We start from the raw sequence: 44,632 nt of genomic DNA on the forward strand, positions 1-44,632 counted from the left end.
ATCGGTACGACCTCCGCCGCTTTCGATCCCGACCGGCTGAACGTGGCGATCAACGATGTGTGGGTCTGCCGCAACGGTTCCGTCGGCGACGACCGCGACCTCGTCGACATGACACCGCGCGAGGTGCGTATCACCGCCGACCTGGCCGAAGGCGGCGAGTCCGCCGTCATCTGGGCCAACGACCTCACCGCCGACTACGTCCACGAGAACAGCGCCTACTCCTCATGAACCCCATACTTCCCTCGCGGCGCAACGCCGCGCCCAAAGCCCGTACCGTCATCGAGGCGCTGCCGTGGCTGCGCCGCTTCCACGGCAGGACCGTCGTCGTCAAGTTCGGCGGGAACGCCATGGTGGACGAGGAGTTGAAGGCCGCGTTCGCCGAGGACATGGTGTCCCTTCGGTACGCCGGCGTACGGCCGGTCGTCGTGCACGGCGGCGGGCCGCAGATCAGCGCCCTGCTCGACCGGCTGGGCATCGCCTCGGAGTTCAAGGCGGGGCTGCGGGTCACCACGCCCGAGGCGATGGACGTCGTACGGATGGTCCTCGCCGGCCAGGTCCAGCGCGAGCTCGTCGGGCTCATCAACCGGCACGGCCCGTTCGCCGTCGGGCTCACCGGCGAGGACGCGCACACCATGACCGCCGTCCGGCGGCAGGCGGAGGTCGACGGCGAGCCGGTGGACATCGGGCTCGTCGGCGACGTGGTGGCCGTCGACCCGACCACGGTGGAGGCGCTGCTCGACCGGGGCCGGATCCCCGTCGTCTCGCCGGTCGCCCGGGGCGCCGACGGCGAGGTCTACAACGTCAACGCCGACCTGGCCGCCGCCGCGCTCGCCGGGGCGCTGGGCGCCGAGAAGCTGGTCGTCCTCACCGACGTCGAGGGGCTGTACGCGGACTGGCCGCACAGCGACGACGTCATCAGCCGCCTCACCGCGAGCGACCTGGAGGCGCTGCTCCCCGCCCTGTCGAGCGGCATGGTGCCCAAGATGGAGGGCTGTCTGCGGGCGGTCAGGGGCGGCGTGGGCGCGGCCCACGTGCTGGACGGCCGGGTGCCGCACTCGCTGCTGCTGGAGGTCTTCACGGACGAGGCGGTGGGGACGACCGTGGTGCCCGACCCCCTGCCGGACGCGCCGGGAGCGCTCGCGGAGGTGACCGCGTGACCGGGGACGCCACCCGTACGCCGGGGGAGCGGCTGGCCGAGCGCTGGCGGGCCGCGCTGATGGACACCTACGGCACGCCCCCGCTGGCGCTGGTGAGCGGGGAGGGCGCGACGGTCCGGGACGCCGACGGCAGGACGTACGTCGACTTCGTCGGCGGCATCGCGGTCAACGCCCTCGGCCACGCCCATCCGGCCGTCGTCCGGGCGGTCTCCGAGCAGATCGCCACCCTGGGGCACGTCTCCAACCTGTATGTGGCCGAGCCGCCCGTGGCCCTGGCCGAGCGGCTGCTGGAGCTGGCCGGCCGCGACGGCAGGGTGTTCTTCTGCAACTCCGGGGCGGAGGCCGTCGAGGCCGCGTTCAAGATCGGGCGGCGGACGGGCCGTCCGCATATGGTCGCCGCCCAGGGTGGTTTCCACGGCCGCACCATGGGCGCGCTCGCCCTCACCGGCCAGCCTGCCAAGCAGGAACCCTTCCTCCCGCTCCCCGGGGACGTCACCCATGTCCCCTACGGCGACCCCGATGCCCTCCGCGCCGCCGTGACGGAACGGACCGCCGCGGTGGTCCTGGAGCCGGTGCAGGGCGAGAACGGCGTCGTCGTTCCGCCGCCCGGCTACCTCGCGGCGGCCCGCGAGATCACCCGGGCCACGGGCACCCTGCTCGTCCTGGACGAGATCCAGACGGGCATCGGACGCACCGGGCACTGGTTCGCCCACCAAGCGGACGGTGTGCTTCCCGACGTGGTGACGCTCGCCAAGGGGCTCGGCGGCGGACTGCCGATCGGGGCCGCCGTGGCCTTCGGCGACGCGGCCGGGCTGCTGTCGGCGGGGCAGCACGGTTCGACGTTCGGGGGCAACCCGGTGTCCTGCGCCGCCGCCCTGGCGGTGCTCGACACCCTGGAGAAAGAGGACATCCTCGCCCATGTCCGGCGCATGGGGGAGCGGTTGGCCGCCGGGGCCCGGGCGTCGGGTCACCCGCTGCTGCGGACGGTGCGCGGGGCCGGGCTGCTGCTCGGGCTCGTCCTGGACCGCCCGGTGGCCGCGCGGGTGCAGCGGGCGGCGCTGGAGGCGGGGTTCCTGGTGAACGCGGCGGCCCCGGACGTCGTCCGGCTGGCACCGCCGCTGGTGATCGACGAGGGGCAAGTGGACGCCTTCGTCCGGGCGTTGCCCCGGATGCTGGACGTCTGAGCTCCCGGCGGAAGCGGGCCGGGCGGGCGTGGGGACACGTGCCGCCCGGCCCGTTCGTCATGCCTGGGGGCAGTGGGCGGACCACTGTGAGAGGTGTGGCGTGAAGGGCGTCAAGGGGCGCCCGAGGCGGCCGATCTGACGCCTGGACTTGACACCTGACCTGCTGAGAAAGTTAGGTTAGGCATACCTAATCAATAGTTGCGCGGGTTGCCCTTCCCGACTATGCCCGGCCGACGCGGCCGGCAAAAGTCGGAACGGGGGCGGTACGACGAGAGGATGAGCATGTCGGCACGGCGCGGGGACAGCGCGAACACGGCGGGTGCCCCCATCGAGGATCTGGTCGGCATAGGCTTCGGTCCCGCCAACCTGGCCCTCGCCATCGCGATCGACGACCACAACCGCCGGGCCCCGGACAGCGTGATCCGCGCGGGCTTCGTGGAGCGCCAGGAGCGCTTCGGCTGGCACCGGGGCATGCTCCTCGAAGGGGCCACCATGCAGGTGTCCTTCCTCAAGGACCTGGTCACCATGCGGGACCCGAGCAGCCGCTTCTCCTTCCTGTGCTACCTGCGGGACCGCGGCCGGCTGGCCGACTTCATCAACCAGAAGACGTTCTTCCCCACCCGCATCGAGTTCCACGACTACCTGGAGTGGTGCGCCGCCGAGTTCGGCTCCGCCGTCGACTACGGCCGGGTCGCCACCGCCGTGCACGCGGTGGAGGACGGCGGGACCGTGGAGGCCGTGGACGTCGTCTCGCGCTCCGTCGGGGACCCGGCCGACGAGACCGTACGGCGCACCCGCAACCTCTCCGTGGGCACCGGCCTCACCCCCCGCCTCCCCGCCGGCATCAGCCTCGGGCCGCACGTCTGGCACAACCGCGACCTGCTGTTCCGCGCCGCCGAGCCGGCCGCCCGCCGGCACCGCCGGTTCGTGGTCGTGGGCGCCGGCCAGTCCGCCGCCGAGAGCGCAGAGTACCTGCACCGCACCTTCCCCGACGCCGAGGTCTGCGCGGTCTTCTCCCGGTACGGCTACAGCCCGGCCGACGACAGCCCCTTCGCCAACCGCATCTTCGACCCGGCCGCCGTGGACCACTTCTACGACGCCCCCGAGGACGTCAAGCAGGCCCTTCTGGGCTACCACCGCAACACCAACTACTCCGTGGTCGACGGCGAGCTCATCGAGCAGCTCTACCGCACCGCCTACCAGGAGAAGGTCCAGGGCCGCGAGCGGCTGCGCATCCTCAACACCACCCGGCTCACCGCCGTCGAGGACCTGCCGGACGGCGCCCGGGCGGTCGTCCGCTCCCTGACCTCCGGGGAAACGTTCACGCTCGACTGCGACGCCGTGGTGTTCGCCACCGGCTACCACGCGGCCGACCCCCGCGAGCTCCTCGGCGACCTGGCCGCCGAATGCCTCACCGACGAGCAGGGCCGGCTCCGGGTGGACCGCGACCACCGCGTCCTGACCACGGACCGGGTCCGCGTCGGCGTCTACCTTCAGGGCGGCACCGAGCACACCCACGGCATCACCTCCTCCCTGCTCTCCACCCTGGCCGTCCGCTCCGGCGAGATCTGCGACTCGCTGCTGCTGCGCCGTACCGAGCGGGACGTGCTCGCGGGCCGGGCCGGAGGACAGGCCGGTACCGTCGCCGCGCCCGTCGGCTGAATCGCCCGCCCCGCCACCGCCCCCCGCCCGCGAAGAATCCCCGAAGGACACCGCATGCCCGCGACCCCCGTCCCCCTCGACACCCTCCGGCACGACGTGGCCGACGTCCTCGGCGAGGACCCCGCCGACCTGCCGGACGACGAGGACCTGCGCGACCTGGGCCTCGACTCCATCCGGCTGATGAGCCTGGTGGAACGCTGGCGGGCCCGCGGCCTGGCCGCCGACTTCACCGAACTCGCCGAGGCCGAGCCCACGCTGCGCGGCTGGCACGCCCTGCTGACCGCTGGCGTCTGAACCCCGCCCCCTCGCTCTTCGCGCCACCCACCGCGGCGGGACCCCGTCCCATCCGGGCCACGCCCGCCGGGTTCCGTACCGCACCGCCCGCACCCGCCCAAGGAGAACCATGAACACCCGTCCCTTCCGTAGCGGCCGCAAGGCCGGCCGTACCCGCGTCGCGGCCGTCCTCGCCGCGGCCGCCCTGCTCACGGTGAGCGCCTGCGGCAGCGACGACTCGTCCGACGACGCCAAGTCCTCGGGAGGCGACGGCGGGAAGCGGGTGATCGAGACCAGCGACGGCAAGGTGACGGTGCCCGCGAAGCCCCAGCGCATCGTCAGCATCTCCTACGCCACCGGAGCCCTGCTCGACCTCGGCGTCGAGCCCGTCGGCACCAGCGCCATCGACGAGAACAACCCGATGGAACTGCTGCCCTCGCAGAAGGAGCAGGGCAAGAAGATCACCTCGATCGGCTCCGGCATCGAGACCAACATCGAGAAGGTCGCGTCCCTCAAGCCCGACCTGATCATCGTCGAGGGCGCGTCCGCGTTCGACTGGAAGATCAACCGGCTCAAGGGCATCGCCCCCACCCTGTACTTCGGCATCAAGACCCCGGGCGACCTCTACAACGCCCAGGAGAAGATCGCCCAGGCCGTCGGCAAGGAAGACGCCCTCGACAAGCTGAAGGCGACGTACAAGGAGAAGGCCGACAAGATCAAGTCGACCCACGCCGCCAAGCTCAAGTCCGTGAAGTGGGCCCTCGCCTCCTCCTACGGCAACGGCGAGTTCCTCGTGGACACCCGCACCTCGTGGGTCGGCCGCATCCTCGCCGACGTCGGCGCCGGCTTCGCCAAGGCCTCCGACGACGGCAAGGAGCACGAGGTCACCTACTCCCAGGAGAAGATCGACGTCCTCGCGGACGCCGACGTCATCCTCGTCCCGCGCATGGCCGCCACCAACGAGGTCCCCAAGGAGACCAAGGAGCTCACGGACAAGCCGTCCTGGAAGCTGCTGAAGGCCGCCAAGGACAACCACGTGCTGCCCGTCACCTACGCCACCAGCGACCGCTACGGCACCTCGATCGACGTCCTCGACCAGATCGACAAGATCCTCAAGGGCCTGTAGGACGCCGGGGGTCCGCCCCCGGCCGCACGCACCGGGGCCCGCCGGCGGTCGGGCCGGCGGCCCCGGAACGCGTATCACTCCTCTCCGCCCCTCACCCCCCTCCCCACCACGAACGACCCGGAAGGCGCCATGCCAGAGGTGACCAGCGACGCAGCACGGACCCTGGAGCTCACGCGAGCCCAGGAGGGCGTGCTCTCGGCGCAGCGGATCGACCCGGAGAACCCCGGCTACAACGTCGGCCAGTACGTGGAACTCCGTGGTCCGCTGGACGTCGACGCCCTGGAGGAGGCCCTCCGCCGCACCCTCGCCGAGGCCGACGGCCTGCACATCCGGCTCGCCGAGCGTGACGGCCGCGCCCTCCAGGTCCCCGTGCCCTTCGACGCCGCCGCCTGGCACCTGCCCCGGCTCGACACCACCGGCGCCGCCTCGCCCGTCGACGCCGCCGTGGAACTCGTCCGGGCCCAGCTCTCCTGCCCGCCCCGCCTCGACGCCGCCGACGGCGAGCCCCCGGCGCTCACCGGCTCGCTGCTGGTGACCGTCGCCCCCGACCACCACCTGTGGTTCCAGTACTTCCACCACCTGGTCGTCGACGGCTACAGCGTCGCCCTGTTCACCCGCCGCGTCGCCGCCGTCTACACCGCCCTGGTCCACGGCGAGCCCGTCCCGGCGTCGCCGTTCGAGTCCGTGGCCCGGCTCGTCGAGGCCGACCGCGCCTACCTCGCCTCCGACCGGCCCGCCGCCGACCGCGCCTACTGGACCGGCCGCCACACCGGCCGCCCGGCCGCCACCGGCCTCACCGAGCAGACCGCCCAGGCCTCCCACACCTTCCTGCGGCACCGCGTCGGCCTCGGCGCCGAGCGCTCCGCCGCCGTCCTGGCCCTCGCCGAGAGCGTCCGCGCCACCTGGGCGGAGGCCGCCACCGCGGCCGTCGCCGCGTACCTGCACCGGATGACCGGCACCTCCGAGGCCGTCCTCGGCATGCACTTCATGGCCCGCAGCGCCCCCGGCACGCTCCGCGTCCCCGGCATGGCCGTCAACGTGCTGCCCGTCCGCCTCGCCGTCGAGCCCGGCGACACGCTCCCCGACCTCGTCCGCCGCGCCGTCGGCGAGCTCAAGGACGCCCGCCGCCACCAGCACTACCGCGGCGAGGACATCCGCCGCGACCTCGGGCTCGTCGGCAGCGAGCAGCGGCTGTACGGGCCGATGCTCAACATCAAGCCCTTCGACCTCGACCTCGACTTCGCGGGCGTCCCCGGACACACCGTCAACCTCGCCTCCGGCCCGGTCGAGGACCTGTCCGTCTCCGTCACCAAGAGCCCCGACGGCGCCCTGCACCTGGAGTTCGACGCCAACCCGGCCCTGTACGACGCCGCGGCCCTCGCCGGTCACGCCGAGCGCTGCGCCGACCTGCTGGCCCGGCTCGCCGCCGACCCCGCCCTCACCCTCGACCGCGCCGAACTCCTCGCCGACGGCGAGCGGGAGGCGGTCCTGCGCACCTGGAACGCCACCGACCGGCCGCTCGCCGCCACCACCCTCGTCGAGCGCATCGCCGAACGGACCGCCGCCACCCCCGACGCCACCGCCGTCGTCTTCGAGGACACCCTCCTCAGCTACCGCGAACTCGACGCCCGCGCCGAGGCCCTGGCCCGCCGGCTGGCCGCCGCCGGAGCCGGCCCGGACACGATCGTCGCCGTCGCCGTGCCGCGCTCCGCCGAGCTGATGACCGCCCTCCTCGGCGTCCTGAAGTCCGGCGCCGCCTACCTGCCGCTCGACACCGACTACCCGGCCGACCGGCTCGCCGCCATGGCCGAGGACGCCCGGCCGGTGCGCGTCGTCACCGTCCGCGCGGTGCTGGACCGGCTCCCGGCCGCCGTCCGGGGGAACGCCCTCCTGCTGGACGAGCCGTTCGAGGACGCCGAGAGCGCCGCCGTCACGCGCCCCGGACCCGACGACGCCGCGTACGTCATCTACACCTCCGGCTCCACCGGCCGCCCCAAGGGCGTCGTCGTCACCCACCGCGCCATCGTCAACCGCCTCGCCTGGATGCAGCACGCCTACCGGCTGCGCGCCGACGACCGGGTGCTCCAGAAGACCCCGGCCAGCTTCGACGTCTCCGTCTGGGAGTTCTTCTGGGCCCTCTGCGAGGGCGCCACCGTCGTCCTCGCCCGCCCCGAGGGCCACAAGGACCCCGCCTACCTGGCCCGGCTCATCGCCGAACGGCACGTCACCACCCTGCACTTCGTCCCCTCCATGCTCCGCGCCTTCCTGGAGGAGCCCTCCGCCGCCCGCTCCTGTGCCGGGCTGCGCCGCGCCTTCTGCTCCGGCGAGGCCCTCCCCGGCGACGTCGTCGAGCGGTGGTACGAGGCGCTCCCCGAGGTGCCGCTGCACAACCTGTACGGGCCCACCGAGGCCGCCGTCGACGTCACGTACCACCGCACCCGCCCCGGCGCCGGCGTGGTCCCGATCGGCCGGCCGGTGTGGAACACCCGCCTGTACGTACTGGACGCCGAGCTGCGCCCGGTCCCCGTCGGCGTCCCCGGCGAGCTGTACCTCGCGGGCGTCCAGCTCGCCCGCGGCTACCTCGACCGCCCCGCCCTGACCGCGTCCCGCTTCGTCGCCGACCCGTACGGGCCGGAAGGCAGCCGCATGTACCGCACCGGCGACCTCGTCCGGTGGGCCGTCGACGAGCACGGCGACGGCGTCGTCGAGTACCTCGGCCGCACCGACGACCAGGTCAAGGTGCGCGGCTTCCGCATCGAACTCGGCGAGATCGAGGCCGCGTTGGAGGCGCTGCCCGGCGTCGCCGGCGCCGCCGTCACCGCCCGCGTGGCCACCCCCGGCGGCACCCGCCGCCTCGTCGGCTACGCCGTGCCCGCCGCCGGGCGGACCCTCGACCCGGAGGAGCTGCGGGCCGGGCTGGCCGCCACGCTGCCCGAGCACATGGTCCCGCCGGTCGTGGTCCTCGACGCCCTGCCGCTCAGCCTCAACGGCAAGCTCGACCGCAAGGCCCTCCCGGACCCGGCGCCCGCCGCCGCGCCCGCCTCCCGCGCCCCCCGCACCGAGGCCGAGCGGGTGCTCGCCGAGGTCGCCGCCGACGTCCTCGGCCTGGACTCCGTCGGCGTCGACGACAACTTCTTCTCCCTCGGCGGCGACAGCATCTCCGCCATCCAGCTCGGCAGCCGCGCCCGCCAGGCGGGCTGGGGCGTCACACCCCGGACCGTCTTCGAGCGCAAGACCATCGCCGCCGTCGCGAGCGCCGCCGAGCGCCTGACCGGCGCGGCCGACGCCCGCGCCGAGGACCGCCGCGAGGACGCGACGGGCCCCCTGCCGGCCACCCCCATCACCGAGTGGCTGCGCGAACGCGGCGGGCCGGTACGGCGGTTCGCCCAGACGACGGTCGTCACCGTCCCGGCCGGGCTGGACCCGGAGCGGCTCACGGCCGCCCTGGACGAGCTGACGCGCCACCACGACGCGCTGCGGATCCGGCTGGTGCCGGGCGGCGCTGTCCGCACCTCGTCGGGTGGTTACGGCGCGGTCGCGGACCGGCAGGACGGCCGCAGCCTGCCGACGGCCGGCACGGGCACGCGGGACGCCGAGGCGGGCCCCGGCCCGGACGGCTCGGGCGCGAGCACGGGCACCGCGCCGCAGGCGGGTGGTCCCGGCCGGGACGGCGGCGCGTCGGCGGCCGGCGCTGCCGGCCGTCCGGGCGCGGGCCCGGTCGGTGCGGGCTCTGGCGTGGCCACTGAGGCCGAGGCGGCCGTGGGCTCGTCGGCGGCCGGGGTCGCCGGTCGTCCGGCCGTGGACCTGGTCGGTGCGGGCTCTGGTGTGGCCACTGGGGACGAGGCGGAGGCCGGTACTTCTGGGCCGGGCGGGGACGTGTCGGTGGCCGGTGTCGCCGGTCGTCCGGGCGCGGGCCCGGTCGGTGCGCGCTCGGGTACGGCCACGGGGGCCGAGGTGGCCGTGGGCTCGTCGGTGGCCGGTCTTGCCGGTCGTCCGGTCGGCGGCGGCGCGTCCGACGGCGGCCCCGCCTGGACCACCGAGATCCTCTCCGCCTCCGCCGCCCCCGGTGTCGTCCTCCACCGCGTGGACCTGGCCGAAGACGGCGACCCCGACGCCGCCGTCGAGCGCGAGCGCGACGCCGCCGTCGACCGGCTCGACCCCGCCGCCGGGGCCGTCCTCGCCGCCACCTGGTGCGACCTCGGCCCCGAGACGCCCGGCCGGCTCGTGCTGGCCGTGCACCACCTCGCCGTCGACGGCGTCTCGTGGCGCGTCCTGCTGCCCGACCTGCGTGCCGCGTACGAGGGCGAGGCCCTCGCGCCCGCGAGCACCCCGCTGCGCCGCTGGGCGCGCGGGCTGCACACCGCCGCCACGTCCGACGCCGTCCGCGCCCAACTGCCGCTCTGGCGCGAGGTCCTGGCGCCCGGCGCCGGGCCGCTGCTCGGGGAGCGGGCCGTGGACCCGGCCCGCGACACCGCCGCGACCAGCCGCACCCTGCGGCTGACCCTGCCCGCCGACCGCACCGCGCCCCTGCTCGCCGAGGTGCCCGCCGCCCGCCGGGCCGGCGTCGACCACGTCCTGCTCACCGGCCTCGCCCTGGCCGTGCTCGGCCGGCGGCGCGAGCGGCAGGGCGCTTCGGCCCCCGCCGACCTGCTGCTGCGCCTGGAGGGCCACGGCCGCCAGGACCACCTCGTCCCCGGCGCCGACACCTCCCGTACCGTCGGCTGGCTCACCAGCGAGTACCCCGCCCGCCTGGACCTGGAAGGCGTCGACCCGGCCGACGCCGGGCGCGCCCTGAGCCTCGTCAAGGAGCAGCTCCGCGCGCTGCCCGACGACGGCACCGGGTACGGCCTGCTGCGGTACCTCGACCCCGAGGCGCGTACCGAACTCGCCGCCGCGCCCGCGCCGCAGCTCCTCTTCAACTACCTCGGCCGGTTCGCCGCCGGCGACGCCCCCTGGACGCCGGCCGGCGACGCGTTCGCCGCGGCCTGCGACCCGGAGCTGCCCGCCGCGCACGCCCTGGAGATCGGCGCGTTCGTCCACGACCGCGCCGAAGGCCCCGAGCTGACCGCCGTGCTCACCTGGCCGGAGGGCGTCCTCACCGAGGAAGCCGTCCGCGACCTCGGCGACCGCTGGTTCCGCGCCCTGGACGGCCTCGCCCAGTGGGCCGCCCGCGCCGGCGAGCCCCGGCCGACCCCCTCCGACGTCCCCCTCGCCGGACTCGGCCAGGCCGCCCTGGACCGCGTCCTCGACGCCCGGCCCGGCACCGAGGACGTCTGGCCGCTCTCCCCGCTCCAGGACGGCCTCCTCTTCCACGCCCTCTACGAGACCGGCGCCGACGGCCTCTACACCTCCCTCACCGGCCTGGAGCTGACCGGCCCGCTCGACGAGGCCGCGCTGCGCCGCGCCGTCGACGCGGTGACCAACCGCCACCCCGCCCTGCGCGCCGCCTTCGACCACACCGCCGCCGACCGGCCGGTGCAGACCGTCGCCGCCCGGGTCACCGTCCCGTGGACCGTCCACGACCTCACCGGCACTCCGGCCGACGCCGTCGACGCCGCCGTGGAGGCCGTCGAGACCGCCGAGGCCACCACCCCGTTCGACCCCACCCGGCCGCCGCTGCTCCGCTGCGCCCTGCTGCGCCTCGGCACCGAGCGGCACCGGCTGGTGCTGACCCGCCACCACCTCGTCATGGACGGCTGGTCCACCCCCGTCCTGCTCCGCGAGATCATCGCCGCCTACGCGGCCGGCGGCGACGCCTCCGCCCTCCCGCCCGCCGCCTCCTACGCCGACCACCTCGCCTGGCTCGACCGGCAGGACACCGCCGCGCACACCGCCGCCTGGCGGACCGCGCTCGACGGCCTGACGGCACCGACGCTGCTCGCCGACACCCTGGCCGACGGCGACCCGGCCGCCGGCGCCACGGCCGGCGAGGTCGACCTGCCGCTGCCCGCCGAGACCGTCACCGCCCTCACCGCGCTCGCCCGCGACCACGGGCTGACCCTCAACACCCTCGTGCAGGGCGCCTGGGCGGTCCTGCTGGGCCGGCTCACCGGCCGTACGGACGTCGTCTTCGGCGCCACCGTCTCCGGCCGGCCCGCCGACATCCCCGGCGTCGAGTCCATCGTCGGCCTCTTCAGCAACACCATCCCCGTCCGCTTCACGGTGGACGAGGACGAGACCGTCGCCGCCGCCCTGGCCCGCCTCCAGGGACAGCAGTCGCGGCTGCTCGACCACCAGTACACGGGACTCGCCGACATCCAGGCGCAGGCCGGGCTCGGCACCCTCTTCGACACCCTGCTGGTCTTCGAGAACTACCCCGTCGACGCCGACGAGCTGACCGCCCCCGACCCCGCCGGCCGCCCCGGGCGCCTCCGCGTCACCGGCATCGGCAACCGCGGCGCCACCCACTACCCGCTGTCCGTCCTCGTCCTGCCGGGTGACGCCCCGCGCATCACCGTCGAGTACCGGCCCGACACCTTCACCGCCGCGCGCGCCGCCGACCTCGGCGAGCGCCTGCTGCGGCTGCTCGACGCCATGGCCGCCCGCCCGGACGCGCCCGTCGGCTCCCTCGACGTCCTCGCCCCGGCCGAGCGCGACACCCTGCTGCGCACCTGGAACGCCACCGAGCGGGCAGTCCCCGCCGGCACGGTCGTCGACGCCTTCGAGGCCCAGGTCGCGGCGACGCCCGACGCCACCGCCGTCGTCTGCGGGGCCGACAGCCTCACCTACGCCGACCTGAGCGCCCGCGCCGACGCCGTCGCCCGTCGCCTCACCGCCCTCGGCGCCGGCCCCGACACCGTCGTGGCCCTCGCCCTGCCCCGCTCCGCCGACCTCGTCGCCGCCGTGTTCGGCACCCTCAAGGCGGGCGCCGCCTACCTGCCGGTGGACCTCGACCACCCGGCCGACCGGGTGGCGCTGATGCTGGACGACGCGGAGCCGGTAGCCGTTCTGACGGTTCGTCAGGTCGCCGACCGGCTGCCTCTCGACGGCCGTACCGCCGTCCTCCTGGAGGAGCTGCCGGACGACACCGACCCGGACGCCCTCCCGCGCCGACCCGCGCTCGACGACCTCGCGTACGTCATCCACACCTCCGGCTCCACCGGCCGACCCAAGGGCGTCCAGGTGCCGCACCGCGGTCTGGTCAACATGCTCGACCACCACCGCTCCACCGTCTTCGCCCGCGCCGTGGAGGCCGCCGGCGGGCGCCGGCTGCGCGCCGCGCACACCGCCTCGTTCTCCTTCGACTCCTCCTGGGAACAGCTCCTCTGGCTGGTCTGCGGCCACGAACTGCACGTCTACACCGAGGAGTCGCGCCGCGACCCGCAGGCCCTCGCGGCCCGGCTGCGCGCCGACCGGATCGACACCCTCGACGTCACCCCGTCGTTCGGCCGCCAGCTCGTCGAGTGGGGCCTGCTGGACGGCGAGGGGCACCGCCCGGTGCTGTTCCTGCTCGGCGGCGAGGCCGTCGACGAGGCCCTGTGGACCCGGATCCGGGAGACCGAGGGCGTCATCGGCCACAACTTCTACGGCCCCACCGAGTACACCGTCGACACCCTCGGCGCCGCCCTCGACGACAGCCCCGCGCCGTCCGTCGGCCGCCCCATCGCCAACACCCGCGTCTACGTGCTCGACGCCCGGCTGCGCCCGGTCCCGGCCGGCGTCCCCGGCGAGCTCTACATCGCCGGCCCCGGCCTCGCCCGCGGTTACGGCAACCGGCCCGGCCTCACCGCGTCCCGCTTCGTCGCCGACCCGTACGGCCCGGACGGCACCCGCATGTACCGCACCGGCGACGTCGTCCGGTGGCGCGCCGACGGCACCCTCGACTACCTCGGCCGCGACGACGACCAGGTGAAGATCCGCGGCTTCCGCGTCGAGACCGGCGAGGTCGAGGCCGCGCTGGCCGCCCTGCCGGCCGTCGCCCAGGCCGCCGTCCTCGCCCGGGGCGCGGCCGGCGGCGTCAAGCGCCTGGTCGGCTACGCCGTCCCCGCGCCCGGCGCCACCGCCGACCCGCGCGAGCTGCGCGCCGCCCTCGCCGAGCGGCTGCCCGAGTACATGGTCCCGTCCGCGATCGTCCTCCTGGACGCGCTGCCGCTGAACGTCAACGGCAAGCTCGACCGGCAGGCGCTGCCCGAGCCCGGCGCCGACGCCTTCGCCGGCACGGCCGGCGGCGGCCGGGCGCCGCGCGACGAGCGCGAGGCCTTGGTGTGCGGCGCGTTCGCCGACGTCCTGGGCCTGCCCGAGGTCGGCCCCGACGACGACTTCTTCGCGCTCGGCGGCCACTCCCTGCTCGCCACCCGCCTCGTCGGCCGGGTCCGCGCCGCGCTGGGCACCCCCGTCACCATCCGCGACCTGTTCGACGCCCGCACCCCCGCCGCCCTCGCGCGCCGGCTCGACGGCGCGGGCGCGGACCGCCCCGGCCCCACCGCCGTCCCGCGCCCGGCCGAGGTACCGCTGTCGCCCGCACAGGCCCGCCTCTGGTTCCTCCAGCAGCTCCAGGGCCCCAGCACCGCCTACACCATCCCCTGCTCGCTGCGGATCGACGGACCGCTCGACCACGACGCCCTGCGCGCCGCGTTCGCCGACGTCGTCGCCCGCCACGAGGCGCTGCGCACCGCCTTCCCGGACGCCGACGGGCACCCGTACCAGCGGGTGCTGACGCCGGAGGAGGCCCGGATCCCGTTCGAGGTGCGGCACGTCGCCCCCGAGCGGCTGGACGAGGCCGTCGCCGAGGCCGGCGCCCGCGCCTTCGACCTGGCCGCCGCGCCCCCGGTGCACGCCACCCTGCTCGCGGCGGGCCCGGACACCCACGTGCTGTGCGTGGCCCTGCACCACATCGTCGGCGACGAGTGGTCCGAGGGCGTGATCCTGCGCGACCTCGACGCCGCCTACGCCGCCCGCCTCCGGGGCGCCGCGCCCGCCTGGCGGCCCCTTCCGCTCCAGTTCGCCGACCACGCCCTGTGGCAGCGCGACCTGCCCTCCGACGACCGCCTGACCGCCTACTGGACCGAGCGGCTCGCCGGCCTCCCCGACGAACTGACCCTGCCCACCGACCGGCCCCGCCCCGCCGAGCCGACCGGCCGCGGCGGCGCCGTCCGGCTGCGGCTGCCCGACGCCCTGCACCGGGCGCTGCGGACGTACGCGCACCGCGCCGGCGTCACCCCGTTCATGGTCACCCAGGCGGCCGGCGCCTTCCTGCTGGGCACCCTCGCCGGGAGCCGTGACGTCGCCCTGGGCTCCCCGGTCGCGGGCCGTGCCGACGAGGCCGTCGAGAACGTCGTCGGATTCTTCGTCAACACCCTCGTCCTGCGGCACGACCTGACCGCCCCCGAGGGCGCCGCGCTCACCTTCGACCGGCTCGTCGAACGGTCCCGGGAGACCGTGCTGGGCGCGCTCGCCCACCAGGACCTGCCCTTCGACCGGCTGGTGGAGATCGTCAGCCCCGAGCGGTCGCTCGGCCGGCACCCGCTGTTCCAGGTGATGGTCCAGCACCGCAAGGAGGCCACCGGCCTGGACGCCCTGTTCGGCGCCCGCACGGCGCTGCTCCCGGACCCGCTGCACGCGGCCCGCTTCGACCTGGCGTTCACCTTCGTGGAGTCCGCCGACGGCGCGCACACCGACCTCACCGTCATCCACGCGTCCGACCTGTACGACCACGGCACCGCCGAACTCCTCGCCGAGCGGCTGCTGCACGTCCTGGAGCAGGCGCTCGCCGCCCCCGGCCGGCCCCTGGACCGCGTCGAGGTGACGAGCCCGCGCGAGCGCCGGGCGCTGGCGGGGGAGTGGAACGCCACCGAGCACCCCGTGGCCCCGGGCACCCTCGTCACCCGGTTCGCCGAGTGGTCGGCCGCGACGCCCGACGCGACGGCCGTCGTGTACGAGGGGCGCGAGCTGACGTACCGTCAACTCGACGAGCAGACAAGTGCGTTGGCCGGGCGGCTGGCCGCCCTCGGTGCCGGGCCCGACCGGATCGTGGCGGTCGCCGTCCCGCGCTCGGCCGAGCTGATGGCCGCCCTGCTGGGCGTCCTGAAGGCCGGGGCCGCCTACCTCCCCCTGGACCTCGACCACCCGGCCGAGCGTCTCACGGGCATGGTGGCCGACGCCGCCCCCGTGGCCGTGGTGACCGTCGGCACCGCCCGCGAGCGGCTGCCGCGCCTCGACGGTACGCCCGTCGTCCTCGTCGACGAGCCCGCCCGGGAGGTCGCGGTGCCGGCCCCCGCCGCGCCGCACCACGCCGCGTACGTCATCTACACCTCCGGCTCCACCGGCCGCCCCAAGGGCGTCGTGGTGACGCACGAGGCGATCGTCAACCGCCTGGACTGGATGCGGGAGGCGTACGGCGTCCGGCCCGCCGACCGGATCCTCCAGAAGACCCCGGCGAGCTTCGACGTCTCCGTCTGGGAGTTCTTCCTGCCCCTGGTCAGCGGCGCCGCCGTGGTCCTCGCCCGGCCCGGCGGCCACCGCGAACCGGACTACCTCGCCGGCCTCGCCGCCGAAACCTCCGTCACCACCGCCCACTTCGTCCCCTCCATGCTCACGGCCTTCACCACGGCCGCCGAGCAGGACGAGGCCGTCCGCTCCGGCTTCGCCGGCGTCCGGCGCGTCTTCTGCTCCGGCGAGGCGCTGCCCGCCGCCGCCGTGGACCGCTTCGCCGCGCTCTGGCCGCACATCGAGCTGCACAACCTGTACGGGCCCACCGAGGCCGCCGTCGACGTCACCTACCACCGGGCCGAACCCGGGGCCGGCGTCGTCCCGATCGGCCGCCCGGTGTGGAACACCCGGCTGCACGTCCTCGACGCGGCGCTGCGCCCGACGCCGGTCGGCGTCCCCGGCGAGCTGTACCTCGCGGGCGTCCAGCTCGCCCGCGGCTACCTGAACCGGCCCGGACTCACCGCGTCCCGCTTCGTCGCCGACCCCTACGGGCCCGCCGGCAGCCGCGTGTACCGCACCGGCGACCTCGTGCGCCGCCGCGCCGACGGCTCCGTCGAGTACCTCGGCCGCACCGACGACCAGGTGAAGATCCGCGGGTTCCGCATCGAACTCGGCGAGATCGAGGCCGCGTTGGCGGAACTGCCGGCCGTCGCCCAGGCCGCCGTCGTCGCCCGCCCCCTGGCCCCCGGCGGCTCCCGGCAGCTCGTCGGCTACGCCGTCCCGGCCGCCGGCCACCCCTGCGACCCCGAGGACCTGCGCGCCGCCCTCGCCACGCGCCTCCCCGAGCACATGGTCCCCGCCGTCATCGGCCTCCTGGACGCGCTGCCGCTGAGCGTCAACGGCAAGCTCGACCGCAAGGCCCTGCCCGAGGTCGGCGAGGACGAGAACTTCTTCGCCCTGGGCGGCGACAGCATCGTCTCCATCCAGCTCGTCAGCGCCGCCCGCAAGGCCGGCTTCACCGTCGCCGCCAAGGACGTCTTCCAGCACCCCACCCCGGCCGCCCTCGCCGCCGCCGGCGGCACGGCCCCCGCCGCGGAACCCGCCCCGGCCGCCGTGGCCGAGGACGGCGAACTGCCCCCGCTGCCCGTCGTCCACTGGCTGCGCGAACGCGGCGGCCCCATCGACCGGTTCAACCAGTCGGTACTGCTCACCGTCCCCGCCGGGCTCCGCCCGGACGCCCTGCGCGCGGCCCTCGCCGACCTCGCCCGCAACCACCCGGCCCTGCGCCTGCGCCTGGACCGGACGGACGGGCTGTGGACGCAGGAAATCCTGCCCGCCGACACGGCCCCCGCCGTGACCGACCCGGCCACCCTGCGTCAGGCGGACCTCACCGGCCTGGACGCCGGCGCCCTGCGGGACCTGCTCGTCAAGGAGGCCGACGCCTCCGCCGCCGCGCTCGACCCCGCCACCGGCACCGTCCTGCGCGCCGTCCACGGCGACGCCGGACCGGACGCCGACGGCCGGCTCCTGCTGACCGTCCACCACCTGGCCGTGGACGGCGTCTCCTGGCGGATCCTGCTCCCCGAGCTCACCGAGGCGTACACCGCCCGGGCCGAAGGCCGCACCCCCGCCCTCGAACCCGAGACCACCGGACTGCGCGCCTGGACCGCCCAGTTGCTCGACCACGCCCACACCCGGGCCCGCACCGCCGAGACCGCCCACTGGCGCACCGCGCTCGCCGGGCCGCAGGCACCCCTGTCCCGTACACCCGCCGACCCGCGCCGCGACACCACCGCCACCCTGCGGACCCTGCGCCGCACCCTGCCCGCCGACCGCACCGCACCCCTGCTGACCACCGTGCCGCAGGCTTTCTCCGCCGGCGTGGACGACGTCCTGCTGGCCGGCCTCGCCCTCGCCGCCGCCGACTGGCGCCGCACCGCGAACCCCGCCCTGCCCGCCGCCTACACCGGGGCCCTCCAGATCGACCTCGAAGGCCACGGCCGCGGCGGCAGCGACACCGCCGGGCTCACCCCCGACCTGTCGCGCACCGTCGGCTGGTTCACCACCGTCCACCCCGTCCGCCTGGACGTCTCCACCCTCGACGTGGCCGACGCCCTGGCCGGCGGCCCGGCGGCCGGCGACGCCCTCAAGCGGGTCAAGGAGCAGCTGCGGGCGGCCCCCGACCGCGGCCTCGGCCACGGCCTGCTGCGCCACCTCAACGCCCAGACCGCCCCCCTGCTCGCCGCGCTCCCCGCCTCCCAGCTCCTCTTCAACTACCGGGGGCGTACCGACCACCAGGGTGGACCGCGCGACGGCCGCTGGCCCTTCGCCCCCGACGCGGAGCGGGCCGCCGTCGCCGAGGGCGCCGCGCCGGACCCGGCCATGCCGGCCGGGTACCCGCTGGAGCTCGACGCCGTCGTCACCACCGGCCCCGACGGCCGGCCGGAACTGGCCGTCGAGTGGAGCTGGCCCCGGGCCCTGTTCACCGACGACCAGGTGGCCGAGCTCGCCGACCGCCACTTCGCCGCGCTCGACGCCCTCGCCCGGCACACCGCCGACCCGCACGCCGGCGGCATCACCCCGTCCGACGTCCGTCTGGTCAGCCTCGACCAGAAGCGCATCGACCGCCTCGAAGCCCGCCTGCGCAGGCGCCGATGAACCCCGACCAGCAGCCCACCGCCCCCTCTCCCTCCTGGACCGAGAACCCCACCATGAACGACGCCACCGCACCGACCCAGGCCGACTCCGCAGCGGGGTCCGCGCTGGAGGACGTCTACCCGCTGTCCTCCCTCCAGGAGGGCCTCCTCTTCCACGCCGTCTACGACGAGGACGCCCGCGACGTCTACGTCGTCCAGTCCCACCTCGACCTCGAAGGGCCGCTGGAAACGGCCGACTTGACGGCCGCCGCCGACGCCCTGCTGCGCCGCCACGCCAACCTGCGCGCCGGCTTCTGGTACGACGACGGCGAGGAGCCCGTCCAGTTCGTCCCCCGGCACGTCGACACCCCCGTGCGGGAACGCGACCTCACCGCCCTCGCCGGCGACCCGGCCGCCCGGGAGGACGCGGTCCGCGCGGCCATGGACGAGGACTGGAACCACCGCTTCGACCTCGCCGAACCGCCCCTGCTGCGGCTCACCCTGCTCCGCCTGGACGACGGGCGCGCCCGCCTCGTCATCACCTGCCACCACCTGCTCCTCGACGGCTGGTCCATGCCGATCCTGGTGCGGGAGCTGCTCACCCTCGTCGGCTCGCGCGGCGACCTCGCCGCCCTGCCGCCCGTCCGCCCCTACCGCGACCACCTCGAACTGCTCGCCACCCGCGACACCGAAGCCGCGCGCCGGGCCTGGGCCGCCGCCCTCGACGGGTTCACCGAGCCGCACCCGGTGGCCCCCGGCGCCGCCCTCGGCGCGGCCGTCGAACCCGGCACCGTCGAGACGGAGGCCGGCCCCGAACTCACCGCCGCCGTCACCGCCGTGGCCCGCGCCCGCGGCCTCACCCTCGGCAACGTCGCCCACACCCTCTGGGGCGTCCTCGTCGGCTCCCTCACCGGCGCCCGGGACGTGGTCAGCGGCACCACCGTCTCCGGCCGCCCCGCCGACCTGCCCGGCGCCGAGACCATGGTCGGCCTGTTCATCAACACCCTGCCGGTCCGCGTCCGGTTCACCCCCGACGCCACCCTCGCCGGCACCGCCGCGGCCGTCCAGGCCGACCAGGCCGCCCTCCTCGACCACCAGCACCTGGGCCTCGGCGGCATCCAGCGCCTCACCGCCGTCGACGGCCCCCTCTTCGACACCCTGCTCGTCGTCGAGAACTACACCGGCAGCGACGACGTCTCCGACACCCTCGGCGCGGCCGCCGCCGCGAGCGGCCTGCGCGTCACCGGCCTGGGCGCCCGCGACGCCACCCACTACCCGCTGACGATGTCCGTGCTGCCCGGCACCACCCTGCGCCTCGAACTCGGCTACCGCACCGACCTGTTCGACGACGCCGCGGCCCGCCGCGTCACCGACCGCTTCCTGCGCCTGCTCACCCTCTTCGCCGAGCAGCCCGACACCCCGCTGGCCCGGCTCGACACGCTGCTGCCCGGCGAGGGCGAGGAGCTCACGGCCGCCGCCGACGGCGGCGAACACCCCGTCCCGGCCGGCACGGTCACCGACCTGTTCACCGCGCAGGCCGCCCGCACCCCCGACGCCACCGCCCTCACCGGCCCGGCCCTCGACGGCGGCACCGAACACCTCACCTTCGCCGCCCTCGACGCCCGCTCCGACCGGCTCGCCCGGCTGCTCCGCGACCGGGGCCTCGCCGCCGAACGTGTCGCCGCCCTCGCCCTGCCCCGCTCCACCGCGTCCGTCACCGCGATCCTCGCCGTCCTCAAGGCCGGCGGCGCCTACCTGCCGATGGACCTCGACCACCCCGACGAGCGCCTCGCCCTGCTCCTCGACGACGCCCGGCCCACCCTGCTGCTCACCACCCGCGAGGTCGCCGGCCGGCTGCCCGCCGCCCCCGGCACCACCACCGTCCTCCTCGACGACCCGGACGTCCGCGCGGCCCTCGACGCCCTGCCCGCCGGCCCGCTCACCGACGCCGAGCGCGGCGGCCCGGCCGACCCCGCCCACCCGGCGTACGTCATCCACACCTCCGGTTCCACCGGCCGCCCCAAGGGCGTCGTCATCGAGCACCGCGGCCTCACCGCGCTCGCCCACGACCACCTCGACACCGTCTTCGCCGACGCCGTCCGCGCCACCGGCCGCGACCGGCTGCGCGCCCTGCACACCGCCTCGTTCTCCTTCGACTCCTCCTGGGAACAGCTCATCTGGCTGATCGGCGGCCACGAGCTGCACGTCCTCGGCGAGGACGAGCGCCGCGACGCCGAGGCCGTCGTCGCTCACGTCCGCGCCCACCGCGTCGACACCCTCGACGTCACCCCGACCTACGCCCAGCAGCTCCTCGACAGCGGCCTCCTCGACCCCGCCGCCCCGCACCGCCCGGCGGTGCTGCTGCTCGGCGGCGAGGCCGTGCCCGAGGCCCTCTGGGCGCGGCTGCACCGCGCGCCCGGCCTCACCTGCGTCAACTACTACGGGCCCACCGAGTTCACCGTCGACGCCCTCGTCGCCGACCTCGCCGACAGCCCCACCCCCACCGTCGGCCGCCCGCTGCGCAACACCCGCGCGCACGTCCTCGACGGCATGCTCCGCCCGGTCCCGGCGGGCGTCCCCGGCGAGCTCTACCTCGCCGGCACCCAGCTCGCCCGCGGCTACCTCGACCGCCCCGGACTCACCGCGTCCCGCTTCGTCGCCGACCCCTACGGGCCGGCCGGCAGCCGCATGTACCGCACCGGCGACCTCGTCCGCCGCCGCCCCGACGGCGGCCTGGACTTCCTCGGCCGCACCGACGACCAGGTGAAGATCCGCGGCTACCGCATCGAACTCGGCGAGATCGAGGCCGTCCTCGCCGACCAGCCCGCCGTCGGCCACGCCGCCGTCCTCGTCCGCACCACCGCGAGCGGCATCAAGCGCGTCGTCGCCTACGTCGTCCCCGCCCCCGGCGCCACCCCCGACACCGGGGACCTGCGGGCCGCCTGCGCGGCCCGGCTGCCCGAGTACATGGTCCCCTCGGCCTTCGCCGTCCTCGACGCGCTCCCGCTCAACGTCAACGGCAAGATCGACCGCACCGCGCTGCCGTCCGACGACGCCCTCGACTACGCCGGAAGCGCCGACGACCGCGAACCGGCCGACGCCACCGAGGCGCTGCTCTGCCGGATCCTCGCCGAGGTACTCGAACTCCCGCGAGCCGGCGTCCACGACGACTTCTTCCGCCTCGGCGGCGACAGCATCACCTCCATCCGCCTCGTCGGCGCCGCCCGCGCCGAGGGCCTCACCCTCAGCCCCCGCGACGTCTTCGAGGCCCGCACCCCCGCCGGACTCGCCGAGCGTGCCCGCCGCGAAACCCCCGCCGCCGCGCCGGCCACCGCCACCGAACTGCCCCGGCCCGGCGACCGGGACCTCGCCGCCGTCCGCGCCGCCGTGCCCGGCGACCCGGAACTCTGGCCGCTCTCCCCGCTCCAGCGCGGCCTCCTCTTCGAAGCCCTCTACGACCAGGACGCGCTCGACGTCTACACCTCCCGCGACGTCGTCACCCTCCGCCGGCCCGTCCCGGCCGACGCGCTGCGCACCGCCGTCACCGCCGTCCTCGACCGCCACCCCAACCTGCGCGCCGGCTTCCTGCACGACGGCCTCGACGAGCCCGTCCAGTTCGTCCCGGCCGCCGTGGACGTGCCCGTCACCGAGGCCGACCTGCGCCACCTCGCGCCGGAGGCCGCCGCGGCCGAACTCGCCCGCCTCCAGGACGCCGAGGCCCGCACCCGCTTCGACCTGACGAACCCGCCGCTGCTGCGCCTGGTCTCCGTCCTCACCCCCGACGGCCGCCAGCACCTCCTCGTCACCAACCACACCCTGCTCTGGGACGGCTGGTCGTCCGGGCTGTTCCTCCAGGAACTCCTGGCCCACTGCCACGCCCTCGTCACCACCGGCGCCCTCGCGGCCCCCGAGGGCGAAGAACCGCTCCCGTACCGGGACTTCCTCGCCTGGCTGCACGCCCAGGACACCGCCGCCGGCGAAGAGGCGTGGCGCGCGGCGCTGGCCGGCGTCGAGGAGCCGACCCTCGTCGCCCCGCACGCCCGCGAGCGCGCCTCGCTCCTGCCCGAGGAGCACACCACCGCGCTCACCGCCGAGCTGAGCGCCCGTGTCACCGGCTGGGCCCAGGCCCACGGCCTGACCCTCAACACCGTGCTCTCCGGCGTCTGGGGCCTGCTGGTCGCCGGCATCACCGGCCGCCAGGACGTGGTCTTCGGGACGACCGTCTCCGGCCGCCCCGCCGAGCTCCCCGGCATCGAGCGGACCGTGGGCATGTTCCTCAACACCGTCCCCGTCCGCGTCCGCCTGGACCGCGACGAGACGGCCGCCGCCCTCCTCACCCGGCTCCAGCGGGAACAGGCGGCCCTCCTGCCCCACCACCAGCTCAGCCTCGGCGCCATCCAGCGCACCACCGGCCTCGGCCGCCTCTTCGACACCCTCCAGGTGCTCCGCAACACCCCCGTCGACCAGGACGAGCGCGATCGGGTCGGCGAGGCCCTCGGCGTCGACGAGGTCACCGACGTCGACGCCACGCACTTCCCGCTCATCTTCACCGCCAACCCCGGCGAGCGGCTCACCTTCGACTGGAAGTTCCGCCCGGACGCCTTCGACCGCGCCACCGTCGAAGAGCACGCGAGCCGGCTCGTCACCCTGCTCGACCGGATCACCGCGGGCCCCGACGTCCCCGTCCGCTCCCTCGACCTGCTCACCGAGCGGGAGCGCGGCCTGATCCTGGGGGAGTGGGCCGCCACGGACCGCGAGCTGCCGGACGCCTCGGTGGCCGACCTGCTGGCCGAGCGCGCCGCCGCCGTACCGGACGCCGTGGCGCTCGTCGCCGGCGACCGCGTCTGGACCTACGCCGAACTCGACGCGCGGGTGAACCGCCTGGCGCGGCTGTTCCTGTCGTGGGGCGCCGGCCCCGAGCGGGTGGTGGCCCTCGGGCTGCCCCGGTCGCCCGAGATGGTGGCCGCGCTGTTCGCCGTCCTGCGCGCCGGCGCCGCCTATCTGCCGCTGGAACTCGATTACCCGGCCGACCGGCTCGCCTACATGGTCGCCGAGACCCGTCCCGTCGTCCTCGTGACCGATTCCTCGGTCCGCGACCGGATGCCCGAGGTGGACGGCGTCCCGGTCGTCGAGCTGGACGATCCGGCGGTGACCGCCGAACTCGCCGCGCTGCCGGGCGACTCCGTGGACGCGGACGTCGATCTCGATGCCGCCGCCTACGTCATTTTCACGTCGGGGTCGACGGGTCGGCCGAAGGGTGTGGTGACGCCCTATCGGGGTCTGACGAATATGCAGTTGAACCATCGGGAGGCGATTTTCGAGCCGGTGGTGGCTGCGGCGGGTGGGCGGCGGTTGCGGATCGCGCACACGGTGTCGTTCTCCTTCGACATGTCGTGGGAGGAGTTGCTGTGGCTGGTGGAGGGGCATGAGGTGCATGTCCTGGACGAGTCGCTGCGGCGGGACGCCGAGGGGCTGGCGGCGTACTGCGCCGAGCACGAGGTCGACGTCATCAATGTGACGCCCTCGTACGCCCAGGCCCTCGTCGAGTGCGGACTGCTCGACGACGGCCGGCACCGGCCCGTCCTCGTCCTCCTCGGCGGCGAGGCCGTACCCGAGTCCCTCTGGACCCGCCTCAAGGACACCCCCGGCCTCATCGGTTACAACCTGTACGGTCCGACCGAGTACACGATCAACACGCTCGGCGGCGGCACGCTGGACAGCGACACCGCGACCGTCGGCCGTCCGATCTGGAACACCCGCGCCCATGTCCTCGACGCCTGGCTGCGGCCCGTGCCGGTCGGCGTCCCGGGCGAGCTGTACGTGTCGGGCGTCGGCCTGGCGCGCGGCTACCTGGACCGCCCGGGCCTGACGGCGGGCCGTTTCGTGGCGGATCCGTTCGGGGAGCCGGGTGCGCGGATGTACCGCACGGGTGATGTGGTGCGGTGGCGGCAGGACGGGCTGCTGGACTTCCTCGGCCGCGTCGACGACCAGGTCAAGATCCGCGGCTACCGCGTCGAACCCGGCGAGATCGAGGACGCCCTGGCCGCGCACCCCTCCGTCGCCCAGGCCGCCGTCGTCGTCCGCGAGGACACCCCCGGCGTCAAGCGCCTGGCCGCCTACCTGGTCCCGGCCGGGCCGCGGGGCGTCGACACCGCCGACGTCCGCCGGACGCTCGCCGCGGCGCTGCCGGAGTACATGGTCCCGTCGGCGTTCGTCGTCCTCGACACGCTGCCGCTGACCGTCAACGGCAAGCTCGACCGCAAGGCCCTCCCCGCCCCGGACCTCGGCGGCAGCGGCACCGGCCGCGCCCCCCGGAACGAGCGCGAGGAACGGCTCTGCGCCCTCTTCGGCGAGGTCCTGGGCGTCCAGGGCGTGGGCCCCGACGACCACTTCCTCGACCTCGGCGGCCACTCCCTGCTGGCCACCCGCCTGGTCAGCAGGATCCGGAGCGAGCTCGGCACCGACCTCGCCGTCCGCGACCTCTTCGAGGCCCCCACCCCGGCCGCGCTCGCCGAGCGCACGTCCGGTTCCGCCGGCGACCGCCCCGCCCTGACGCGCCGCGACCGCCCGGCCGAGCTGCCGCTCTCGCACGCGCAGCGGCGCATGTGGTACCTCCAGAACCTCGACGACGCGGGTGCCACCTACAACGTTCCGCTCGTCGTCCGCGTGACCGGCCCCCTGGACGAGGACGCGCTGCGGCACGCCGTGGCCGACGTGACCGGGCGCCACGAGAGCCTCCGGACGGTCGTCGGCGAGCACGACGGCCGGCCCGTGCAGCGGATCCTGGACACGCCCGACCCCGCCCGCGTCCTGCACACCGCCACGACGACGGAGGAGACGCTGGCGGCGGACGTCGAGGCGGCCGTCCGCCACCCCTTCGACCTCGCGCGTGAACTGCCGTTGCGCGTCACGGCGCTGGAGATCGGACCCGAGGACCACGTCCTCGTCCTCCTCTTCCACCACATCGCCGGCGACGAGTGGTCGATGCTGCCGTTCATCGAGGACCTCACCGCCGCCTACACCGCCCGCGCGGCGGGCATGGCACCGGCCTGGGAGCCGCTGCCCGTGCAGTACGCCGACTACACGCTCTGGCAGCGCGAACTGCTCGGCGACCCGGCCGACGAGCGCAGCGCCCACCACCGCCAGACGGCCTACTGGCGGCAGGCCCTGGACGGCCTGCCCGAGGAGCTGGCCCTGCCCCGCGACCGGGCGCGCGGCCGGGACACCGGCCACCGCGGCGACACCGTGCGCGCCCAGGTGCCGCCCGCCGTCTACCGGGGCCTCCGCGACGCGGCGACGGCCACCGGCACCACTACGTTCATGGTGCTCCAGGCCGCCGTCGCCACGCTCCTGCACCGGCTGGGCGCCGGGGACGACATCCCCCTCGGCGCGCCCGTCGCGGGCCGCTCGGACGCGGCGCTCGACGGACTCGTGGGCTTCTTCGTCAACACCCTCGTCCTGCGCAACGACCTGTCCGGCGACCCGACGTTCACCGAACTGCTCGGCCGCGTCCGCGAGAACGACCTGGCCGCCTTCGCCCACCAGGACCTGCCGTTCGACAGCCTCGTCGAGGCGCTCAACCCGCCGCGCGCGGCCGGCCGGCACCCGCTGTTCCAGGTGATGCTCGGCTACCAGAACAACGACGGCCGCGCCGGCCGGCTCCTGGGGCTGGAGAGCCGGATCCTGCCCTTCGAGCTCGGCGCCGCCAAGTTCGAGCTCGACTTCAACTTCGAGGAGACGCCCTCCGACGAAGAGATCGACATCGCCTTCGAGTACGCGGTCGACCTCTACGACCGCGCCACCGCCGAGTCCCTCGTCGAGCGCCTCCTCTCGCTCCTCGCCCAGATCGCCGAGGACCCGCACCGCCGCGTCGGCACCCTGGACGTGCTGACCGGGCGGGAGCGCGGCCTGGTCCTGGGGGAGTGGGCGGCGACGGACCGGGAGCTGCCGGAGAAGTCGGTGGCGGAGCTGCTGGCCGAGCGCGCCGCGACCGTGCCGGACGAGGTGGCGCTCGTCGCCGGCGAGCGGGTGTGGACGTTCGCCGAGCTGGACGCCGAAGTCGACCGCCTGGCACGGCTGCTGCTGGCCCGGGGCGCCGGCCCCGAGCGGGTGGTCGCCCTCGGGCTGCCCCGGTCGCTGGAGATGGTCGCGGCGCTGTTCGCGGTCCTGCGCGCCGGCGCCGCCTATCTGCCGCTGGAGCTCGACTACCCGGTGGACCGGCTCGCCTACATGGTCGCCGAGACCCGCCCGGTCGTCCTCCTGACCGACTCGACCGCCCGCGACCGGATGCCGGACGTGCACGGCGTCCCGGTCGTCGAACTGGACGATCCGTCCGTCGCCGAGGAACTGGCCGGCTTCCCGGTCGGCCCGGTGGACGCGGACGTCGATCTCGACGCGGCGGCGTACGTCATTTTCACGTCGGGGTCGACGGGTCGGCCGAAGGGTGTGGTGACGCCGTACCGGGGTCTGACGAATATGCAGCTCAATCACCGGGAGGCGATTTTCGAGCCGGTGGTGGCTGCGGCGGGTGGGCGGCGGTTGCGGATCGCGCACACGGTGTCGTTCTCCTTCGACATGTCGTGGGAGGAGTTGCTGTGGCTGGTGGAGGGGCATGAGGTGCATGTCCTGGACGAGTCGCTGCGGCGGGACGCGGAGGGGCTGGCGGCGTACTGTGCCGAGCACGCGGTGGACGTCATCAATGTGACGCCCTCGTACGCCCAGGCCCTCGTCGAGTGCGGACTGCTGGACGAGGACCGGCACCGGCCGGCGCTGGTCCTGCTGGGCGGCGAGGCCGTGGCCGAATCCCTGTGGACGCGGCTGCGCGAGACGCCCGGCGTGATGGGCTACAACCTGTACGGACCGACCGAGTACACGATCAACACGCTCGGCGGCGGCACGCTGGACAGCGACACGGCGACCGTCGGCCGTCCGATCTGGAACACCCGCGCGCACGTCCTCGACGCCCACCTGCGGCCCGTCCCGGTCGGCGTCCCCGGCGAGCTCTACGTCTCCGGCGTCGGTCTCGCCCGGGGCTACCTCGACCGCCCCGGCCTCACCGCCGGCCGTTTCGTGGCGGATCCGTTCGGGGAGCCGGGTGCGCGGATGTACCGCACGGGTGATGTGGTGCGGTGGCGGCAGGACGGGCTGCTGGACTTCCTCGGCCGCGTCGACGACCAGGTCAAGATCCGCGGCTACCGCGTCGAACCCGGCGAGATCGAGGACGCGCTGACCGCCGACGACGCGGTGGCGCAGGCCGCCGTCGTGGTCCGCGAGGACGTCCCCGGCGTCAAGCGCCTGGCCGCCTACCTCGTCCCCGCCGCCTCCGGCGCCGTGGACGTCGCGGACCTCCGCCGGGCGCTGGCCGCCCGGCTGCCGGAGTACATGGTCCCGTCGGCGTTCGTCGTCCTCGACGCCCTGCCGCTGACCGTCAACGGCAAACTCGACCGCAAGGCCCTGCCCGCGCCCACCGCCGCCGACACGGCCGTGGGCGGCACCGGGCGGGCCCCGCGCGACGCCGTGGAGAAGACGCTGTGTAACGTCTTCGCCGAGGTGCTCGGACTGCCCGACGTCGGCGTCGACGACGGCTTCTTCGACCTCGGCGGCCACTCGCTGCTGCTGATGTCCCTGCTGCACGGCGTCCGCGACGCGTTCGGCACCCGGCTGACCGTCGCCGACCTGCTGGCCCGGCCCACCGTCGCCGAGCTCGCGGCCCTCCTCGCCGCCCGGTCCGGCGAAGAGGCTCCCGAGAACCCCGAGGACCCCGAGAACCCGGAGAACGCGGCAGCCTCTTCCTGAGCCACCCCAGACCACCGACAATTCTTGAACGTCCCCCTCCACTTCACCTAGGAGCACCACAGATGAGCGCCACCAACCCCTTCGAGGACAACGACGCCCGCTACTACGTCCTCGTCAACGCCGAGAACCAGCACTCGCTGTGGCCGGTGTTCGCCGAGGTCCCCGCCGGCTGGACCGTCGTCCACGGCGAGGACAGCCTCCAGGGCTGCACCGAGTACGTGGACGCGAACTGGACGGACATGCGCCCCGCCAGTCTCGCCGCGCGGTCCTGACCCGGACCCCCGCCCCCGCCCCGCGCGGTCCGGACCGGTCGTCCCGGCCGGACCGCGCGGTCGAACCACCCCTCGGATCGGATACCTGACGTCGTGAGCACCCACCCCGCCAAGCCGGAGCACCACCCCGGCCACGCCGACCGGCCACCGGGCGACCGGCCGGCCGCCGAGCCCGCGAAGGACCGGGCTCCCACCGACGAACGGGCGCTTGCCACCGGCCCGTCGGGCACCGTCCCGGCCGCCGGGGACCAACCGGCCGAGGCCGCCGAACCGGCCGGTGCGGCCGAACCCGCCGGCACCGACGGGCTTGAGGACGACGACCCGAAGAGCCTCCCCGCCGAGCGGCGCCGCCGCGCCCGCCGGCTGCTGCGCGACTCGCTGCGCCCGCACCGGGCCACGCTGTTCGCCGGGATGATCTCCGCGTGCGTCCGCCAGGTCGCGCTGCTCGCCGTCCCGTGGTGCGTCCAGCGGGCGCTGGACGACGGCATCCAAAAGGACGACGACCGGGCCCTGCTGCTCTGGTCCGGCGCCACCGCGCTCGCCGCCTGCGTACAGTTCGCCGGGCTCTACGGCTGGCAGTACTGGGCGAGCACCACCGACGCGCGGGTCGGCGCCGACCTGCGGTCGCGGCTGCTCGGCCGGCTGGCCGGCCTCGACCGGGCCGCCCTCGCCGAACGCGGCCACGGCGACCTGGCCATGCGCGCCACCCGGGACACGGACATGGTCCGCGAGTGGGTGCACGGCCTCGCCGTGTGGGTGGTGCTGGCCACCACGTTCGTCGTCGTGCTGCCCGGTCTGGCCGCGCTGGACCCCGTCCTGCTGCTGGTGACGGTGGGCATGCTGCCCTTCCTCACCTGGGTCAACCTGTACTTCCCGCGCCGCTTCGGCGCCGCCAGCGACGAGTTGTCCGGCGCGCACGGCGAACGGGCCGAGGCCGTCGCCGACCTGCTCCAGGTCGGCACCGGGCTACGCGGCACCGGCGGCCACCGGCCGCTGCTGGACCGGCACGACACCGCCAGCGCGGTCGTCACCGACAAGACCGTCAAGGCCGCGCGCATCGAGGCGAACTGGGCGGCCGTCGCGCCCTTCGTGCCCCGGCTGGCCGTCGCGGTCGGCGTGGGCGTCGGCGGCCTCGCCGTCCTCGACCACCGGCTGACCATCGGCGGGCTGGTCGCCTTCACCTCGTGGATGGCCACCGTCACCCTGGCCACCCGCGTCCTCGTCCAGCGGCTCCTCGAACGCGGCCAGGCCGACGTCGCCGCCGCCCGGATCGAGGAGGCGCTGTCCCTCACCGCCACCGTCACCGACCCGGCCGAGCCGGTCGCCCTCGCCTCCGGCGGGGATCTGGAGCTGAGCGGGGTCAGCGCCGTCCGCGACGGCGTCACCGTCCTCGCCCCGCTCGACCTGACCGTCCGGCGCGGCGAGTTCGTGGCCGTCCAGGGATCCACCGGCTCCGGCAAGAGCACCCTGCTGCGGCTGCCCGCCCGGCTGGACGACCCGGCCACCGGCACCGTCCGCTACGGCGGCGTGGACCTGCGCGACGCCGCCCTCGACGACGTACGCCGCCGGATCGGCTACGTGGCCCAGCGGCCGCTGCTGCTGTCCGGGACCGTCGCCGAGAACCTGCGGCTCGGCCGCGACCTGTCCGACGAGGCGCTGCGCGCCGCCTGCGAGACGGCCTGCGTGCACGACCAGATCGCCGCCATGCCCGACGGCTACGACACCCCCCTCGGCGAGAGCGGAACCGCTCTGTCCGGCGGCCAGATCCAGCGCCTGGCCCTGGCCCGCGGGCTGCTCGGCGACCCCGAGGTACTGGTGCTGGACGACTGCACCTCCGCCCTCGACACCACCACCGAGGCCCTGGTCCTGAAGCGGCTCCGGAGCTGGGCCGAGGGGCGCACGGTGCTCTTCGCGACCCACCGCACCGCCGTCCTGGAAGCCGCCGACCGGGTCGTCACCCTCGCCGACCGGGAGGCCGCTCCGGCAGCCGGAGTCAAGCCCCCCGCGACACCAGCGAAGTCCCCTGAAACCGGAGCGACATCCCCCGTGCCCGCCCTGTCCGCCGCGCACCAGGAGGCCGACCGTGGCTGAGCCGATCCTGCTCGACGACCGGCCCGACGAGCGCCACATCCTGCGCCGGGCCGCCCCCCACCTCCGCCCCCACCGGCGGGCCCTGATCACCGCCGTCGCGGTGGGCCTCGCCGACTCCGCCGCCCTGGTCGCCGTCGCCCCGCTGGTCGGCCGCGCCACCGACGCCCTGCACGACTATGACCGCACCGGACTGCTGGTCGCCGCCGGGGCGCTGGTCGCCCTCGCCGTCGTCCAGCTCGGCCTCGCCCGCTCCGGCGAGCTGCTGCTCGCCAAGGCCGGCGAGAACGTCGTCCGCAGCCTGCGCGAACGGTCCGTCGCCAACCTGGCGTCGGCGCCCCTGCGGTTCCTGGAGTCGCACCGCACCGGCGAGCTCCTGCGCCGCACCACCGGCGAGGTGGCCGCGCTGGCCGCGTTCGTCCGGATGCACCTGCGGAACCTGGTGTCCGCCACGGCCACCCTGGTCTTCACGCTGTGCCTGCTGTTCGTCTACTCGTGGCAGCTCGCCCTGGTGCAGCTCGTCGTGTTCGTCCCGCCGGCGCTCCTGGCGATGCGCTGGTTCCAGCGGGACGCGTCCGCCGCGTTCGGCGGGAAGGCGACCGCCGAGGCCACCGTCGCGGCCACGTTCAGCGAGACCCTCACCGTCCGGGAGGCGCTGCAGACCGCCGGCGGACTGCCGGGCTGGATGCGCCGCTTCGGGCGGGAGAACGAGGTGGCGGTCACCGCCGCCCGCCGGGCGATCCGGGTGGAGAACCGCATCGACCTGGTGAGCCTCATCGAGGGCGTCGCCCTCGTCGCCCTGCTCCTCTTCGGCGGCTGGCAGGCATCGCACCATGTCATCACCATCGGCACCGTCGTCACCTTCGTCCTCGCCAGCCGCAACCTGTTCGACTCCTTCTCCGACCTCTCCCAGCTCGTCGGCCATGTGCAGACCGCGCGCACCGGCCTGGCCCGGCTGCTCGACCTGCTCGCCGCCACCGAACGCGTCAAGCCCGCCGCCCCCGCCGCCGCGAGCGCGGCCGATCTGCCGCTGCGCGGCGAACTGCGCTGCGAAGGCGTGGAGTACGGGTACCAGGACGGCACCCGGGTGCTCAGCGACGTCTCCCTGACGTTCCCCGCCGGCGACCGCGTCGGCGTCGTCGGCGAGACGGGCTCCGGCAAGACCACCCTGTCCAAGCTGCTCTGCGGGCTCTACACCCCCGACCGGGGAGCCGTCACGTTCGCCGGGACGGACCTGCGGGAGCTGTCCGAGGCCGAACTGCGCCGCCGCGTCGTCCTGGTGCCCCAGGAGGTCCGCATGGTGACCGGCACCATCGCCCGCAACCTGGAGCTGGTGCACAGCGCCCCGGACCGCGCCGCCATGGAACGGGCCGTCCGCGAGCTCGGCCTGGAGGACTGGCTGCGCGACCTGGGCGGCCTGGACGCCGAGGTGGGCGTGCGCGGCGAGCGGCTGTCGGCGGGGGAGCGGCAGATCGTCGGCCTGCTGCGGGCGGCGCTCGCCGACCCGGCGGTGCTCGTCCTCGACGAGGCAACCGCCGACATCGACCCCGTGACGGCGGCCCGGCTGGAGCACGCCCTGGACGGGATGAGCGAGGCGCGGACCCTCATCGTCATCGCCCACCGCCCGGCCACCATCGCGCGGCTGCCGCGGGTGATCCGGCTCGAACAGGGCCGGGTGGCCGGGCGGATGGCGCACAGCTCATGATCTGAGTTAGGGTAGCCTAACCTCGGTCGGGGAGGTTGGCCCGACCGACGAGCCGACCCCGTCGGCCCCCGGTGTGTCACGCGCCGGGGGCCGCGGCGGTCCCGGCTCCGGCCCCGCCGTACCCGACCGGATAGGGATGATCGATGACCACCGACACGCTGCTCCCGCGCATGCGCATCGTCCGCCACCCCCTCAAGTACCGCTTGCTGGAAGTGCGGAAGGTCGACCGGATCACCCCCTCCACCGTACGCGTCACCCTCGGCGGCCCCGAGCTCGACGGCTTCTGCGAGCAGTCGCCCACCGACCACGTGAAGCTCTGCTTCGCCCACGAGGGCGCCGAACTCCCCGTCGAGCCGGTCGTCGTGAACGACACCTGGATGGACGCCCCGGTCGAGCCGATCACCCGGGACTACACGGTCCGTCACTACCGCCCGCACGCCCGCGAGCTGGACGTCGACATGGTCCTGCACGGCAGCGGCGTCGGCTCCACCTGGGCCGAGCGGGCCCGGCCCGGCATGCGGCTCGGCGTCCTCGGCCCGCGCGGCTCCGAGGTGCTGCCGATGGTCCACGACTGGTACCTGCTGGCCGCCGAGGAGACCGCCCTGCCGGCCCTCGCCCGCTGGCTGGAGAAGCTGCCCGCCGGCGTCCGCGTCATCGCCTTCGCCGAGGTCCCCGGCCCGGAGGACGAGCAGACCTTCCGCACCGCCACCGACCTCTCGCTGACCTGGCTGCACCGCGGCTCCACCCCGGCCGGCCACAGCGACCTCATCGAGCGCGCCATCCGCGCCGCCGATCTGCCCACCGACGGCCTCGGCTTCGCCTGGGTCGCCGGCGAGGCGACCTCCCTCAAGCCCATCCGCCGCTACCTGCGCCGCGAACTCGGCATGGCCAAGGAGCAGGTGGACGTGGACGGTTACTGGAAGCGCGGCGTGGAGAACCACGACCACCACGAGGACGAAGAGCACGAGCACGCGTGAGCACGACCGCCCCGGCCGTCACCGGGCCCCCCGTCCCCGCTCCCGCACGGCCCCGGCCCGGCCGCGCCTGGCACGCCCGGCGCGCCGCCGGGCTGCTGGCCTGTGCCGCCCTCGTGGTGGTGCTCGCCGTGCTGGGCCTCGGCATCGGCGCCAAGAGCATCCCGCCCGGCGACGTCGTGCACGCCCTGCTGCACCGCGACCCCGGCAGCGACGACTGGATCGTCGTCCGCACCTCCCGGCTGCCGCGCAGCCTGTTCGGCATCGTCATCGGCGCGTCGCTCGGCCTGGCCGGGGCCCTGATGCAGGCCCTCACCCGCAACCCGCTGGCCGACCCCGGCCTGCTGGGCGTCAACGCGGGCGCGGCCGCCGCCGTCGCGGGCTCCACCGCCCTGCTCGACCTCGGCGACTTCTCCGCCTACGTCTGGGCCGCCCTCCTCGGCGCGGCACTGGCCGCGGCCGCCGTCTACCTGCTGGGCACCCGCGGCCGGTCGCGCGCCACGCCCGTCCGGCTGGCGCTCGCGGGCACGGCGATCTCCGCCGTGCTCACGGCCGTCGTCAACGGGCTGATCCTGCTGGACCCGCTCAGCCTCAACCGGTTCCGGTTCTGGCAGATCGGCACGCTGGCGGGCCAGTCGAGCTCCGTCCTCGTCCAGATGCTGCCCTTCCTGGGCGTCGGCGCCGTGCTGGCCGCCCTGCTGGCCCGGCCGCTCAACGCCATCGCCCTCGGCGAGGACACCGCCCGCTCGCTGGGCGCCCACCCCGGCCGCACCCAGTTCGCCACCATCACGGCGATCACCCTGCTGTGCGGGGCGGCCACCGCCGCCGTCGGCCCGATCGCCTTCGTCGGCCTGGCCGTTCCGCACATCGCCCGGCTGATCACCGGCCCCGACCAGCGCTGGCTGCTGCCCTACAGCGCCGTCCTCGCCGCGGCCCTGCTGCTCGCCGCCGACATCGTCGGCCGCGTCGTGCTGAGCAACGAGGAACTGGAGGCCGGCGTGGTCACCGCGTTCCTCGGAGCACCCCTGTTCATCGCCCTCGTCCGCCGCAAGAGGATCGCCCAACTGTGACCAGCAGCAGCACGCCCGCGCGGCACCGGCCGCGCGCCCTGCGCCTGCCGGGGCCCGGCAGGCCCCTGTCGGTGCGCTGGGACCCGCGCGCCACCGCCGTCGGCGCCCTCCTCGCCCTGGCCGCCGCCGCCGTCGGCGTCTGGACGCTGACCACGGGCGACTTCCACGTCCCCGTGGGCGACGTGCTGAAGGTCCTGACCGGCGAGAACGTACCCGGCGCGGACTACATCGTGGGGGAGCTGCGGCTGCCCCGGCTGCTGACCGCCCTGCTGGTGGGCGCCGCCCTCGGCCTGTCCGGCGCCCTCTTCCAGACGGTCGCCCGCAACCCGCTGGGCAGCCCCGACGTCATCGGCTTCACGGTGGGCTCCGCCACCGGCGCCCTCGTCACCATCCTGGTACTGGGCGCCGGCGCGGCCTCCGTCGCCGTCGGCTCGGTCGTCGGCTGCGCGGTCACCAGCGTGGCCGTGTACCTGCTCGCCTGGCGGGGCGGCGCGGGCGGCTACCGGCTGATCCTCGTGGGCATCGGCGTCAGCTCGCTGCTCACCGCCGCCAACGCCTACCTGATCGCGCGGGCCTCCTTCAACGACGCGCAGAGCGCCCAGGTCTGGCTCACCGGCAGCCTCAACGGCCGCGGCTGGGAGCACGTCTGGACGATGGTGGCGACACTGGCCGTCTTCGGCCCCGCGGCCGTCCTGCTCGGCCGGCCGCTGCGGATGCTGGAGATGGGCGAGGACACGGCCGCCGCGCTCGGGGTGCCCGTCCAGCGCGTCGCCTCCGGCGCCCTCGCCGCGGGCGTCGGGCTGACGGCGCTCTCGACGGCCGTCGCCGGGCCCGTCCCGTTCGTCGCCCTCGTCGCCCCGCAGGTCGTCCGTCGGCTCACCCGGGCCACCGGGCCCAACCTGCTCCCGTCCACGGTGATGGGCGCCCTGCTGCTGGCGCTCAGCGACATCGCCGCGCAGCGGATGCTGGCGCCGACGCAGTTGCCCGTCGGGGTGCTCACGGGCGTCGTCGGCGGCTGCTACCTGGTGTGGGTGCTGGCCCGGCAGTGGCGGTCCGGGCAGGGCTGAGCGCGGGTGGCGTACGTCCGGCCCGGTTCGGCCGAGCCGGGCCGGGCCGGACGGACCGGGCTGGGACGGACCGGGCTTGGGTGAGTGGACGGGGGGAGGACGGGGGGGGGGCGGGGCCGGCGGGAGTGCCGGCCCCGCCCGTCCGTCATACCACCGGCCGGACGAAGATCCGCGACCCCCGGGCCGGGTCCAGCGCCGCGGCCCAGGAGCGCGGGGCCAGGGAGGCGTCCGTCTCCAGGAAGCCGCTCCGGACGAACGACCGTCCGTCCCCCGTCGTCGCCGCGAACACCTCGGTCACGGAATGCGCGGCGGCCTCCGCCAGCAGGGCCGTCAGCAGCCGTGACCCCACCCCGCGCCGCTGCCGGTCGGGGCGGACGCAGAAGTTGTGCAGGACGGCCTGGAGCGCGGTCCCGTCGTCGCCGGGGCAGAGGCGCAGGGCCACGCACCCCTCCAGGACGCCGTCCACGCCCTCGGCGACGAGGAACTGCCGCGCCGTCGCCGCGTACAGGGCGGGCGTCCGGCGGCGCAGGGCCCCCGAGCGCATGAACGGCTCGGACAGGGCGTGGAGCGCGGCCGCGTCGGCGGGGCCGGCGGCCCGTACGCGGGCGGGCGCGAGGACCCGGGGACGGACCTCCTGGCGGGACGCCGTGGTCACGGTGGCACCTCTCCTGTCTCCTGGGGGGTGGGCGTCGGAAGACGACCCCTTGAAACTTAGGAAAGCCTAACCTAAATTGACCTTGCGTTTCATCGGGTCCGGCCACTTCGGCGCGCGGGGCCGAAAATCCGTCCCCACCTGTCAATTCCGGGTGACCGAAGGGGAGTTGACGGGCTAGCGTGTCGATCATGACCTCTCTGGAGTACCGGACGATCCCCGAGAAGGACCTGGACCGCGCCCTCGACCTCACCTACCTCGTCTTCCTGCTGGACGACCAGGAGGACCGGCGCGAGCGCCACCGCACGCGGCTCCTCGCCTGCGAACGCGTCGGCGCCTACGACGAGGACCGGCTGATCGGCATGGTGGCCGCCCACGCGCTCACCCCGTCCGTACCCGGCGGCGAACTGCCCTGCGCCGGCGTGACCTTCGTCTCCGTCGCCCCCACGCACCGCCGGCGCGGCGTCCTGCGCGGCATGCTCGCCGAACTCTGGCGCCGCTGCGCCGCTCACGGGCAGCCGCTCGCCGCCCTCTGGGCCGCCGACGCCGGCCTCTACGGCCGCTTCGGATTCGGCGCCGCCACCCACGTCCACGGTGTCGAGATCGACGCCGCCAAGCCACTGGACCTGCGCGTCGAACCCGCCGGCCTGCCCCTGCGCCTCCTCGCCCCCGAGGACGCACCCGCCGTCGTCGGCCGCCTGCACGCCGCCGCGCGGGCGGCCAGGGCCGGACGCCTGGCGCGCGACGACGCCTGGTGGCGTACGCACATCCTCCCGGAGACCGAGGAGGACGACCCCTCCCTGAGCCCGCCCCGCGTGGTGACCGTCGGCGACGACCCCCGAGACCCCGTCGGATACGCCGTCTACCGCACCGGCGGCGACACCGTCGCCCTCGCGGAGCTGGAGGCCGACGACCCGGCGGCCGCCGCCGCCCTCTGGCGCTACCTCGCCTCCATCGACCTCACCGACAAGGTACGGGCCTGGGGTCGCCCCCTCGACGACCCGCTGCTGTACTTCGCCGCCGACCGCGACCAAGTACGCGTCGTCAAGTCGGCACCGGGACTGTGGCTCCGCCTGCTCGACGTGCCCGCCGCGCTGGAGGGACGCGCCTGGTCCGCGCCCTGCGACACCGTCCTGGACCTCACCGACGCCGACCTGCCCGCCAACGCCGGACGCCACCGCCTCACCGCGGGCCCGGACGGCGCCACCGTCACCCGCACCGACGCCGCCCCCGACCTCTCCCTCGACGTCAGGGACCTCGCCGCCTGCTACCTCGGCGGCACCGAACTCCGCCACCTCGTCCGGGCCGGCCTCGTCGCCGAACACACCCCGGGAGCGGCCGAACGGCTCGACGCGGCGCTGCGCACCGCGTATCTCCCGCACACCACCGACGAGTTCTGACGGGCGCCGGGAGCGGCGCGCGCGTACGGGGGCGGGAACGGGCAGCCACCCGCTCCCGCCCCCGCCCCCACAGAACAGGGTGGAAGCTTGATCGGCAGCGCTATACCGTCGGGGCCCCGTGAGAGAAGAGGCCCCCATGACCGCCGGCACCAGCCGCCCCACCGATCCCGCCGCCACCCCGGACGAGACGTCCCACCACCCGCCCGGGGCGGCACCACCCGACCGCCCGCGCCTCCTCCGCGACGCCTCCCTCTCCGCCGTGCTCGCCGGGCTGGTGGCCGTCGTGGTGTCGTACTCGGGCCCCTTGGCCATCGTCCTCACCGCGGCCCGGGCCGGCGGGCTGGACACCGCGCGGACCGGCTCCTGGGTCTGGGCGATCTCCCTCGGCAGCGGCCTCACCTGCCTCGGGCTGAGCCTGTGGACCCGGATGCCCGTGATCACCGCCTGGTCCACGCCCGGCGCGGCGCTCCTGGTGACCGGACTGGGCGCCTACTCCTACCCGGAGGCGATCGGGGCGTTCCTGGTCAGCGGGGTCGCCATCACCGTGGCCGGGCTCACCGGCGTGTTCGGCCGGCTCATACGCCGGGTGCCGGCCGCCGTCGTCTCGGCGATGCTCGCCGGCATCCTCTTCCCGTTCGGCACCGGGGTGTTCACCTCCCTGAAGACCGCGCCGCTCGTCGCCGGGTCCGTCCTCCTCGCCTACCTCCTCGCCAAACGGTGGCTGCCGCGCTACGCCGTCCTCGCGGCGCTGGCGGCCGGCGTGGTCTGCGCCGCCGCCGACTCCCGGCTGAACGTGCGCCTGGACGGGATCGAGTTCGCCCGGCCGGTACTGACCGCGCCGCACTTCTCCCTCGCCTCCCTCATCGGCATCGCCGTACCCCTGACCCTCGCGACCCTCGCCTCGCAGAACGCCCCCGGCATGGCCGTCCTCACCGCCTCCGGCTACCGGCCCGACGACCGCCTGCTCATCGGCGCGACCGGCGCGGTCTCCACCCTGCTCGCCCCCTTCGGCTCGCACGCCGTCAACCTCGCGGCCATCACCGCCGCCATCTGCACCGGCCCGGAGGCCCACCGCGACCCGCGCCGACGCTACGTCGCGGGCGTCGCTTGCGGAGTCTTCTACCTCCTCATCGGCGTCTTCGGGGCGACGCTCGTGGTGTTCTTCGCCGGGCTGCCCAAGGAGCTGGTGGCCGCGGTCGCCGGAGTCGCCCTCCTCGGGGCCCTGTCCGGCGGTCTGACCGGCGCCGTCCAGGACGCCGCGGACCGGGAGGCGGCCCTGGTGACCTTCCTGGCCACGGCGTCCGGCGTCACCCTCTTCGGTATCGGATCCGCGTTCTGGGGCCTGGTGCTGGGCATGGGCGCCCACCTCGTCCTGGCCTGGAGACGGCGGGACGCGGCGGCCTGAGCCGCGTCCGGACCGGAAAGGCGTCGACAACCCGGACACCGGCCAGGCAAGATCGTTTCCATGGCGAACCCGCGATTCCCCGACCACACCGCCCTCAGCGACCGCGCCCGGCGCGCCGTGGACCTCGCGACCCGGGCCGGCCGCCGGCTCGGCCTCCGCGTGGACGAACCCCGCGTCCTGCACGACGTCTTCAACGTCCTGGTGCACCTGGCGCCGACCCCCGTGGTGGTACGCGTTCCGTCCCTGGCCCGCACCCCGTTCGACGAGTTGGAGGCCAAGCAGCGGCGGGAACTGGCGGTGACCGGCTGGCTCGCCGACCGGGGCGTCCCCGTCGTCGGCCCCAGCCCGCTGGTGCCCCGCGAACCCGTGGAGATCGACGGGACGTCGCTCACCTTCTGGGAGTTCGTCACCGAGACCGACCGCCTCGCCGACCTCCCGCAGGACGACGCCGAGGCCCTGCAGGCGCGATTCGCGGAACAGACCGGCTGGACCGCCGAGTTGCACCGCCACCTCGCCGACTACCCCGGCGACCTTCCCGTCCTCGCCCCGCTCGTCCCGGCGATCGGCTCCGCGCTGGAAGCGCTGCGCGAGGCCCCGCAGACCCTCACGACGGCCGACCTCGACCGCGCCGAGGGGGAGTACGCCGCCCTGGAGACCCTGGTCCGGGACCTGCCCGCCCGCTTCCCGGGCACCCGCCTCCAGGCGCTGCACGGCGACTCCCCGGCCTACAACGTCCTGCGCACCGCCGAGGGCCACCGGTTCGGCGACTTCGAGGACGTCACGCTCGGTCCCGTCGAGTGGGACCTGACCCTCGTCGGCCCGCTCGGCGTCGAGGCGTACGAACGCGCGGGCGGCGTCCGCGTCGACCGCGCGCTGCTGGAGGTGATGGAGGGGGCGCGGCTGCTCCAGGTGGTGTCGGCGCTGAGCGTCGTCCCGCGCATGCCCGAGCTCGGGCCGACGCTGGAGCCGATGGTGGCGATGTGGCGGGAACGCCCCCCGCTGACGGCGGACCACGGCTGAACCGTCCGGACCGCGGCCTCACGGAGCCTCAAGCGCGCCTCACGGTGTCTCAAGCGGCCTCACGGTGCCGGGCGGGTGCCTCACGGGCGTCAACGACCCTGCAACGACTTGACATTGTCTCCGAAAGTCCACCCCTTCGACCCGTCCCAGTTGACGGACCAGGTCATCAGCCCTTTGAGCCGCCCGCCGTACTGGCGCCATACCTGAGCGACCTGACCGGGCGTCATATAGCCGCCCCCGGCACCCGGCTGCGCCGGAAGGCCGGGGACCTGCTTGTCGTAAGGCACCTTGATGGTGGTGCCCTGGACGACCAGGCCCCGGTCGAGGCAGTCGGTCTGGGCGGTGAACCCCTGTACGGTGCCGGCGGAGTAGGAGTCGCCGGAGCACCCGTACATGTTCCCGTTGTAGTACTGCATGTTGAGCCACCACAGCCGGCCGTTGTCCGCGTACTTCTTCACGATCGGCAGATAGGCGCCCCAGATGGAGCCGTACGTCACGCTGCCGCCGGTGACGTACGCCGTCTCGGGCGCCATCGTCAGCCCGAAACCGTCGGGCATCCGGGCCAGTACGCCGTCGATGATCCGGATGAGGTTGGCCTGGGAGACGGAGGGTCGGTTGACGTCCCCGCTGCCGGTGAGGCCCGTCTCGATGTCGATGTCGATGCCGTCGAAGTTGTACTTCTTCAGGATCGGCACCACCGTGTCGACGAACCGGTCGGCCACCGCCGACGAGTTGAGGTCGATGCCGGCCGCCGCCCCGCCGATCGACATCAGCACCGTCGCCCCGGCCGCCTTCGCCCGGCACATTTCCGCCGGCGTCGGCACCTTCACCGTGGCGTCCATCCCGTCCTCCCACAGTGCCGTGCCGTCGGAACGGATGACGGGGAACGCCGCGTTGACCACGTTGTAGCCGTGGGCGCGGATGCGGTCGTCGGTCACCGGGATCCAGCCGAGCGGCGGGTGGACGCCGTTGGCCGCGCCGTCCCAGTTCTCCCAGTACCCCTGGAGAACCTTGCCCGCGGGCTTGGGCTTGACGGCGCAGACCTCCGGGTCGGAGCCGCCGGGCGGGGCCGCGGCGGCCGGCAGTTGCAGGGCACAGGCCATGGCCAGGACGGTGGCCGACAGGCGTACCGTCCCAAGGGTCCGAGGGGTCACGTTCGCTCCCTGGCGTGGGGGGTGGGAGTGGGGTGACAGGAAGGTAGGAGCGTCCGCGGCGCTCGTCAATAGGTCTGGACCAGAAGGGAGGGCGGTGTGCCGACGACACGACCGCCGAGAACCCCGGCACACGCGGGAAAGGCAGAGGGCGCGAGAAGTACCGGGAGTACGGAGACCGCCGGCCACGCGGGCAACACAGGGAAATCGGATAACACCGGGCGTACAGACGACGCCGGGCACCCGGACGAAATCGTGAACGCGGGAGAACCCGGCATCCGCTACACCCCGCGCGCGGCCACCGGCCACCGCCCGCTGCCCGCCGGGGCGGGGGTCGACGCCCACCGGCACGACGAGCACCAGATCGTCTACGCCGGCCGCGGCGTGCTGTCCGTCACCACGGACGCGGGCAGCTGGATCGCCCCGGGCAACCGCGCCATCTGGGTCCCCGCCGGCACCGTCCACCAGCACCGCGCGTACGGCGAGACCGAACTGCACCTCGTCGGCCTGCCGGTGACCGACAACCCGCTCTCCCTGGACCGGCCGGCGGTCATCGGCGTCGGACCGCTGCTCCGCGAGCTGATCATCGCCTACACCGCCCGCCCCGCCGACCCCACCGCCGAACGCCTCCGCCTGCGGGCCGTCCTCCTCGACGAGCTCCACCACTCCGACGAACAGCCCCTGCACGTACCCACCGCCCGCGACCCCCGGCTGGCCGCGGTCTGCGCGGCCCTCCACGCCGACCCGGCCGACCCCCGCACCCTCGCCCAACTGGGAGCCGAGGCAGGCGTGAGCGACCGCACGCTCACCCGCCGTACCGAACTCGGCATGAGCTTCCCCCAATGGCGCACCCAGCTCCGGCTCCACCACGCCCTGCGCCTGCTGGCCGAGGGCGCCTCGGTCTCCACCGTCGCCCACCGCTGCGGCTGGGCGTCGAGCAGCGCCTTCATCGACGTCTTCCGCCGCGCTTTCGGACACACACCGGGGGCGCATCGGACGCGCTTCCCGCTGTGAGGCGTGGAGGGGCGGGGCGGTGTGACGGGCGGACGCACCGGAGGCGGCCGGCCCGCCCGCTCTGCTCCCGGCCGGGAGCTTCGCGGCGCGGACGGTTGACGGACAGGCTGCGTCAGTCTCCTGACCGCTCCGTCAGCCGGTCGCCGATTTCGCGGCCGCCCGGGTGGCGGTGGCGCCAGATCCAGAAGACGGCGGTGGAGACGGCCGCCCAGACGGCCAGTACGGCGAACGGGAAGAGCTGCTGGTGGCCGCGGAAGTAGACGGCCGCGTGCTGGGCGTTGACCGAGGCGCCGGGTGGGAGCCAGCGGCCGATCTCGCCGAGGGGGGAGGGGAGGAGGGGCCAGGAGACGGCGCCGCCGGAGGAGGGGTTGCCGAGCAGGACCATGAGGCCCCACGTCGGGATCATCGCCCAGCGGCCGAACAACGTATTGAACATCGTGAAGACCATGCCGGTGGTGAACATGGTCAGGCCCAGGATGAACCACGACTCGCCGAAGGGGAGGCGCAGGGCGCCCAGGCCCCAGTCCACCACCGCGGCGATGGCGAAGCTGCCGAGGGCCGAGTAGGCGATGGTGAAGGCGACGCGCTCGGCCGGGTTGAGGGAGCGGGCGTGGACGCTGAGCTGGATGGCCCCGACGAAACCGAGGATCACCGCCGCGAGCGTGATGTAGAAGAGGGCCAGCCCGCGCGGGTCGCCGGGCTGCAGCGGGTTGACGTCGGTGACGGTCACCCGGACCCCGATGGCGTCTCCCACCTTCGGCGCGGTCTCGCTCAGCAGTTGGGCGACGGTGGCGCCGGAGGCGCCCGAGACGTCCAGCGCGGCGCCGCGTGGTCGCGGGCGGAGGATCGCGTACACCTTCTGTTCCTCCACCGCCCGCCGGGCCTCGGCGTAGGTGTCGTAGTGGCGGAGTTCGAGCGAGGCGTCCAGGGCGCGTTCCATGCCCTGCACGAACTCCACCCGCTTGACGTCCGAGGTGGGTACCCCGGTGACGGCGGTGGGGATGTGGTGCGGGGTGGGGTTGGCCATGGCGTAGGTGTACGAACCGGCGAACAGCCCGGCCGCCGCCGCGATGATGAGGATGAGCACGGTGGCCGGCAGGAAGGGGGACCGCCGGAAGCGCTCCCACGGACCCGGCCGGGTGTGCGGATTCCGATCTTCCGTTTCCATGATCGCCACCTTATGCGGCGGGTCGGAGGACGGCGCCGCGGGGTCCCGGGAGCTCGGCCGTCCGGGTGATTCCCGGGCGTCCGCTCATCCCCTGGCGCCCCACGGGTACCCGGAGCCCATGACAGCGAAGCCGAACCCCATTGAGCTCCAGAAGAGCCTCGGCGGCATGCACTACCCCGCCGACAAGGAATCCCTCGTCGAACACGCCAAGAAGAAGGGCGCGGACAAGACCACCTTGGACGCGCTCAGCTCCATGCCCAAAAAGGAGTACGACTCGCCCGCGGCTGTGACCGAGGCCGTCACCAAGAAGAAATAGCGGTCACCAAGAAGAGACAGCGGAGAGATCCCCCTTCGGGTTCCGCCCCGACAACGGCCGCGCGCCGCCGCGACCGCCCGCCGTCACCACGGAGGCACCCCCGCCCCTCGTGACCCGGGTCCGGTCCGGCGGCGCGCGGGCGCGCTCCGGCACCCGTGTGCGGAACGGCGCACCGGGTACCCGCCCGCGGGGCCCCGTGCTCCTTGAGGCAGCGTCAGAGTACGAAAGGAGTCCGCGGATGAGCAGCCACCCGGCCGGCACCCGCGTCGCGGTCGTCACCGGTGCCGACTCCGGCATCGGCCGGGCCACCGCCGTCCACCTCGCCCGGCACGGCCTGGACGTCGGCATCACCTGGCACAGCGACCGGGAAGGCGCCGAACGCACCGCCGACGAGGTACGCGCCCACGGGCGGCGCGCCGCGCTGGCCCGGACGGACCTGACCCTGCTGCCCGAGGCGGCCGACGCCGTCGACGGGCTCGCCGAGGAACTCGGCCGGATCGACGTCCTCGTCAACAACGCCGGCACGGGGACGGCCACGCCCTACCTCGACCTCGACCTCGAAACGGTCCGACGGGTGCTCGACGTCGACCTCGTCGGACCGTTCCTGTGCGGACAGCGCGCCGCACGGCGGATGATCCGCCAGGGCGACGGCGGCCGGATCGTCAACGTGACCAGCGTCCACGAGCACCAGCCGCGTGTCGGCGCCGCTCCCTACTGCGCGGCCAAGGGCGGCCTGGGCCTGCTCACCCAGGTCATGGCCCTGGAACTCGCCGAACACGGCATCACCGTCAACGCCGTCGCGCCCGGCGAGATCGCCACCCCCATGACCGGCCAGGAGGACGTCGACGTCCACCGCGTCCGGCGGCCCGGCATCCCGGCGGGGCGGCCCGGGGACGCCCGGGAAGTGGCCGCCGTCATCGCCTTCCTCTGCGGGGACGAGGCGGCGTACGTCACCGGGGCGTCCTGGAGTGTGGACGGCGGGATGCTCCGGATGGGCCCCCAGGCGGGGTCGCATCTGCAGGACGACTCCTGGCGTCGTGTCTGACGGCGGTTCGATGTCCGCGATATCCGTCCGGCAGCCGGCCGTTGTGAAGGCTCGGGGGAAGGGTGGCGTCGGGCGGGGGAGCGG

22 protein-coding genes and 1 pseudogene are annotated in these 44,632 nt (G+C 75.0%); 20 read left to right on the top strand and 3 right to left on the bottom strand.

The features are described 5' to 3' along the window. The 14 genes and pseudogenes from ACSNOK_RS03915 to ACSNOK_RS03980 form a co-directional block, all read left to right on the top strand. The coding region (locus ACSNOK_RS03915) for a bifunctional ornithine acetyltransferase/N-acetylglutamate synthase (protein WP_436779124.1) at window positions 1–228 on the top strand (228 nt) is incomplete at its 5' end. Further along, a complete protein-coding gene (gene argB, locus ACSNOK_RS03920) occupies window positions 225–1,157 on the top strand; it encodes an acetylglutamate kinase (protein ID WP_436779125.1) in 933 nt (310 codons plus the stop codon). The genes ACSNOK_RS03915 and argB, both read left to right, overlap by 4 nt. Then, window positions 1,154–2,341, top strand: a complete 1,188-nt coding sequence (locus tag ACSNOK_RS03925) for an acetylornithine transaminase (RefSeq protein WP_436779126.1) — start codon at window positions 1,154–1,156, stop codon at window positions 2,339–2,341. Before argB ends, ACSNOK_RS03925 begins: the two co-directional genes overlap by 4 nt. A 282-nt stretch (window positions 2,342–2,623) precedes the next feature. Beyond that, window positions 2,624–4,003, top strand: coding sequence for a lysine N(6)-hydroxylase/L-ornithine N(5)-oxygenase family protein (locus ACSNOK_RS03930; protein ID WP_436779143.1), 1,380 nt, complete (start codon window positions 2,624–2,626; stop codon window positions 4,001–4,003). 54 nt (window positions 4,004–4,057) lie between these two features. After that, window positions 4,058–4,297: a phosphopantetheine-binding protein gene (locus ACSNOK_RS03935; RefSeq protein WP_436779127.1), complete on the top strand. Its 240-nt coding sequence runs from the start codon at window positions 4,058–4,060 to the stop codon at window positions 4,295–4,297. 109 nt (window positions 4,298–4,406) lie between these two features. After that, on the top strand, window positions 4,407–5,402 hold the full coding sequence (locus tag ACSNOK_RS03940; RefSeq protein ID WP_436779128.1) for an ABC transporter substrate-binding protein: 996 nt from the start codon (window positions 4,407–4,409) through the stop codon (window positions 5,400–5,402). A 138-nt stretch (window positions 5,403–5,540) separates the two neighbouring features. Further along, the gene (locus ACSNOK_RS03945) at window positions 5,541–18,428 is read left to right on the top strand and encodes an amino acid adenylation domain-containing protein (RefSeq protein ID WP_436779129.1); all 12,888 of its coding nucleotides are present in this window, start codon (window positions 5,541–5,543) and stop codon (window positions 18,426–18,428) included. After that, window positions 18,425–28,117: pseudogene (locus tag ACSNOK_RS03950) on the top strand (amino acid adenylation domain-containing protein); the annotation flags it as partial. The gene ACSNOK_RS03945 and the pseudogene ACSNOK_RS03950, both read left to right, overlap by 4 nt. Before the next feature lie 146 nt (window positions 28,118–28,263). Next, on the top strand, window positions 28,264–28,473 hold the full coding sequence (locus tag ACSNOK_RS03955; RefSeq protein WP_004945011.1) for an MbtH family protein: 210 nt from the start codon (window positions 28,264–28,266) through the stop codon (window positions 28,471–28,473). Between the two features lie 93 nt (window positions 28,474–28,566). Next, window positions 28,567–30,564, top strand: coding sequence for an ABC transporter ATP-binding protein (locus tag ACSNOK_RS03960; RefSeq protein ID WP_436779130.1), 1,998 nt, complete (start codon window positions 28,567–28,569; stop codon window positions 30,562–30,564). Continuing rightward, on the top strand, window positions 30,557–32,266 hold the full coding sequence (locus tag ACSNOK_RS03965; RefSeq protein WP_436779131.1) for an ABC transporter ATP-binding protein: 1,710 nt from the start codon (window positions 30,557–30,559) through the stop codon (window positions 32,264–32,266). The genes ACSNOK_RS03960 and ACSNOK_RS03965 overlap by 8 nt, the downstream gene beginning before the upstream one ends. 143 nt (window positions 32,267–32,409) lie before the next feature. Beyond that, entirely contained in the window at window positions 32,410–33,243 is an 834-nt protein-coding gene (locus tag ACSNOK_RS03970) for a siderophore-interacting protein (protein WP_436779132.1), read from the top strand. Beyond that, entirely contained in the window at window positions 33,240–34,310 is a 1,071-nt protein-coding gene (locus ACSNOK_RS03975) for a FecCD family ABC transporter permease (protein WP_436779133.1), read from the top strand. Before ACSNOK_RS03970 ends, ACSNOK_RS03975 begins: the two co-directional genes overlap by 4 nt. Next, window positions 34,307–35,377, top strand: coding sequence for a FecCD family ABC transporter permease (locus ACSNOK_RS03980; protein ID WP_436779134.1), 1,071 nt, complete (start codon window positions 34,307–34,309; stop codon window positions 35,375–35,377). The genes ACSNOK_RS03975 and ACSNOK_RS03980 overlap by 4 nt, the downstream gene beginning before the upstream one ends. A 145-nt stretch (window positions 35,378–35,522) precedes the next feature. On the opposite strand, the gene ACSNOK_RS03985 is transcribed toward ACSNOK_RS03980, so the two are convergent. Next, complete coding sequence (locus ACSNOK_RS03985) at window positions 35,523–36,032, bottom strand: GNAT family N-acetyltransferase (protein WP_436779135.1); 510 nt, start codon at window positions 36,030–36,032, stop codon at window positions 35,523–35,525. Window positions 36,033–36,220: 188 nt separating this feature from the next. Between ACSNOK_RS03985 and ACSNOK_RS03990 the strand changes: the two genes are divergently transcribed. The 3 genes from ACSNOK_RS03990 to ACSNOK_RS04000 all read left to right on the top strand — a co-directional run bounded on the left by ACSNOK_RS03990 (window position 36,221) and on the right by ACSNOK_RS04000 (window position 39,854). Then, window positions 36,221–37,429 carry a GNAT family N-acetyltransferase gene (locus tag ACSNOK_RS03990; RefSeq protein WP_436779136.1) on the top strand — a complete coding sequence of 403 codons (1,209 nt, stop codon included), beginning with the start codon at window positions 36,221–36,223 and terminating at the stop codon, window positions 37,427–37,429. A 136-nt stretch (window positions 37,430–37,565) separates the two neighbouring features. Further along, window positions 37,566–38,834, top strand: a complete 1,269-nt coding sequence (locus tag ACSNOK_RS03995; RefSeq protein ID WP_436779137.1) for a benzoate/H(+) symporter BenE family transporter — start codon at window positions 37,566–37,568, stop codon at window positions 38,832–38,834. Window positions 38,835–38,894: 60 nt separating this feature from the next. Continuing rightward, window positions 38,895–39,854 carry an aminoglycoside phosphotransferase family protein gene (locus tag ACSNOK_RS04000; RefSeq protein WP_436779138.1) on the top strand — a complete coding sequence of 320 codons (960 nt, stop codon included), beginning with the start codon at window positions 38,895–38,897 and terminating at the stop codon, window positions 39,852–39,854. Between the two features lie 89 nt (window positions 39,855–39,943). On the opposite strand, the gene ACSNOK_RS04005 is transcribed toward ACSNOK_RS04000, so the two are convergent. Continuing rightward, a complete protein-coding gene (locus ACSNOK_RS04005) occupies window positions 39,944–40,957 on the bottom strand; it encodes a chitinase (RefSeq protein ID WP_436779144.1) in 1,014 nt (337 codons plus the stop codon). A 303-nt stretch (window positions 40,958–41,260) separates the two neighbouring features. Here ACSNOK_RS04005 and ACSNOK_RS04010 point away from each other — a divergent pair, with 303 nt between their 5' ends. Next, window positions 41,261–42,019: an AraC family transcriptional regulator gene (locus ACSNOK_RS04010; protein WP_436779139.1), complete on the top strand. Its 759-nt coding sequence runs from the start codon at window positions 41,261–41,263 to the stop codon at window positions 42,017–42,019. 112 nt (window positions 42,020–42,131) lie between these two features. Here ACSNOK_RS04010 and ACSNOK_RS04015 read toward each other — a convergent pair whose 3' ends face one another. Next, window positions 42,132–43,187 carry an ABC transporter permease gene (locus ACSNOK_RS04015; RefSeq protein ID WP_436779140.1) on the bottom strand — a complete coding sequence of 352 codons (1,056 nt, stop codon included), beginning with the start codon at window positions 43,185–43,187 and terminating at the stop codon, window positions 42,132–42,134. Between the two features lie 118 nt (window positions 43,188–43,305). On the opposite strand from ACSNOK_RS04015, the gene ACSNOK_RS04020 reads away from it, so the two are divergent. Together ACSNOK_RS04020 and ACSNOK_RS04025 are read left to right on the top strand one after the other, a co-directional pair. Beyond that, window positions 43,306–43,503 carry a DUF2795 domain-containing protein gene (locus ACSNOK_RS04020; protein ID WP_436779141.1) on the top strand — a complete coding sequence of 66 codons (198 nt, stop codon included), beginning with the start codon at window positions 43,306–43,308 and terminating at the stop codon, window positions 43,501–43,503. A 238-nt stretch (window positions 43,504–43,741) separates the two neighbouring features. Beyond that, window positions 43,742–44,548, top strand: coding sequence for an SDR family oxidoreductase (locus tag ACSNOK_RS04025; RefSeq protein ID WP_436779142.1), 807 nt, complete (start codon window positions 43,742–43,744; stop codon window positions 44,546–44,548). The last annotated feature ends 84 nt before the right edge of the window (window positions 44,549–44,632 follow it).

The sequence above is a fragment of the Streptomyces sp. URMC 126 genome (genome assembly GCF_051386555.1).
In the GTDB taxonomy this organism is placed as follows: domain Bacteria; phylum Actinomycetota; class Actinomycetes; order Streptomycetales; family Streptomycetaceae; genus Streptomyces.

Excerpts from the sequence above, each read along its gene's own strand:
- ACSNOK_RS03970 (WP_436779132.1), top strand. The coding sequence starts at position 32,410 with ATGACCACCGACACGCTGCTCCCGCGCATGCGCATCGTCCGCCACCCC.
- ACSNOK_RS04020 (WP_436779141.1), top strand. The coding sequence starts at position 43,306 with ATGACAGCGAAGCCGAACCCCATTGAGCTCCAGAAGAGCCTCGGCGGC.
- ACSNOK_RS04000 (WP_436779138.1), top strand. The coding sequence starts at position 38,895 with ATGGCGAACCCGCGATTCCCCGACCACACCGCCCTCAGCGACCGCGCC.
- ACSNOK_RS04015 (WP_436779140.1), bottom strand. The coding sequence starts at position 43,187 with ATGGAAACGGAAGATCGGAATCCGCACACCCGGCCGGGTCCGTGGGAG.
- ACSNOK_RS04005 (WP_436779144.1), bottom strand. The coding sequence starts at position 40,957 with ATGGCCTGTGCCCTGCAACTGCCGGCCGCCGCGGCCCCGCCCGGCGGC.
- ACSNOK_RS04025 (WP_436779142.1), top strand. The coding sequence starts at position 43,742 with ATGAGCAGCCACCCGGCCGGCACCCGCGTCGCGGTCGTCACCGGTGCC.
- ACSNOK_RS03935 (WP_436779127.1), top strand. The coding sequence starts at position 4,058 with ATGCCCGCGACCCCCGTCCCCCTCGACACCCTCCGGCACGACGTGGCC.
- argB (WP_436779125.1), top strand. The coding sequence starts at position 225 with ATGAACCCCATACTTCCCTCGCGGCGCAACGCCGCGCCCAAAGCCCGT.
- ACSNOK_RS03940 (WP_436779128.1), top strand. The coding sequence starts at position 4,407 with ATGAACACCCGTCCCTTCCGTAGCGGCCGCAAGGCCGGCCGTACCCGC.
- ACSNOK_RS03990 (WP_436779136.1), top strand. The coding sequence starts at position 36,221 with ATGACCTCTCTGGAGTACCGGACGATCCCCGAGAAGGACCTGGACCGC.
- ACSNOK_RS03930 (WP_436779143.1), top strand. The coding sequence starts at position 2,624 with ATGTCGGCACGGCGCGGGGACAGCGCGAACACGGCGGGTGCCCCCATC.
- ACSNOK_RS03995 (WP_436779137.1), top strand. The coding sequence starts at position 37,566 with ATGACCGCCGGCACCAGCCGCCCCACCGATCCCGCCGCCACCCCGGAC.
- ACSNOK_RS03955 (WP_004945011.1), top strand. The coding sequence starts at position 28,264 with ATGAGCGCCACCAACCCCTTCGAGGACAACGACGCCCGCTACTACGTC.